General features: G+C 69.7%; 52 protein-coding genes. 31 read left to right on the top strand and 21 right to left on the bottom strand.

Features of this window, described 5'->3' with window-relative positions:
• Both LGR69_RS00005 and LGR69_RS00010 read left to right on the top strand, forming a co-directional pair.
• Nucleotides 1-661, top strand: a 661-nt coding sequence (locus LGR69_RS00005; RefSeq protein WP_230364790.1) for a DUF1236 domain-containing protein, incomplete at its 5' end; no start/stop codon positions are given.
• A 260-nt stretch (nt 662-921) separates the two neighbouring features.
• Nucleotides 922-2,922 carry a methyl-accepting chemotaxis protein gene (locus LGR69_RS00010; RefSeq protein ID WP_307354581.1) on the top strand — a complete coding sequence of 667 codons (2,001 nt, stop codon included), beginning with the start codon at nt 922-924 and terminating at the stop codon, nt 2,920-2,922.
• Nucleotides 2,923-2,943: 21 nt separating this feature from the next.
• On the opposite strand, the gene hrcA is transcribed toward LGR69_RS00010, so the two are convergent.
• Nucleotides 2,944-3,999, bottom strand: coding sequence for a heat-inducible transcriptional repressor HrcA (hrcA, locus tag LGR69_RS00015; RefSeq protein ID WP_007561975.1), 1,056 nt, complete (start codon nt 3,997-3,999; stop codon nt 2,944-2,946).
• Nucleotides 4,000-4,165: 166 nt separating this feature from the next.
• Here hrcA and rph point away from each other — a divergent pair, with 166 nt between their 5' ends.
• The 3 genes from rph to hemW are packed head-to-tail and all read left to right on the top strand — an operon-like array spanning nt 4,166 to nt 6,719.
• Nucleotides 4,166-4,879 carry a ribonuclease PH gene (gene rph, locus LGR69_RS00020; RefSeq protein ID WP_007561977.1) on the top strand — a complete coding sequence of 238 codons (714 nt, stop codon included), beginning with the start codon at nt 4,166-4,168 and terminating at the stop codon, nt 4,877-4,879.
• A complete protein-coding gene (rdgB, locus tag LGR69_RS00025) occupies nt 4,876-5,505 on the top strand; it encodes an RdgB/HAM1 family non-canonical purine NTP pyrophosphatase (protein WP_007561979.1) in 630 nt (209 codons plus the stop codon). Before rph ends, rdgB begins: the two co-directional genes overlap by 4 nt.
• A 38-nt stretch (nt 5,506-5,543) precedes the next feature.
• Nucleotides 5,544-6,719, top strand: coding sequence for a radical SAM family heme chaperone HemW (gene hemW / locus LGR69_RS00030; protein WP_230364792.1), 1,176 nt, complete (start codon nt 5,544-5,546; stop codon nt 6,717-6,719).
• On the opposite strand, the gene LGR69_RS00035 is transcribed toward hemW, so the two are convergent.
• The gene (locus LGR69_RS00035) at nt 6,720-7,997 is read right to left on the bottom strand and encodes a penicillin-binding protein activator (RefSeq protein ID WP_230364793.1); all 1,278 of its coding nucleotides are present in this window, start codon (nt 7,995-7,997) and stop codon (nt 6,720-6,722) included. It abuts the gene before it with no gap.
• A gap of 135 nt (nt 7,998-8,132) precedes the next feature.
• Here LGR69_RS00035 and rsmI point away from each other — a divergent pair, with 135 nt between their 5' ends.
• Together rsmI and LGR69_RS00045 are read left to right on the top strand one after the other, a co-directional pair.
• A complete protein-coding gene (gene rsmI, locus LGR69_RS00040) occupies nt 8,133-9,119 on the top strand; it encodes a 16S rRNA (cytidine(1402)-2'-O)-methyltransferase (RefSeq protein WP_205836079.1) in 987 nt (328 codons plus the stop codon).
• Nucleotides 9,116-9,505 (top strand): YraN family protein, encoded by a 390-nt coding sequence (locus tag LGR69_RS00045; protein WP_230364794.1) that lies wholly within the window; start codon nt 9,116-9,118, stop codon nt 9,503-9,505. The genes rsmI and LGR69_RS00045 overlap by 4 nt, the downstream gene beginning before the upstream one ends.
• Before the next feature lie 9 nt (nt 9,506-9,514).
• Here the strand turns inward: LGR69_RS00045 and LGR69_RS00050 are convergent, their stop codons facing one another.
• The 3 genes from LGR69_RS00050 to LGR69_RS00060 form a co-directional block, all read right to left on the bottom strand.
• Nucleotides 9,515-9,904 carry a response regulator gene (locus LGR69_RS00050; RefSeq protein ID WP_007561989.1) on the bottom strand — a complete coding sequence of 130 codons (390 nt, stop codon included), beginning with the start codon at nt 9,902-9,904 and terminating at the stop codon, nt 9,515-9,517.
• 257 nt (nt 9,905-10,161) lie between these two features.
• Entirely contained in the window at nt 10,162-11,262 is a 1,101-nt protein-coding gene (locus LGR69_RS00055; RefSeq protein ID WP_230364795.1) for a L,D-transpeptidase family protein, read from the bottom strand.
• 82 nt (nt 11,263-11,344) lie between these two features.
• Nucleotides 11,345-12,241 carry an extensin family protein gene (locus tag LGR69_RS00060; RefSeq protein ID WP_230364796.1) on the bottom strand — a complete coding sequence of 299 codons (897 nt, stop codon included), beginning with the start codon at nt 12,239-12,241 and terminating at the stop codon, nt 11,345-11,347.
• Between the two features lie 182 nt (nt 12,242-12,423).
• On the opposite strand from LGR69_RS00060, the gene LGR69_RS00065 reads away from it, so the two are divergent.
• Entirely contained in the window at nt 12,424-14,499 is a 2,076-nt protein-coding gene (locus tag LGR69_RS00065) for a M3 family metallopeptidase (RefSeq protein ID WP_230364797.1), read from the top strand.
• A gap of 84 nt (nt 14,500-14,583) precedes the next feature.
• Nucleotides 14,584-15,447, top strand: a complete 864-nt coding sequence (locus LGR69_RS00070) for a hypothetical protein (protein WP_230364798.1) — start codon at nt 14,584-14,586, stop codon at nt 15,445-15,447.
• 7 nt (nt 15,448-15,454) lie between these two features.
• Here the strand turns inward: LGR69_RS00070 and LGR69_RS00075 are convergent, their stop codons facing one another.
• On the bottom strand, nt 15,455-15,673 hold the full coding sequence (locus tag LGR69_RS00075) for a hypothetical protein (protein ID WP_091864297.1): 219 nt from the start codon (nt 15,671-15,673) through the stop codon (nt 15,455-15,457).
• A 223-nt stretch (nt 15,674-15,896) separates the two neighbouring features.
• Complete coding sequence (locus LGR69_RS00080) at nt 15,897-16,289, bottom strand: DUF2267 domain-containing protein (protein WP_007562002.1); 393 nt, start codon at nt 16,287-16,289, stop codon at nt 15,897-15,899.
• A gap of 297 nt (nt 16,290-16,586) precedes the next feature.
• Between LGR69_RS00080 and LGR69_RS00085 the strand changes: the two genes are divergently transcribed.
• From LGR69_RS00085 to LGR69_RS00130, 10 genes are all read left to right on the top strand, one after another.
• Nucleotides 16,587-17,186, top strand: a complete 600-nt coding sequence (locus LGR69_RS00085) for a cysteine hydrolase family protein (protein ID WP_230364799.1) — start codon at nt 16,587-16,589, stop codon at nt 17,184-17,186.
• A gap of 219 nt (nt 17,187-17,405) precedes the next feature.
• Nucleotides 17,406-19,136: a ubiquinone-dependent pyruvate dehydrogenase gene (gene poxB / locus LGR69_RS00090; RefSeq protein WP_230364800.1), complete on the top strand. Its 1,731-nt coding sequence runs from the start codon at nt 17,406-17,408 to the stop codon at nt 19,134-19,136.
• Between the two features lie 66 nt (nt 19,137-19,202).
• On the top strand, nt 19,203-19,946 hold the full coding sequence (locus LGR69_RS00095; protein ID WP_230364801.1) for a (Fe-S)-binding protein: 744 nt from the start codon (nt 19,203-19,205) through the stop codon (nt 19,944-19,946).
• On the top strand, nt 19,943-21,514 hold the full coding sequence (locus LGR69_RS00100; protein ID WP_230364802.1) for a lactate utilization protein B: 1,572 nt from the start codon (nt 19,943-19,945) through the stop codon (nt 21,512-21,514). Before LGR69_RS00095 ends, LGR69_RS00100 begins: the two co-directional genes overlap by 4 nt.
• A complete protein-coding gene (locus LGR69_RS00105; RefSeq protein ID WP_230364803.1) occupies nt 21,511-22,098 on the top strand; it encodes a LutC/YkgG family protein in 588 nt (195 codons plus the stop codon). The genes LGR69_RS00100 and LGR69_RS00105 overlap by 4 nt, the downstream gene beginning before the upstream one ends.
• A gap of 69 nt (nt 22,099-22,167) precedes the next feature.
• Nucleotides 22,168-23,028 (top strand): transglutaminase-like domain-containing protein, encoded by an 861-nt coding sequence (locus tag LGR69_RS00110; protein WP_230364804.1) that lies wholly within the window; start codon nt 22,168-22,170, stop codon nt 23,026-23,028.
• Between the two features lie 69 nt (nt 23,029-23,097).
• Complete coding sequence (locus tag LGR69_RS00115; protein WP_230364805.1) at nt 23,098-24,477, top strand: ethanolamine ammonia-lyase subunit EutB; 1,380 nt, start codon at nt 23,098-23,100, stop codon at nt 24,475-24,477.
• Nucleotides 24,474-25,259, top strand: a complete 786-nt coding sequence (gene eutC, locus LGR69_RS00120) for an ethanolamine ammonia-lyase subunit EutC (protein WP_230364806.1) — start codon at nt 24,474-24,476, stop codon at nt 25,257-25,259. Before LGR69_RS00115 ends, eutC begins: the two co-directional genes overlap by 4 nt.
• Nucleotides 25,260-25,839: 580 nt before the next feature.
• Entirely contained in the window at nt 25,840-27,570 is a 1,731-nt protein-coding gene (ilvD, locus tag LGR69_RS00125; RefSeq protein WP_091864304.1) for a dihydroxy-acid dehydratase, read from the top strand.
• On the top strand, nt 27,557-28,459 hold the full coding sequence (locus LGR69_RS00130; RefSeq protein ID WP_007562022.1) for a tetratricopeptide repeat protein: 903 nt from the start codon (nt 27,557-27,559) through the stop codon (nt 28,457-28,459). The genes ilvD and LGR69_RS00130 overlap by 14 nt, the downstream gene beginning before the upstream one ends.
• An 18-nt stretch (nt 28,460-28,477) precedes the next feature.
• Here LGR69_RS00130 and LGR69_RS00135 read toward each other — a convergent pair whose 3' ends face one another.
• The 3 genes from LGR69_RS00135 to LGR69_RS00145 all read right to left on the bottom strand — a co-directional run bounded on the left by LGR69_RS00135 (nt 28,478) and on the right by LGR69_RS00145 (nt 30,468).
• The gene (locus LGR69_RS00135; RefSeq protein ID WP_230364807.1) at nt 28,478-29,101 is read right to left on the bottom strand and encodes a glutathione S-transferase family protein; all 624 of its coding nucleotides are present in this window, start codon (nt 29,099-29,101) and stop codon (nt 28,478-28,480) included.
• Between the two features lie 124 nt (nt 29,102-29,225).
• Complete coding sequence (locus LGR69_RS00140; protein WP_230364808.1) at nt 29,226-29,849, bottom strand: glutathione S-transferase family protein; 624 nt, start codon at nt 29,847-29,849, stop codon at nt 29,226-29,228.
• Between the two features lie 112 nt (nt 29,850-29,961).
• Entirely contained in the window at nt 29,962-30,468 is a 507-nt protein-coding gene (locus LGR69_RS00145; protein WP_230364809.1) for a peptide deformylase, read from the bottom strand.
• 163 nt (nt 30,469-30,631) lie between these two features.
• Between LGR69_RS00145 and LGR69_RS00150 the strand changes: the two genes are divergently transcribed.
• Nucleotides 30,632-31,246 carry an NIPSNAP family protein gene (locus tag LGR69_RS00150; RefSeq protein WP_230364810.1) on the top strand — a complete coding sequence of 205 codons (615 nt, stop codon included), beginning with the start codon at nt 30,632-30,634 and terminating at the stop codon, nt 31,244-31,246.
• A 383-nt stretch (nt 31,247-31,629) separates the two neighbouring features.
• Here the strand turns inward: LGR69_RS00150 and xth are convergent, their stop codons facing one another.
• On the bottom strand, nt 31,630-32,424 hold the full coding sequence (gene xth, locus LGR69_RS00155) for an exodeoxyribonuclease III (RefSeq protein WP_230365200.1): 795 nt from the start codon (nt 32,422-32,424) through the stop codon (nt 31,630-31,632).
• 96 nt (nt 32,425-32,520) lie between these two features.
• Here xth and LGR69_RS00160 point away from each other — a divergent pair, with 96 nt between their 5' ends.
• From LGR69_RS00160 to glpX, 3 genes are all read left to right on the top strand, one after another.
• On the top strand, nt 32,521-33,207 hold the full coding sequence (locus LGR69_RS00160; RefSeq protein ID WP_039902682.1) for a ceramidase domain-containing protein: 687 nt from the start codon (nt 32,521-32,523) through the stop codon (nt 33,205-33,207).
• A 98-nt stretch (nt 33,208-33,305) separates the two neighbouring features.
• Complete coding sequence (locus LGR69_RS00165) at nt 33,306-34,622, top strand: homoserine dehydrogenase (protein ID WP_007562036.1); 1,317 nt, start codon at nt 33,306-33,308, stop codon at nt 34,620-34,622.
• Between the two features lie 144 nt (nt 34,623-34,766).
• Nucleotides 34,767-35,750, top strand: a complete 984-nt coding sequence (gene glpX, locus LGR69_RS00170) for a class II fructose-bisphosphatase (RefSeq protein ID WP_007562038.1) — start codon at nt 34,767-34,769, stop codon at nt 35,748-35,750.
• A gap of 25 nt (nt 35,751-35,775) precedes the next feature.
• Here glpX and LGR69_RS00175 read toward each other — a convergent pair whose 3' ends face one another.
• A complete protein-coding gene (locus LGR69_RS00175) occupies nt 35,776-36,717 on the bottom strand; it encodes a L,D-transpeptidase (RefSeq protein WP_230364811.1) in 942 nt (313 codons plus the stop codon).
• A 341-nt stretch (nt 36,718-37,058) separates the two neighbouring features.
• Here LGR69_RS00175 and LGR69_RS00180 point away from each other — a divergent pair, with 341 nt between their 5' ends.
• From LGR69_RS00180 to LGR69_RS00200, 5 genes are all read left to right on the top strand, one after another.
• The gene (locus LGR69_RS00180; protein ID WP_230364812.1) at nt 37,059-37,286 is read left to right on the top strand and encodes a hypothetical protein; all 228 of its coding nucleotides are present in this window, start codon (nt 37,059-37,061) and stop codon (nt 37,284-37,286) included.
• 555 nt (nt 37,287-37,841) lie between these two features.
• Complete coding sequence (locus LGR69_RS00185; RefSeq protein WP_007562044.1) at nt 37,842-39,086, top strand: nitrate/nitrite transporter; 1,245 nt, start codon at nt 37,842-37,844, stop codon at nt 39,084-39,086.
• A 505-nt stretch (nt 39,087-39,591) separates the two neighbouring features.
• A complete protein-coding gene (locus LGR69_RS00190) occupies nt 39,592-40,884 on the top strand; it encodes an MFS transporter (RefSeq protein ID WP_007562046.1) in 1,293 nt (430 codons plus the stop codon).
• 7 nt (nt 40,885-40,891) lie between these two features.
• The gene (locus tag LGR69_RS00195; protein ID WP_230364813.1) at nt 40,892-42,112 is read left to right on the top strand and encodes a CaiB/BaiF CoA transferase family protein; all 1,221 of its coding nucleotides are present in this window, start codon (nt 40,892-40,894) and stop codon (nt 42,110-42,112) included.
• Nucleotides 42,113-42,129: 17 nt separating this feature from the next.
• Nucleotides 42,130-42,942: an enoyl-CoA hydratase/isomerase family protein gene (locus tag LGR69_RS00200; protein WP_230364814.1), complete on the top strand. Its 813-nt coding sequence runs from the start codon at nt 42,130-42,132 to the stop codon at nt 42,940-42,942.
• A 10-nt stretch (nt 42,943-42,952) separates the two neighbouring features.
• Here LGR69_RS00200 and LGR69_RS00205 read toward each other — a convergent pair whose 3' ends face one another.
• On the bottom strand, nt 42,953-43,420 hold the full coding sequence (locus tag LGR69_RS00205) for a YbaK/EbsC family protein (RefSeq protein ID WP_230364815.1): 468 nt from the start codon (nt 43,418-43,420) through the stop codon (nt 42,953-42,955).
• Between the two features lie 292 nt (nt 43,421-43,712).
• On the opposite strand from LGR69_RS00205, the gene LGR69_RS31745 reads away from it, so the two are divergent.
• Nucleotides 43,713-43,844, top strand: a complete 132-nt coding sequence (locus LGR69_RS31745; protein ID WP_007562055.1) for a hypothetical protein — start codon at nt 43,713-43,715, stop codon at nt 43,842-43,844.
• 188 nt (nt 43,845-44,032) lie between these two features.
• On the opposite strand, the gene LGR69_RS00210 is transcribed toward LGR69_RS31745, so the two are convergent.
• The 4 genes from LGR69_RS00210 to dctP all read right to left on the bottom strand — a co-directional run bounded on the left by LGR69_RS00210 (nt 44,033) and on the right by dctP (nt 47,431).
• Nucleotides 44,033-44,296: a hypothetical protein gene (locus tag LGR69_RS00210; RefSeq protein WP_007562057.1), complete on the bottom strand. Its 264-nt coding sequence runs from the start codon at nt 44,294-44,296 to the stop codon at nt 44,033-44,035.
• 74 nt (nt 44,297-44,370) lie between these two features.
• Nucleotides 44,371-45,723 carry a TRAP transporter large permease gene (locus LGR69_RS00215; protein WP_230364816.1) on the bottom strand — a complete coding sequence of 451 codons (1,353 nt, stop codon included), beginning with the start codon at nt 45,721-45,723 and terminating at the stop codon, nt 44,371-44,373.
• Nucleotides 45,723-46,412, bottom strand: coding sequence for a TRAP transporter small permease (locus LGR69_RS00220; protein ID WP_230364817.1), 690 nt, complete (start codon nt 46,410-46,412; stop codon nt 45,723-45,725). Before LGR69_RS00220 ends, LGR69_RS00215 begins: the two co-directional genes overlap by 1 nt.
• Nucleotides 46,409-47,431 (bottom strand): TRAP transporter substrate-binding protein DctP, encoded by a 1,023-nt coding sequence (gene dctP, locus LGR69_RS00225; RefSeq protein WP_091862025.1) that lies wholly within the window; start codon nt 47,429-47,431, stop codon nt 46,409-46,411. Before dctP ends, LGR69_RS00220 begins: the two co-directional genes overlap by 4 nt.
• A gap of 196 nt (nt 47,432-47,627) precedes the next feature.
• Between dctP and LGR69_RS00230 the strand changes: the two genes are divergently transcribed.
• A complete protein-coding gene (locus tag LGR69_RS00230; protein ID WP_007562065.1) occupies nt 47,628-48,281 on the top strand; it encodes a GntR family transcriptional regulator in 654 nt (217 codons plus the stop codon).
• A gap of 113 nt (nt 48,282-48,394) precedes the next feature.
• Nucleotides 48,395-49,336 carry a class I SAM-dependent methyltransferase gene (locus tag LGR69_RS00235; protein WP_230364818.1) on the top strand — a complete coding sequence of 314 codons (942 nt, stop codon included), beginning with the start codon at nt 48,395-48,397 and terminating at the stop codon, nt 49,334-49,336.
• On the opposite strand, the gene LGR69_RS00240 is transcribed toward LGR69_RS00235, so the two are convergent.
• The 4 genes from LGR69_RS00240 to LGR69_RS00255 all read right to left on the bottom strand — a co-directional run bounded on the left by LGR69_RS00240 (nt 49,312) and on the right by LGR69_RS00255 (nt 55,880).
• Nucleotides 49,312-49,992, bottom strand: a complete 681-nt coding sequence (locus LGR69_RS00240; protein WP_122161028.1) for a GntR family transcriptional regulator — start codon at nt 49,990-49,992, stop codon at nt 49,312-49,314. The genes LGR69_RS00235 and LGR69_RS00240 overlap by 25 nt on opposite strands.
• Before the next feature lie 60 nt (nt 49,993-50,052).
• Nucleotides 50,053-53,016, bottom strand: a complete 2,964-nt coding sequence (locus tag LGR69_RS00245) for an FAD-binding and (Fe-S)-binding domain-containing protein (protein ID WP_230364819.1) — start codon at nt 53,014-53,016, stop codon at nt 50,053-50,055.
• Between the two features lie 312 nt (nt 53,017-53,328).
• On the bottom strand, nt 53,329-55,134 hold the full coding sequence (locus tag LGR69_RS00250) for an IlvD/Edd family dehydratase (protein ID WP_230364820.1): 1,806 nt from the start codon (nt 55,132-55,134) through the stop codon (nt 53,329-53,331).
• An 11-nt stretch (nt 55,135-55,145) separates the two neighbouring features.
• The gene (locus tag LGR69_RS00255) at nt 55,146-55,880 is read right to left on the bottom strand and encodes an SDR family oxidoreductase (protein ID WP_230364821.1); all 735 of its coding nucleotides are present in this window, start codon (nt 55,878-55,880) and stop codon (nt 55,146-55,148) included.
• Nucleotides 55,881-55,919 lie beyond the last annotated feature (39 nt).

Raw genomic sequence — 55,919 nt, forward strand, 5'->3', positions numbered from 1 at the left:
CGCGGGGCCTAGCGGGGCCGGCGGCGGTGGAATGCGCGGCGGCGCCGGTGGTGCCGAGGGCGGCGGGATGCGCGGCGGCGCGGATGGCGGTGGGCGCGGCGCGGAGCCCGGCGGTCCGGCTGGCCGCGGTGCCGAAGGACCCGGCCGTGCCGGTCCGGGCGCCGGCGATCGGAACGGTCCTGGCGGCAATCCCGGTGCCGCCGAGCGGGGCGGCCGTGACGGCGGCCCGGCCGAGCAGCGTGGCGGGCGTGACGAGACCGGCCCGGGCCAGCGCGGCGACCGCAACGGGCGCGACGAGACCGGTGCGGGTCAGCGCGGCGATCGCGGCGCGGCAGGCGAGCGTGGCGACCGCGGTGGACGCGACGGAGTCCGGGGTGGCCGCGGCGGCTCCGCCCGCGGCGCCGTCACGCGCCTCGACACCCGCCAGCGCACCGAGTTCCGCAGCTCGATCACCCGCCTTGGCGTCTCGCCGCTGCGGGACGTGGCGTTCGGGCTGGCGGTCGGAACCGCGATCCCGCGCTCCGTCAGCCTGCACCGGCTGCCGCCGGCGATCGTCGAGATCGTGCCGGAATACGAGGGCTACGACTTCATCCTGGTACGCGACGACATCGTGATCGTCGATCCCGACACCTACGAGATCGTCGACGTGATCCCGGCGTAAGCCGCGCCGTCGTTACAGCGCTGCGCGCAGGAGGATTTTTCCTGCGCGCAGCTGCAGCCGTTTTGAACTCGGCGGAATTAAATTAAAACAGTTCAATGTTTAAATAATCGTCTCAAAATCGATCAAGTTCATACGAACATAATTCCATTTTGCCATATAGTGATATATACAACTTGGGTTATTCATAAAGTTACATCGTAGATATTCAGTGCGTGAAGTGCAATGGAAGTCGATACTCTTTCAGTGCTTGGGATTGCGCCGTGTCGAAGCCGAATGATGGGTCGGTCGAAATAGAGCAAACCGCACGGTCGCGCCTCGGTTTGGCCGGCCGGGCGACGTTGCTCATCCTGGCGGTCGTGTGCATCTCTTTCGCGGCGAGCTCAGCCTATCTCTACAGGACACAAGCCTCGGCGCTGCGGACGAAGATCGACACCGAGATGTCGGGTCTCAGTGCCTCCGCCGCGCAAAGCGTCGGCAACTGGCTGCGGGGTAAGCTCGATCTGACTCAACTGATGGCCCAGCAGGCATCGCTCGCGACCGCCGGGGCAGCGGCGAATGCCGTGATCGGTGCCCCCGCCGTCCGGGAGACGTTCTATGTCAGTTATGTCGGCCGTCCGGACGGCTCCTACGATATGGTGCCGCAGGATGAGGTGCCACCCGATTACGATCCCCGCCAACGCCCCTGGTACAAGGAGGCCGTGGCCGCCAATGGCCCGGTCCTGACCGAGCCCTACACCTCCGCCAGCCGGGGCGCCCTGGTCATCACCGCCGCGGCGACCGTACGCGATGCGGGTGGTACCCTGCTGTGTGTCGGCGGCGGCGATTTCGAGGCTGACACCCTGGCCCGCATGATCGCGGGGGTCGCGACCGGCAGCAGCGGCTATGCCTATCTGGTGTCGGGAAACGGCACGGTGCTGGTCCATCCGCGCGCCGAGCTGATCGGAAAATCGCTATCGGATCTGTTCACCGGGCCGCAGCCGAAGGTCGGTGGCGGCCTGAGCGAGACGCGCGAGGGCGACCGGCAGACCTTCACAGTGTTCGCCCGGGTCCCCAACCTGCCGCCGACGCTCGAATGGTATGTCGCCGTGTCGGTCGACCGCGCCGCGTCGCTCGCACCGATCTCGGCTTTGGCGCACGACTTGGTGGTGACCACGCTCCTGGTGCTGCTCGCGCTCGGGATCGTTGTCAGTCAGCTGATGACGATCACCGTCGCACGTCCGCTGAACCGCTTGGTCGGCGCGCTGCAGCGCATGAGCCGGGGCGCCATCGATGCCGAGATCGCCGAGGCGCGCCGCAGCGACGAGATCGGCATGGTTGGCCGGGCGGTCGAAGGCATCAAGGCTCTCGTGGCGCAGAAGGCGCGCGACGAGGCCGAGGCGCGACGCCTCGCCGACGAGGCCGCCGCGGCGGAGCGCAAGCGCGCGATGATCGCGCTGGCCGATGGGTTCGAGCGGGCCGTCGGGGCGATCGTCGGCATGGTCTCGTCCGCGGCCACCGAGCTCGAGGCCACGGCCCAGACCCTGACGGCGAGCGCCACCCAGGCGGCGGCGCAATCGACCAGCGTGGCGGCAGCTGCCGAAGAGGCCGCCACCAATGTCCGCACCGTCGCCGCGGCCGCCGAGCAGCTCGGCTCAAGCGTGCGGGAGATCGCCGGCCAGGTCGAAGGCTCGGCGAACCTGGCGCAGGCCGCCGTCGGCGAGGCGGACCAGACCGGGCATCTGGTGCAGGAGCTGGCCGAGGCGGTGTCGAAGATCGGCGATGCGGTCGGTCTGATCTCCAGCATCGCGGGCCAGACCAACCTGCTGGCGCTCAACGCGACGATCGAGGCGGCCCGGGCCGGGGAAGCGGGGAGGGGGTTCGCGGTCGTGGCCTCCGAGGTGAAGGAGCTGGCGGCCCAGACGGGGCGCGTCACCGAAGAGATCACCGGCTACATCACCCGGATCCAGGGCTCGACCGATCACGCCGCCCAGGCGATCGGCGGGATCGTGACGCGCATCCGCGACATCAACGACGTGACCGGCGCGGTGGCGGCGGCGGTGGAGGAGCAGGGCGCGGCGACCCAGGAGATCGTGCGCAACGTCAGCCAGGCGGCCAGCGGGACGGACGAGGTGACGACGAACATCACCGGCGTCGCCCAGGCGGCCGAGCAGACCGGCGCGGCGGCGCATCAGGTGCTGGACGCCGCCACCGCGCTGTCGCGGCAATCGGCGCAGCTCTCTCAGGAGGTCGCGGACTTCCTGCACACCGTACGGGCCGCCTGAGCCAGGCCCGTTCGTGAGCCGTCAGCGCGCTCCGTCGAGCAGCTTCGAGACCACCCGGGCGGTGTAATCGACCATCGGCACGATGCGGGCGTAGTTCAGCCGCGTCGGGCCGATCACCCCGACGACGCCGACGATCTTCTGGGACCCGTCCCGGAACGGCGCGGCGATCAAGGAGGAGCCCGAGAGCGAGAACAGCTTGTTCTCGGAGCCGATGAAGATCCGCACGCCTTCGCCGCCCTCGGCGCGGGCCAGGAGGTCGATGACGTCCTTCTGGGTCTCCAGATCGTTGAACAGCAGGCGAATCCGCTCGAGATCCTCGACGGCGCGCAGGTCGTCGAGCAGGTTCGCCTGGCCGCGCACGATGAGCTGCCGCGCCTCGCTCGGACCCACGGGCGTGGCAAGGCCGGCATCGACCAGGCGCTCGGTCAGCGCGTCGAGCTCCCGCTTCATCGCCTTGCGGCCGGCCTCGATCTCGGCCCGTAGGGTCCCGAGGGTGCGGCCCTGCAGCCGGGCGTTGAGGAAGTTCGTCGCCTCCTGGAGCGCGCCGGCCGGCAGGCCGGGGGGGAGGTCGACCAGGCGGTTCTCCACCGAGCCGTCATCCGAGACCAGCACCACCAGGGCGCGGGCGGGGTCGAGGCGGACGAACTCGATATGCTTCAGGTGGACATTGGCCTTCGTGGTCAGCACGACGCCGGCCCCACGCGAGATGCCCGACAGCATGGTCGAGGCTTCGGCTAGAGCCGAATCGAAGGTGTGGCCGGAGGCGGCGGCGCGCATCTGCGCCTCGATCCGGGCCTGCTCCTCCTGCCCGACATCGCCGACTTCCAGCATTGCGTCGACGAAGAAGCGCAAGCCCAGCTCGGTCGGCAGGCGGCCGGCGGAGGTGTGGGGCGCGAAGATCAGGCCGGAATGCTCCAGATCCGCCATGACGTTGCGAATCGAGGCCGGCGACAGGGCCATCGGGAGGATGCGCGCCAGGTTGCGCGAGCCCACCGGCTCTCCGGTCGTGAGATAGCTCTCGACGATCTGCCGGAATATCTCGCGGGCGCGCTCGTTGAGGGCGTCGAGCGCCTGCATCGATGGGCCTTGTGGAATGTTGGGGTTCAGGTCGGTCACGCGGTCATCCTGTCGTCCGATCATGTCCGCCCGGTGTCGCGGGATCAATCCATCCGGCGATGCTTGCCCGCGCCGGCCCGGCGGCCTAAGAGCCCGGCCCTTACTCTCTCACCAGAAAGGGCCCGCGATGCGGCCTTCGAAGCGCGCCGCCGACGAGCTGCGGCCCGTGACCCTCGAGCGCGCGGTCTCGCGCTATGCTGAGGGCTCGTGCCTCGTCAGCTTCGGCAACACCCGCGTGCTCTGCACCGCCTCCCTCGAGGAGCGCGGGCCGCCCTGGCTGCGCGGCTCCGGCAAGGGCTGGATCACGGCCGAGTATGCCATGCTGCCGCGCGCCACGCATGACCGGACGCGCCGGGAGATCAATTCGGGCAAGCCGTCGGGCCGCACCCAGGAGATCCAGCGCCTGATCGGCCGCTCCCTCCGGGCGGTGACGAATCTCCCTGCCATGGGCGAGCGTCAGGTGACGGTCGATTGCGACGTGATCCAGGCCGATGGCGGCACCCGCACCGCCGCGATCACCGGCGCCTGGGTCGCACTCTACGATTGTTTCGCCTGGATGCGCACTCGCTCGATCATCTCGGTGGACCCGCTGCGCGATCACGTTGCTGCGGTCTCGTGCGGTTTGTACAAGGGCACGCCGGTGCTCGACCTCGATTATGCCGAGGATTCGGCGGCCGAGACCGATGCCAATTTCGTGCTGACCGGCACAGGCGGCATCGTCGAGGTCCAGGGCACCGCCGAGATGGAGCCGTTCTCCGTGGATCAGCTCCTCGAATTGCTGAACCTCGCCCGCGCCGGCACCGACCGGCTGGTGGCGCTCCAGAAGGAGGCGATCGCGTGAGCCGCCGTCTCACCGGCAAGGTGGTCATCGCCACCCACAATGCGGGCAAGCTCGCCGAGATGCGCGCATTGCTGGCGCCGTTCGGGATCGAGGCAGTCTCGGCCGGCGATCTCGGGCTGCCCGAGCCCGATGAGACCGGGACGATGTTCTCCGAGAACGCCGCGATCAAGGCCCACGCGGCCGCCCAGGCCACCGGGCTGCCGGCCTTCGCGGACGATTCCGGCCTGTGCGTCGACGCCCTCGATGGGGCTCCGGGGATCTTCTCCGCCCGCTGGGCGGGCCCGACCAAGGACTTTTCCGCCGCGATGGCGCGGGTCTTCTCGGAGCTGGAGCAGCGCGGGGCGACGAATCGGAAGGCGCATTTCGTCTCCGCCCTCGTGCTCGCCTGGCCGGATGGCCACACCGAGCTGTTCGAGGGGCGCGTGTTCGGGACGCTCGTTCCGCCGCGCGGCGATGCCGGCTTCGGCTACGATCCGATCTTCCAGCCGGACGGCCATGCCCAGACCTTCGGCGAGATGACCGCCGAGGGAAAGCACGGGGGCGATTGGCAGAAGGGCGAGGGGCTGTCCCACCGGGCCCGGGCCTTCGTGCTGCTGAGTCGCGCCTGCCTGGCGCCGGCTTCCTGATTGCCAAACCGGGCCGGGACGCTCACATCCCGGCAATCATGACTTCGACCGGCCCGGACCATCCGACCCGCGACGCGGGCTTCGGGATCTACCTGCACTGGCCCTTCTGCGCCGCGAAGTGCCCGTATTGCGACTTCAACAGCCACGTCCGGCACGCCGGCGTGGACCAGCCGCGCTTCCTCGACGCGTTCCGGGCCGAGATCGCCCACAACGCCGCCCGCACCCCCGGCCGCACGGTCACCAGCATCTTTCTCGGGGGCGGCACGCCCTCGCTGATGGCGCCCGCGACGGTGGCGGGCCTGCTCGACGCGGTGGCGGGGCATTGGGCGGTGGCGCCCGATGCCGAGATCACCCTGGAGGCCAACCCGTCGAGCGTGGAGGCCGACCGGTTCCGCGGTTACCGCGCCGCCGGGGTGAACCGGGTGTCGCTCGGCGTGCAGGCCCTGGACGATGCCTCCCTGAAGAAGCTCGGGCGGCTGCACAACGCCGCCGAGGCGTTCGCGGCGATCGGCGTCGCGCAGGCGGTGTTCGACCGGACCTCGTTCGACCTGATCTATGCCCGGCCCGACCAGACCCCCGCCCTGTGGCGGGCCGAGCTGAGCGAAGCGCTCACCCGCGCCGCCGAACACCTGTCGCTCTACCAGCTCACCATCGAGCCCGGGACGCCGTTCCACGGGCTGGCCGCCGCCGGGAAGCTGGTGACGCCGGACGACGAGACCGGGCGCGTCCTCTACGACGTGACCCAGGAGGTCTGCGGCCAGGCGGGCCTGCCCGCCTACGAGATCTCCAACCACGCCCGGCCGGGCGCCGAATCCCGGCACAACCTGCTCTACTGGCGCTACGGCGAATATGCCGGCATCGGCCCGGGCGCGCATGGCCGGCTGGTCACCCCGGCGGGCCGGATCGGCACCGTCACCGAGCGCGGCCCGGAGGAATGGCTTGCCCGGGTCGAGCACGACGGACACGGCATCGTCGAGACCGAGACGCTGCAGGCCGCGGACCAGGCCGACGAGTTCCTCGTGATGGGCCTGCGGCTCGCCGAAGGGATCGACCCCGAGCGCTACGCCGCCCTGAAGGGTCGGCCGCTGAACGGCAACCGCATCGGCATGCTGGTCGGCGACGGCCTGCTGCACCGCCTGCCCGGCGGGCGGATCGCGGCGACGCCGCGCGGCGCGCCGGTGCTCAACGCCCTGGTGGCCGAACTCGCGGCCTGATCAGGTCCCGGGTTTGGCCAGGACGCGCGGGGCCGGGCTGACCAGGGTCGCGGCGTTGTTGCGGATCTCGTAGACCGCCAGCGACCGGTCGCTCAGCCCGTCCGGCCGGAACCGGAAGGTGCCGTCGGTCCCGGCAAAGCCCGACGGGTTGGTCAGCGTCGTCTCCGCGAAGCGCTGCGAGCCGTATTGCCGCGTCAGCGCCGCCGACAGCATCACGGCGTCGTAGGCCAGCGAGGCGACCCGCGGCGGCACCGCGCCGAACCGGGCCTGATAGCGGCCGCTGAAATTCGAGAAGCCGGTCCGGTCGGGCGAGGCGAACCGTCCGCCCTGCAGCGCCGGCAGCGCGAACAGGGCCGGCTCGTTCCAGAGGGCCGTGCCGATCGGCCGGACCCGGGCGGGATTGTAGCCGGCCTTGGTGAGGGACGCGGCGACCGCGGGCATGGCCTCGGCCGTCTCCGGGATGAACAACGTGTCGGCGGTGGCGCCGGCCCCGGTGATCACCCGGGCCAGCCTTTCGACCGCCGGCCCCGGCGCACCGGACGGATAGCGCTCGACCGCTGCCACCCGGGCACCCTTGCGGGCGACGGCCTCGCGGAATTCCGCCTCGACCGCGTTGCCGTAGGCCGTCTCCGGAATCAGCGCCGCGAAGGAGCGGCGGCCGGCGGCCACGGAATCGTCGACGATCCGGTCGACCTCCGGCTGCGGCAGGAAGCTTAGGAGATAGACGCCCCGGGCCGCCACGGAGGCGTCCGTCGAGAAGCCGATCACCGGCTTGCCCGCAGCCTTGGCGGGCACGGCGGCGGCCTGGACGTTGGCGGCGAAGACCGGGCCGAGCACGATGTCGGCACCCTGCTTCAGGGCTTCTTGGGTCGCGTCCCGGGCGCCGTCGGCGCTGCCGTGATCGTCCTCGACCAGGATCGTCAGGTCGGGCTGCTGCGACTCGTCGTAGGCGAGTTGGGCCGCGTTGCGCATCGCGCCGCCGACCGCCACACCCGTGCCGGTGAGCGGCAGGACCAGCGCGACCTTCACGGCGCCGGCGCCGATGCGGTTGCCCCCGGCAGCGGCCGGGGTCAGCGGAGCGCCGGCCGACGGGGCGGGCGCGTTGCCGAGCGGGACCTCGGCCGGCGGCGACAGCTCCGCCCGGGCCGGAGCGCCGCGGCGGGCCGCATGCCCGTCCCCGAATCCGCCGACGCAGCCGCCAAGCGCGAGGGCGCTGAGGGCAGCGGTCAGGGCGGCGACACGCGCGAGACGGGTCCGCCCACACTTCGGACGCACCATGGCGCGGGCTCCTTCGGGCATGTCCGGCCAACCTGACCGGGCCGTTTTCAAATGTAAACGCGGCGCTGCCGGTTTGCCCCCGGTCTCGACGCGCCGCCGCGACGCGGGGCGTGGAGTGTGGCAAGATCGCCCGCGATGACACGTCGATTCGATGCCCCGGGGCCCGCGATCTCAACCAAACCCACCGCCACGCCCCCTGCGCAGAAGCCCGGTGCGGACCGGCCGCGGAACACCACCTTCACGGCCTTCGGGCTGGCCAGCGAGACCGAGCCTCTATCGCCCGGGTTGCACATCGTGGCGACGCCGATCGGCAACCTGCGCGACATAACCATCCGGGCGCTCGCAACCCTGGCGGCGGCCGACGCGGTGCTGGCCGAGGATACGCGCGTCACCCGGACGCTGCTGGCCCATTACGGCATCACCACGCCGCTGCTCGCCTATCACGAGCACTCGAACGACACCGTGCGCGACCGGATGGTGGCGCGGCTCCGGGCCGGCGAGGCCCTGGCCCTGGTCTCGGATGCCGGCACGCCCCTCGTCTCCGATCCCGGCTACAAGCTGGTCCAGGCCGCGATCGAGGCCGGGATCGCGATCACCCCCGTTCCCGGGCCGTCCGCCGTCATGACCGCGCTGGTGGCGGCGGGCCTGCCCACCGACCGGTTCTTCTTCGAGGGTTTCCTGCCGCAGAAGGCCGGCGCCCGGCGCAACCGCCTCGAAGCCCTCACCCAGGTCCCGGGTACGCTGGTCCTGTTCGAGTCGCCCCACCGTCTGCCCGAGATGCTGGCGGATGCCGCCGCGGTGCTCGGCGCCGACCGTCCGGCCGCGGTCACCCGCGAGCTGACCAAGTTTTACGAGACGATCCGCCGGGACACGCTGGGCTCCCTGAGCGAGCGCTTCGGCCAGGAGGGCGCGCCGAAGGGGGAGATCGTCGTCATCATCGGCGCCGCGACCCATCCGGACCGCCCGGTCGAGGGGGATGCCGCCCTCGACGGGTTGATCCGCGCCGCGCTGGAGCGGCACTCGATCAAGGATGCGGCGAGCCTCGTCGCGGACGAGACCGGGCAGCCGCGCCGGGCCATCTATACCCGGGCGCTGGCCCTGGCCCGGGACAGCCAGGGGTGAGCGAGACCGTGCCGGACCAAGCCCTGCGGCGGCGCGCCGCCCATCTGCGCGGACACCGGGCCGAGTGGCTGGCGATGGCGGCCCTTCTGCTGAAGGGCTACTGGCCGATCGGGCGCCGGGTGAGCTTCGCCGGGGGAGAGATCGACCTGATCGTCCGCCGTCCGCGCACCATCGTGTTCGTCGAGGTGAAGGCGCGGTCCAGCCTGGACGAGGCCCGCGTCGCGATCGACGCAGCCAAGAGGCGGCGCTTCTCGCGCGCCGTGCGGGCCTGGATCGGCCGCAATCCCTGGTGTGCGGGGATGACCCTGCGGGCCGACGCGGTCTTCGTCGGCCCCAGCGAATGGCCGGCCCATTTGCCGGACGTCTTCACCATCGAAGGCTTGTAGGAGGGGCGTTCAGCCCCGGGCGGCGCGGATCGCGCCGATCAGCGTGCGCTTGAGGTCGGCCTGGCTGAAAGGCTTCTGCACCACCGGCCGGTCGCGGAACGGCTCGCGGATGCCGGCGCCGCCATAGCCCGTGGAGAACACGAGCGGCAGGTCGCGCTGCACGATCGCCTCGGCCACCGGGTAGATCGGCTCGCCGGCCACGTTCACGTCGAGGATCGCGATCTCGAACGTCTCCTGCGAAGCCATCTCAAGCGCGGTCGAGAGCCGTGCGGCCGGTCCGACCACGGCACAGCCGAAGTCGAGCAGCATGTCCTCGAGGAGCATCGAGATTGCGGCTTCGTCTTCGACGACGAGCACGCGGACGCCGTTCAGGACGTCATCGTTGGGGTCAGCAGTCACGCCGGGCCGTCTTCCCTTCGATCACCCCCGAACCGGGGATCTTGCCGTGCGGTTGGTATCGCCTCGCGAGCCGCTGGAGCAGCGCTGAGAAGCGCCGGGCGGCATCGCCAGGCGGTCCGCGAGACCACCCGTGGCGTCGCCTGGAATACCGGACGTGTCAAGCGTTCGCTTGCCGTTCCCGGGTGAATGACCGCGTCGATGTTAACCGACGATACATTTTTGCCGGTTTCCGGCCCGGCATCGCGCGACGCGACCGATCATTCGTCCTTGAACGTGACCTTGGCGCCGCGGCTCACATGCGCCGCGAGGTCGCGGGCGTTCCAGTTGGTCAGCCGGATGCAGCCGTGGGACTCGGTTTTCCCGACCTTCTCGGGCTCGGGCGTTCCGTGGATGCCGTAGCTCGGGATCGCGAGGTCGATCCAGACCAGGCCGACCGGATTGTTCGGCCCCGGCTTGATCGAGAATTTCTGCTGCGTTTTCACGCCCTTGAACGCGTATTTCGGGTTGTAGGTGTAGTCCGGGTCGAACGCGACGCCCTTCACCTTGGTCTCACCGCTCGGCGCCGGCTTCTCGGTGCTGCCGATCGAGGCCGGGTAATAGCCGAGCAGCTTGCCGTCGGCCCCGAAGGCGCGGACGTCGTGGCTGGTCTTGTCGACCTCGATCCGCTCGATCTTGGGCTCCTGCGGCAGGTCCTTGCCCTTGGGCTTGTCCAGGCCCATCGGATCGACCGCGGCCACGATGATCGACGTGCCGGCCTTGTCGAGGGGCTTGTCCGGATTGAGGGCGCTGACGAGGTCGCGGCTCATGTGGAACCGCTCGGCCAGCATCTCCCGCGGGTTGGTGTAGCCGAGCTCCTTGAGGTCGGCCTGCTGTTCCATCTTGGGCGGGATCTTCTCGACATAGGGGCCGGACGCGTCCGCGTCGGTGATCGCGTAGTCGGACACGGCCGGCTTGTCGCTCGTCGCCTGGAGCTTGTCCCAGAGCTCCTGCGTCAGGTCCCGGGTCGCGGGCAGCCCCTGCGCCACCGCGAAGGCCGAGAGCGCCTGCTGGTAATTCTCGCCCTTCAGACCGTCGATCGCCCCCGGGAAGAACCGTGCGCGATCCAGCAGGATCTGCGCCTTCACGATCAGCGCGTCGGGTTTGTCGTCGGATTTCTTGGCGGCCCGGGCCTTCTTGCCGGACTTCTTCTCCGCCTTCTTCGCAGCCTTGTCGGGCTCCGGCGCCTTGAAGGTCGCGCCGTTGATCGCCTCGGCGGTCAGTGCGGGCGCCTTGTCGGGCTGCGCCAGGGCGGCCCCCGGTGCCGCCAGGCTCAACACCAGCAGAGCCGCGCAAACCGGCCGCGAGGATCTCCGCATCATGGACGTACAGCTCTCCGGGAGCAGGCGCGCTCCGGTCGCACAAGTATCGAGCGCGCTTGAACGTTCCGCCGCCGGGCCCGGGCTACTCGCACAGGCGATGCCCGGCGTTGCGCTCACGTTCGTCGAGGTGGAAGTGGTTGGCATGGGCCGCGTTGCTGCCCGGCCCCAGGACCGTGCGGAAGAAGCCGCAGGCCTTGCCCCGGATCGAGGCCAGGAACTCCGCCTCTTCGGATCCCGCCGGCATCGCCTTGACCGGGATGCCGGCGCGACCGGCGAAGGTGAAGCCCATCACGTCGACGGCCGCCGCGAAGGCGTGGTCGCTGAGCTTGGCATCGACATCGTGGTTCTGCCCCCGGCAGACATAGGTGCCACCGAGTTCGACCCCGGTCAGCGGATGCTTGAGCGTCCGGTCCGCCGCGACCTGGACCTCCGTGGCCCAGCGCGCGAAGGATTCCGCGACCTGGCAGGTCAGCGTCGCGCCCCCCGGCAGCGCGATCCCGTCGGCGAGCTTGGTCACCTTCAGCGGCAGCGGCGCCGTGCATTGGCCCTCGGCGATGGGCGGCAGCGGCTCGAACTCGACGCCGAGGCGCTTGAGACGCACCCGGCAGGCGGTGTCGTCCGGGGGGGAGACCTTGAGGGCGAGCGCGGCCTCGCCGGACAATTCCGGAGGGCGCTCCGGCGGGGTCGGGGGCGGCACCGGCATCCCGGGCTTCTGAGCCTCCGCGGCACCGTCCTTGGCCGGCGGGGTCGGCTCGACAGGACGCGCCGGGGGCGTCGGTTTACCGGTGTCGGCTGTCGGCGCAGGCTTCTGCTCCGCCGGCTGGGCCGGCTTCAGCTCACTCGGCCGCTCGGGCGGAAGCGGCGGCGGCACCGGAACGGCGGGCGCCTCCGCGGCCGAGCCCGGCGCGGGCGCCAATGCGCAGAGGACCAGTGCGAGGGCGCTTGAGGCCAAGAAGATCGTCGGTCGGTGGGGCGGCATGGGACCTCGAAGCGCGGGCATAGGCCGGGGGAAACGAACGGAACCGCATTCGGATCACATCGGCCCGGTTGACGGGGCTGCCGATCGGGCCTCTGTCTTCCGTCAAAGGGCCGCGGACCCCATCTCGCGGCCCGGATGACGGGCCGCACGACCCGTCGGACCAACGCACCACCGAGGACCGAATGCCGGATGTCGCCGATGCCGGGCTCCCGAGCCTGCCGCAGGACAACCCCTTCCGCGACGCGCAGTGGAACACGCCGCACGGCCTGCCGCCGTTCGAGCGGATCGAGCCGGAGCATTACATGCCGGCCTTCGAGGCGGCGCTCGCTGCCCACTCTGCCGAGATCGCGGGCATCGCGTCCGACACGGCGCCTGCGACCTTCGCCAACACCGTCGCCGCGATGGAGCGCGCCGGCCAGGCCCTCGAGCGGGTCGCCGGCGTATTCTACAACCTGACCGGCAGCCACACGAACCCGGAGTTGCAGGCGATCGAGCGGACGATCGGCCCGAAGCTCGCCCGGCACGGCAGCGCCATCTACCTCAACCCGCAGCTCTGGGCGCGCATCTCGGCGGTGGACGCCGACGCGGAGGGTCTGGGGCCGGAGGAACGCCGGGTCCTCGACCGCTACCGCATCCGCTTCCGGCGCGCCGGTGCCGATCTCGGTCCGGCCGACAAGGCGCGCATCGCCGAGATCGCCGCGCGGATGTCCGAGCTCGGCACCCAGTTCAGCCAGAACCTGCTCGCCGACGAGAGCAGCTTCACCCTGCCGCTCTCCGGCGAGGACGATCTCGCCGGCCTGCCGCCGTTCCTGCGCGCCGCTGCCGAGAGCGCGGCCCGGGAGCGCGGGCTGGAGGGCCACGTCATCACCCTGTCGCGCTCGCTGATCGAGCCGTTCCTGGTGTTCTCGACCCGCCGCGACCTGCGCGAGAAGGCCTACGCGGCCTGGACGAAGCGCGGCGAGAACGGCGGGACCACCGACAACCGGGCGATCATCGTCGAGATGATCGGGCTGCGCGCCGAGCACGCCCGGCTGCTGGGCTTCGACAGCTTCGCGCATTTCAAGCTCGACGACACGATGGCGGCGAGCCCCGATGCCGCCATGGAGCTGTTGCGCGACGTCTGGACCCCGGCCCGGGCGCGGGCTGGCGAGGAGCGCGAGCGGCTCCAGGCGCTCGTCCAGCAGGAGGGCCACAATTTCGCGCTTCAGGCGCACGATTGGCGCCACTACACCGAGAAGCTGCGCCGGGCCGAGCACGACCTCGACGAGAGCGAGGTCAAGGCGTACCTGCCGCTCGACCGGATGATCCAGGCGGCCTTCGACACGGCCTCACGCCTGTTCGGCCTGACCTTCGAGGAATTGTCCGACGTGCCGCGCTACCACCCGGACGTGCGCGTCTGGCGGGTCGGCAACCCGGACGGGTCCGAGGTCGGCCTGTTCCTGGGCGATTACTTCGCCCGGTCGTCGAAGCGCTCGGGCGCCTGGATGAGCGCGTTCCGCTCGCAGGAACGTCTGAACGGCACGGTCACGCCGATCATCGTCAACGTGATGAACTTCGCGAAGGCGCCTGCCGGCGAGAGCGCGCTCCTGTCCTTCGACGACGCCCGCACCCTGTTCCACGAATTCGGCCACGCCCTGCACGGGCTCCTGTCGGACGTGACCTATCCGCTGCTCTCCGGGACATCGGTGTCGCGCGACTTCGTCGAGTTGCCGTCGCAGCTCTACGAGCATTGGTTGGAGCAGCCGGAGGTTCTGCAGGCCCATGCCCGGCACCACCGGACCGGCGAGCCGATGCCCGACGCGCTGCTGCGCAAGCTCCTGGCGGCCCGCACCTTCAACCAGGGCTTCGCCACGGTGGAATACACCGCCTCGGCGATCGTCGACATGACCCTGCACCTTTCGGCGGGCGGCGAATCGGGCCTCGACGTGCCGGCCTTCGAGGCCGACGCCCTGCAGCGGATCGGCATGCCGGCCGAGATCAGCATGCGGCACCGGACGCCGCATTTCGCCCATATCTTCTCCGGCGACGGCTACGCGGCCGGCTACTACAGCTACCTCTGGTCCGAGGTGCTGGACGCCGACGCCTTCGACGCGTTCCGGGAGGCCGGCGACATCTTCGATCCAGAGACGGCGAAGCGCCTGCGCACCTACGTGTACGGCGCCGGCAACCTGCGCGACCCGCGCGACGCCTACACGGCGTTTCGCGGCCGCATGCCGAGCATCGCGCCGCTGTTGAAGAAGCGGGGGCTCGCGGCCTGACCCGAGGGCGGCCGGTAAGGGTTTCGTAAACAAACGTCCTTAACGAACGCTTGCAGGGATTCCCTGTAGGCGGAGTTGGGGGCGATGACGAAGATTGAAGCCAAGCCGGCCCTTTCTCCCGACGAGCTGCTCAAGGCCGTCGTGGCGGGCAAGGCGGATCCGAAGCCCGAGCCGGCCCCGGCCGCGCCGCGTTTTCCGATGCCGTCGCTCGCCGGGATCGACCTGCGCCGCTACGCGATTCCGGGCGCCGCCCTCGCGGTCGGCCTGCTGGTCGGTGCCGGCGTCGCCGCCCGCTCAGGCTCGGGCAGCGTCCCGAGCGATGCCGTCGTGGCGTTGAGCGCCACCGTCGATGCCGGACGGACCGAGACCGCGCGTCTCGGCGCCGACATCGCGCAGCTCCACCAGGTCCTCGCGGATCTCCGCGCCGCCACCGACACCGCCCGCAAGGAAGCCGGCGCGCGCAGCTCCGCGTTGGGCGAACGCCTGGCGCAGCTCGACAAGAATCTGAATGCCAAGACGGCGGCCCTGGGTGAGCGCCTCGAACAGGTGGAGCGCGAGCAGAGCGGCCGGATCGCCAACCTCGCCGCGCAGCTCGAGCGCCGCACATCCGCCGCGGCGATTGTGAAGGCCGAGCCGACCCAGACCGGGAGCCTCGCCGAGACGCGGACGTCGGACGCGAAGATTACGGATGCCAAGGCCGTCGAGGCGAAGCCCGCGGAGGTCAAGCCGAAGCCCGCCGTCGCGGAGAAGCCGTCGGTGATCGATGGCTGGGCGGTGCGCGACGTCTATGACGGCGCGGCCATCCTGGAGAACCGGCGGCGGCGCATCGTCGAGGTCGGGCCGGGCGATACGCTCCCGGGCGTCGGGCGGGTCGAGGGCGTCGAGCGCCGCGGCCGCGAATGGGTGGTGGTGACGCGCCAAGGCCTGATCACGCCCCAGCCCTGGTAAGGACGGCTCAGCGTCCCTGGAGCGTGGCCGAGGCGAGCTCGTCGCTGGGGGTCGGAAACCGCGGCTCGAGCGACAGCGGGTCGGCCATCGCAGCGGCGCGTTCGGCCCGGCGGCGGCCGTGACGCAGGGCGCGGGTCTGTGCCGCGCGGGTCGGATGCAGAATCGCGGCGAGGAGCGCCTGGCCCTCGAACGCGCTGTCCAGGTTTTTGGCTTCGAAGACGGGCATGGCCGGCCTGCTTGAGTGCGAGCCGGTCATCCGCCGATGGCAGTGGCCCGGATCGCATCCCGAATAACGGGGATCGCGTGGACGGGTTCCGCTAAGCTTTCGCGGCGAAACCACTTTTTTACGATTGTCCAGGCGCGGCCCGAAAACAGTGCGACGGCACACATAGCACTGGCCGGAGGCGCGCCCCGAAAGGCGGTCTGCCGCTTTCGGGACGCGGGTATCGTCAGACGAACTGGTTGAGCCCCGGGATCGACCCGATGATCGGGCCCATCGCGTCCTCACCGACCTTCTCGCGGCCGAAGGCGAACAGCTCCTGGCCGAGCGGCTGCATCTGGCCCATGGGCACGCCGGCCGCCATCAGCTTCTGGCCGAGCGCCATGACGCCACCGCCGCCCATCATGCCGCCGAGCATGCCCATGAGGCCACCACCGCCGCTCTCGCCGGCATTCGACTCGGCGATCAGCGACTCAGAACCGGGCAGCGCGGCCAGGAGCTGATTGACCTCGGTCTCGGGACCCTCCTTCTGCAGGAAGGCCAGGATATGCCCGATGGCCGTCTGTGCGGTCGCGGCGTCGAGCCCGGTGCGGGCGGTGACGCGGGCGAGCAATTCTTCCATGGCGCTGATCTCTTCGGAACGTTTCCAGACGTCCTTCGACTCTGAGCCGCCGGAAATCAAGCGCGGGTCCTGACTTCGCGGGCAAACCGCAACCCGGACCTTTCGGTCGGCCCGGGACCGGCAATCGCCGGGCCGGCCTTGCGCCGCGTTGCGCGCCGTGGCCTCGTAGGCGGTGGCGCAGGACAGCGGTAAGCTCTGCGCCCCGGTCGTTCCGCTGCGGCGATTCTCGCCGCCCTTCGGGGCTTTCCAGCGGATCGACGGAACGCGCATTGGGCGACACGGGTGAGGGAGACACGGGTGAGCGATCTCAAGACCCTTCGCGGCCTGTCCGGGCTCAGCCCGGAGCCTGCGAGCCTGAAGAAGGCCGCGCTGATCCTCATCGATATCCAGAACACCTATCGCGACGGGGTGCTGCGCCTGACCGGGGTCGAGCCGGCGGTGACGCAGGCCAAGATCCTGCTGCGGCGGGCGCGGGAGGCCGAAACGCCGGTGATCCATATCCGGCACAATGCCGGGCCGGGCTCGCCTTTCGACATCACGGCGGCGAGCGGGCAGATCTGCGAGGAGGTCGTGCCGCAGGACGGCGAGGCGGTGCTCACCAAGGCGTTCCCCAGCGCCTTCGTGGGGACGGACCTGGAGGATCGACTCAAGCGCGCCGGGGTGACCGACCTGATCCTGGCCGGCTTCATGACCCATATGTGCGTCAACTCGACGGCCCGCTCGGCCTTCAATCTCGGCTTCCAGCCCACCGTCATCGCCTCGGCGACCGCCACCCGCGACCTCCCGGCGCCGGACGGCTCGGTGGTGCCGGCGGCGCAGTTGCAGGCGGCGAGCCTGGCGGCCCTCGGCGACCTGTTCGCGGTCGTCGCCCGCGACGTCGACGCGGTCCGTCACTAGAGCGCGCTCCGACGAAGTGTTCCGGTTCGACGCGAGCGAGCGCATCACCACGAGACTTTAGAGCCGAGCCCGACTCCATCATGTTCGGGCACGGCGCGCGCACGCGCAGCCGCGGAATGACCGTCGCGACGCACATGCGTGCATTGCACCATGGGGTTGCCGGCGGCGGAACATCGTCGGCGGCCATGCGGTTCCGACCCGAAAATGCGGAGCCGAACCATGCGCATCGAGAACGTCGCCGATCTGATCGCCGAGACCCTTCAGGAAGCGGGCGTCGCGCGCGTCTACGGGGTGGTGGGCGACAGCCTGAACGGGATCACCGAGGCCCTGCGCGCCCGCGGGCGGATCGACTGGATCCACACCCGCCACGAGGAGGCGGCGGCCTTCGCGGCGAGCGCCGAGGCGCAGGTCACCGGCAAGCTCGCGGTCTGCGCCGGCTCCTGCGGCCCGGGCAACCTGCACCTGATCAACGGGCTCTACGACGCGCATCGCAGCCGGACCCCGGTCCTGGCGATCGCCGCCCAGATTCCCTCGGCCGAGATCGGCTCTGGCTATTTCCAGGAGACGCGGCCCACCGAGCTGTTCCGCGAATGCAGCCATTACTGCGAGCTGGTCTCCGACCCGTCGCAGATGCCGTTCGTGCTGGAGAACGCGATCCGCGCCGCCGTGGGGGAGGGGGGCGTCGCCGTCATCGTCATCCCGGGCGATGTCGCCCTGCGCGACGCGCCCAAGCGCGCGCTCGCCCCCCATGCCGGCCTGATCCCGGCCAAGCCCGTCGTGCGGCCAGCCGATTCCGAGCTGGACGCGCTGGCGGCGCTGCTCAACGCCGGCAAGCGCGTGACGCTGCTCTGCGGTCGCGGCTGCGCCGGCGCCCATTCCGAGCTGATCCAACTCGCCGAGGCGCTGAAGAGCCCGATCGTGCATGCGCTGGGCGGCAAGGACTATGTCGAGTTCGACAATCCCTACGATGTCGGCATGACCGGCCTGATCGGATTCTCATCCGGCTACGCCGCCATGATGGCCTGCGACACCCTGCTGATGCTGGGCACGGGCTTTCCCTACAAGCAGTTCTACCCGCAGGACGCCAAGATCGCCCAGGTCGACCTGCGCCCGTCCGAGCTCGGCCGCCGCTGCCGGATCGAGCACGGGCTCGTCGGCGATGTCGGGGCGACGATCCGGGCGCTGCTGCCCCGGCTGAAGCCCAAGGCCGACCGGTCGTTCCTGGATGCCAGCCTGAAGCACTACGCGAAGGCCCGGACCGGCCTCGACGAGCTTGCCACAGCCAAGCCGGGCGGCCCGCTCCACCCGCAATATCTCGCCAAGACGATCAGCGAGTCGGCCGCCGAGGACGCGATCTTCACCGCCGATGTCGGCACGCCGACGATCTGGGCGGCGCGCTACCTGGCGATGAACGGCAAGAGGCGCCTGCTCGGCTCCTGGGTCCACGGCTCGATGGCCAACGCTTTGTCCCAGGGCATCGGCGCCCAGGCCGCGGAGCCGAACCGGCAGGTGATCGCGCTCTGCGGCGATGGCGGCTTCGCCATGCTGATGGGCGATTTCCTGACGCTGCGCCAGCACCGCCTGCCGCTGAAGGTGGTGGTGTTCAACAACGGCACCCTCGGCTTCGTCGAGCTGGAGATGAAGGCGGCCGGCTATCTCGAGACCGGCGTCGCGCTCGACAATCCGGACTTCGCCGCGATGTCACGGGCGGCCGGCATCTTCGCCCTGCGGGTCGAAGATCCGGCCGAGCTGCCCGGCGCGATGCGCGAGTTCCTGGCCTTCGACGGGCCCTCGCTGCTCGATGTCCGCACCGCCCGCAACGAGCTCTCGATGCCGCCCAAGATCGATGGGCAGCAGGTGAAGGGCTTCAGCCTCTACGTCCTGCGGGCCGTGATGGACGGGCGCGGTGACGCAGTTCTCGACCTCGCCAAAACCAACCTCATCCGGTAGACCTGCCCGGGCAATCTAGACCCGTTCCAGACCGACGGCGCGGGCGATCCAGGGAGGTTCCGGACCATGCGGGTCGGCCTGTTCGTGCCGTGCTACGTCGACGCTTTCGAGCCGGAAGTCGGGATCGCCACGCTGGAGCTGCTGGAGCGGTTCGGTTGCACGGTGGAATATCCGTTCGACCAGACCTGCTGCGGCCAGCCCATGGCCAATACCGGCTGCCACGCCGAGGCCGCCGCCACCGAGGCCCTGTTCGTCAAGAATTTTTCGGGCTTCGACTACGTGGTGGCGCCCTCGGGCTCCTGCGTGCACCAGGTCCGCGAGCACCTGACCGCGATCCCGCAGACGGACGAGGTCAAGAAGGTCCGCGCCAGCACCTACGAGCTGGTCGAGTTCCTGCACGATGTGCTCAAGGTCGAGGCGCTGCCCTGGGCCGAATTCCCGCACAAGGTCGCCTATCATGGCAATTGCAACGCGCTGCGGGGCATCCATCACGCCCGGCCCTCCGAGATCGTGAAGCCGTACTTCTCTAAACCCCTCGACCTTCTGCGCCTGGTGAAGGGCGTCGAGCTGGTCGATCTCGCCCGGCCTGACGAGTGCTGCGGCTTCGGCGGGACCTTCTCGGTGTTCGAGCCCGCGGTCTCGGCCAAGATGGGCTACGACAAGGTCGCCGATCAGAACCGGGCCGGGGCGCAATACGTGGTCTCGGCGGATTCGTCCTGCCTGATGCACCAGAAGGGCTGCGCCGAGCGCCTCGGCCTGCCGCTCCGCTACATCCACATCGCGCAAGTGCTGAACGGAGCCGCCGCATGAGCGTCGAGGACCTGAATCCCCGCGCCCGCGAGGGCATCATCCACCCCGAGGTCCGCGCCGCCGACGACGAGAGCGAGCGCGGCCAGGACGGTGGTCGCCTCCAGCACGCCGAGGCCGCGACCAAGCCGATCCGGGCGCCGCAGACCCGCGAGCCGCAGCCGCGCGGCGCCAAGATCCGCGGCGACCGCCCGATCGACCAGGCCGAGGCCGCCGAGCGCTTCCTCGCCGCGCCCCTGCACCAGGCCGCCCATGACGAGCGCCTGTGGGACTTGCGCAAGAAGCGCGACGCCTCGGCCCATGGCATCCCGGAATGGGAGGAGCTGCGCGAGCTGGCCTCCGCCATCAAGGCGCACACGCTCATCCATCTCGACCAGTATCTCGAGCAGTTCGAGGCCGCCGCGAAGGCCAACGGCGTCCAGGTCCACTGGGCCGCGGACGGCGCCGACCACAACCGCATCGTCCTGGAGATCCTGCGCAGCCGCGGCGCCAAGACCCTGGTGAAGTCGAAGTCGATGCTCACCGAGGAATGCGGCTTCCGCCACCACATGGCGGCCAACGGCATCGAGATCATCGAGACCGATCTCGGCGAGCGCATCCAGCAGCTCGACAACGAGGAGCCGAGCCACATCGTGGCGCCCGCGGTCCACAAGACCCGCATGGACGTCGCCGAGGTCTTCGCCAAGACGCTCGGCACCGACCCGGACAACGACGACGCCCATTACCTCGCCGAGAGCCAGCGCGAGACCACCCGGCCCTACATCCTGAAGGCCGATGCCGGCATGACCGGCTGCAACTTCGCCATCGCGGAGACCGGCACGGTCGTCACCTGCACCAACGAGGGCAATGCCGACCTCTCCGGCAACGTCCCGCCGCTGCAGATCCACTCGATCGGCATCGAGAAGATCATCCCCAAGGTCGAGCATCTCGGGGTGTTCATCCGGCTGCTGTCGCGCTCGGCACTGGGCTCGCCGATCACCCAGTACACCTCGCATTTCCGCGGCCCCCGCAAGGGCACCGAGATGCACATGGTGCTGGTCGATAACGGCCGCTCCGCCCGGCTCGGCCTGGAAGAGTTCTGGACCTCGCTGAAATGCATCCGCTGCGGCGCCTGCATGAACACCTGCCCGGTCTACCGGCGCTCGGGCGGCCTTTCCTACGGGGCGACCTATTCGGGCCCGATCGGGCTGATCATCGACCCGACCTTCAACAAGCGGAAATACTCGACCCTGCCATTCTCCTCGACGATGAACGGCTCCTGCACCAACGTCTGCCCGGTGAAGATCAACATCCACGAGCAGATCTTCGCCTGGCGCAAGGTGCTGGTCGAGGAGCACCACATCCCGGCGCTCAAGCAGGGGATGATGAAGGCCGCGGGCGCGGTCCTGTCCCGGCCGGCCGCCTACCGGGCGGCGATCGGCGCCGCCGATTCGGCCCTGAAGGTGCTGCCGCGCTTCGCCGTCTACAACCCGCTCAACACCTGGGGGAAGAAGCGCGAGATGCCCGAGGCGCCGCGCCAGACCTTCCACGCCTGGTACAAGCAGAACCGGATGAAGGACTCCGCCCGATGAGCGCGCGCGACGGCATCCTGGCGGCGCTCAAGGCCAACCGCCCGGCGGGCGAGTATCCGCTGCCGAGCGTCCCGACCTTCACGCCGCTGGTCGGCGACGACCTCGTCGAGGAGTTCGGCGACCGGCTGAAGCGCATGGGCGGCCGCATCGAAGACGGCCGCACCGGCGAGCCCCTGGCGGGCGTGCGCGAGCGGCTGGCCGAGGCCAAGGTCATCGCCTCCGCTGTCCCGGAGATCGAGGGCAACCGCGACCTGCGGGCGGTGCGCTACCCGCAGGAGGTCGAGGATGTCGACGTGGCGGTGGTGCGCGCCGTGTTCGGCATCGCCGAGACCGGCTCGGTTCTGTTCACGGAAGGCGAGCTGATCGTGAACGCGGTGGCCTATCTGGCCCAGCACCTGATCGTGTTGCTCGACCCCGCCGACATCCTGCCGAACGTGCAGGCGGCCTACAAGCGCCCGGAATTCGACCGCTCGGCCTACGCGGTGCTGCACACCGGACCCTCGGCGACCGCCGATATCGAGGGCGTGCTCATCCACGGGGCGCAGGGCGTGCGCTCGCTGACGGTGCTCCTGCTGCCGCGCTGACCGGGAACCGCGATCGGGCGCGCCGCTTGCTTGGGCAGCGATCATCTCGTCGCCCGGCAAGGAGATCCGATGCGCTATACCCTCGGTTGCAGCCTGTCCTACAATATTCTCTCGGACACGACCTTCATCTTCAACCTGGAAGTCGCCAAGCTGAAGAGCGTCGAGATCCTCAACGAGAGCCTGGTGCTCACGCCGAACCTCAAGCGCGATGTCTACACCACGCCGGACCTGCTAAACCGCTATCTCGGCGTCAACGTGCCGATGGGCCAGTTCGCCCTGGAGTACAACGCCGAGGTGGAGCTGACCGTCCATCGGGCCGACCCGGCGACCATCAACGAGACGCCGATCGGCGAGCTGCCGCTGGACATCCTGCCGTTCCTGCTGCCGAGCCGGTTCGTCTCCTCCGACCGGCTGACGCCCTTCGCCCAGGCCGAGTTCGGCGCGCTGCCCAAGGGCCATCAGCGCGTGAACCAGATCTGCAACTGGATCCACGACCACATCACCTACAAGCCGGGCACCAGCGACGGCGAGACCACGGCGGACGAGTCGCTGCTGAAGCGGGCCGGCGTCTGCCGCGACTTCGCGCATATCGGCACGGCCTTCTGCCGGGCGCTCGGCATCCCGGCCCGGTTCGTCAGCTGCTACGCCCACGGCCTCGTGCCGAGCGACTTCCACGCGGTGTTCGAGGCTTATCTCGACGGGCGCTGGTGGCTGTTCGACGCCACCCGGCAAGCCGATCTCGACGGGCTGGTCCGAATCGGCGTCGGCCGCGACGCCGCCGAGATCGCCTTCTCGACGCCCTTCGGCAACATGCAGCCGGTTAACCAGCAGGTCCGGATCCAGCGCACCGACGGGCAGGGCAGCCCGATGCCGCGCACGGTGGACGCGATCTCCACGGAAGTGCCCGCGCCGAATGCCGGCGCGGCCTGACCGGACATTCGCACCGGATCACGGTATCCTGTGATCCTGATCCTTGGATCCCGCACGGGGTGAAACCGCATGGCCTACCGCCACGTCGTCGGCCCACGCACCCACGTCTTCGCCGACCTGGCCACGCTGATGGCCAAGGCGACGCCGGTCCGCTCGGGCGACCGGCTCGCCGGCATCGCGGCCGAATCCGCCGAGGAGAACGCCGCGGCGCGCTGGTGCCTCGCGGAGGTGCCGCTCGCCGACATCCTGGCCCGGCCGCTGATCCCCTACGAGCAGGACGACGTTACCGGGCTGATCCTCGACACGCACGACGCCGGCGCGTTCAAAGACATCGCCCATCTCACGGTGGGCGATTTCCGCGAGTTCCTGCTGACCGCCACCCCGGATGTGCTCACCCGGATCGCCCCCGGCGTCACGCCGGAGATCGCGGCGGCCGTCTCGAAGATCATGCGCAACCAGGATCTGATCTCGGTGGCGCGCAAGGCCCGTGTAGTCACCCGCTTCCGCAACACGATCGGGCTGCCCGGGACGCTCGCGGTGCGACTCCAGCCCAATCACCCAACCGACGATCCGAAGGGCATCACCGCGGCGATCCTCGACGGGCTCACGCTGGGCTGCGGCGACGCCGTGATCGGCATCAACCCGGCGTCCGATTCTGTCCAGGCGCTTGGCGACTTGCTCCAGCTCCTCGACGGGGTGATCCAGAAGCACGCGATCCCCACGCAGGCCTGCGTGCTCACCCACGTCACCACCACGCTCGCCGCCATGGAGCGCGGCCTGCCGGTCGATCTCGTCTTCCAGTCGATCGCCGGCACCGAGAAGGCCAATGCCGGCTTCGGGGTGACGCTCGCTCTGCTCAAGGAAGTCCATGAGGCGGCGCTGGCGCTCAAGCGCGGTCCGCTCGGCGACAACTGCATGTATTTCGAAACCGGCCAGGGCTCGGCACTCTCGGCCGATGCCCATCACGGCATCGACCAGCAGACCCTGGAAGCCCGGGCCTACGCGGTGGCCCGGTCGTTCCGGCCGCTCCTGGTCAACACCGTCGTGGGCTTCATCGGGCCCGAATATCTCTACGACGGCAAGGAGATCATCCGGGCCGGGCTGGAGGACCATTTCTGCGGCAAGCTGATGGGCGTGCCGCTCGGCGTCGACGTCTGCTACACCAACCATGCCGAGGCCGATCAGGACGACATGGACACGCTGCTGACGCTGCTGGGCGCAGCCGGCTGCACCTACATCATGGGCATCCCGGGGGCCGACGATGTGATGCTGAACTACCAATCCACGTCGTTCCACGATTCTCTTTACTTGCGCGAGGTGCTGGGCCTGAAGCGCGCCCCCGAATTCGAGGCCTGGCTGCACGGCATCGGCCTCACCGACGAATCCGGCGCGCTGCTGCCGGGATCGGGCGCGCCGCTCCTCGCCGCGGCTCCGGATCTCGCCGCATGAGCGACCCCCGGGAGATCTGGGCCAGGCTCGCGGGGCTGACCCCGGCCCGGATCGGCCTCGGCCGCGCCGGCAGCGGCCTGCCGACCCGGGAGGTGCTGCGCTTCGGTCTCGACCACGCCCAGGCCCGGGATGCCGTGCACGCGCCGATGGATGCGGAGGCGCTCGCCGGATCGATCGCGGCGCTCGGCTTCGCCACGATCCCGGTCGCCTCCCAGGCCCCCGACCGGGCGACCTATTTGCGCCGCCCCGATCTCGGCCGCCGGCTCGACGCGGCCGATATGTCGAAGCTCCAGGCTGCGGCCGAGCCCAGCGACCTCGCCCTGGTGGTCGCCGACGGTCTCTCGGCCCGGGCGGTGCACGAGAACGCGGCGCCGCTGCTGAAGGCGTTCAAGCCTCTGGCGGAGCAGTCCGGCTGGCGCCTCACCCCCGTGGTGATCGCCAGCCAGGCCCGTGTGGCGCTCGGCGACGCGATCGGCGAGGCCCTGAAGGCCCGGGCGGTGGCGGTGCTGATCGGCGAACGGCCCGGCCTGTCCTCCCCGGACAGCCTCGGCATCTACCTGACCTTCGGGCCGCAGATTGGCCGCTCGGATGCGGAGCGCAATTGCATCTCGAACGTGCGCGCCGCCGGCCTCACCCACGAGAAAGCGGCGTTCAAGCTGCACTGGCTGCTCGCCCGCGCGCTCACCCTGGTCTTGAGCGGCGTCACGCTGAAGGACGAGAGCGACCGCGCCTTGGAATCGGGCGCTGCGGCGCCGGCCCTGCCGGAGCCGGAACGTCGTTGACCCGCCGTGACTGTTTCGCGACCGGCACAAGGCCCGATCCGTCGTCTCAACATTTGATTGACCAAACCCGTCATCCTGGGGCCGCGTAGCGGCGCCCGGGATCAAGAAACGTTGACAGGTCAGAATCTTGCGCCGTCGGAGGCTCTGGATTCCGGGCTCGCCTGCGGCGCCCCGGAATGACGGCGGCGGGATCTCGGCTGCGTGGCGCCAGTGGTACCGCGCGTCTCTAAGCCTTGGAACCCGTCTGGTTTAAGCCTGATCTGCCGCGTTAAGCAGCCGAAGGATTATCCTTAACCTAATCTCATGCCGGCAATCGACCCAAAGCGTGGCTGTGGCGGGGTCGCAACACCGTAAAACGATCCCGGGTCTGCCCTGAGACCTGCCCGCAAACGCCGCGATCCCGCCATAGTCCGAGCCCACCTCAACAACCGCGGTAAACGGCAAGTTCGACAACGATTTACCGTTTCGAAACGAGGATTTCCCGAGCACGCGGACGGCCCTCCCGGCGCATCGCGAACGGCGACGCGCCGCGGTCTCCTGCACCCTCGGGACTGGCGGCGCGAAGGCTTGGTTCGGGTAGATGGACACGCGTTTGAACGACAAGTCGAAGCTGCCCAGCCGTCACGTCACGGAGGGGCCTGACCGCGCTCCGCATCGCTCGTATCTCTACGCGATGGGCCTGACCCGGGAGCAGATCCACCAGCCGCTGGTGGGCGTCGCCTCCTGCTGGAACGAGGCCGCCCCCTGCAACATCTCGCTGATGCGCCAGGCGCAGGCGGTGAAGAAGGGCGTCGCCGCCGCCCACGGCACCCCGCGCGAATTCTGCACCATCACGGTCACCGACGGCATCGCCATGGGCCATGGCGGCATGCGGGCCTCGCTGCCGTCCCGCGAAGTCATCGCCGACTCGGTCGAGCTGACCATGCGTGGCCACGCCTACGACGCCCTGGTCGGCCTGGCCGGCTGCGACAAGTCGCTGCCCGGCATGATGATGGCGATGGTGCGCCTCAACGTCCCGTCGATCTTCATCTACGGCGGCTCGATCCTGCCCGGCTCGTTCCGCGGCAAGCCGGTCACCGTCCAGGACCTGTTCGAGGCCGTGGGCAAGGTCGCGGTCGGCGACATGAGCCTCGAAGACCTCGACGAGCTGGAGCAGGTCGCCTGCCCGTCGGCGGGCGCCTGCGGCGCGCAGTTCACCGCCAACACCATGGCGACCGTCTCCGAGGCGATCGGCCTGGCGCTGCCCTACTCGGCCGGCGCCCCCGCGCCCTACGAGATCCGGGACAAGTTCTGCGCCACCGCCGGCGAGAAGGTGATGGAGCTGCTGGCCAAGCAGATCCGCCCGCGCGACATCGTCACCCGCAAGGCGCTCGAGAACGCCGCCACCGTGGTGGCCGCCTCCGGCGGCTCGACCAACGCAGCGCTGCACCTGCCGGCGATCGCGCACGAGTGCGGCATCGAGTTCACCCTGTTCGATGTCGCCGAGATTTTCCGGCGCACCCCCTACATCGCGGACCTCAAGCCCGGCGGGCGCTACGTCGCCAAGGACATGTTCGAGGTCGGCGGCATCCCGCTGCTGATGAAGACCCTGCTCGACCACGGCTTCATGCACGGCGACTGCCTGACGGTGACCGGCCGCACCATCGCGGAGAACATGGACCGGGTGACCTGGAACCCGGACCAGGACGTGGTCTACCCGGCCAACCGCCCGATCACCCCCACCGGCGGCGTCGTCGGCCTCAAGGGCAACCTCGCCCCCGAGGGCGCGATCGTGAAGGTCGCCGGCATGCCGGCCGAGAAGCAGGTCTTCACCGGCCCGGCCCGGGTGTTCGACGGCGAGGAAGCCTGCTTCGAGGCGGTGCAGTCGCGGACCTACAAGGAGGGCGACGTGCTCGTCATCCGATACGAGGGTCCGCGCGGCGGCCCCGGCATGCGCGAGATGCTGTCCACCACCGCGGCCCTCTACGGCCAGGGCATGGGCGACAAGGTCGCGCTGATCACGGACGGGCGCTTCTCCGGCGCCACCCGCGGCTTCTGCGTCGGCCATGTCGGCCCCGAGGCGGCGGTGGGCGGCCCGATCGGCCTGATCCGGGACGGCGACATCATCACCCTGGACGCGATCCAGGGGACGCTCAGCGTCGCCCTGTCCGACGAGGACTTCGCCGAGCGCCGCAAGGCCTGGGCACCGCGGACGAACGCCGCGACCTCGGGCTACCTGTGGAAATACGCGCAGGGCGTCGGCCCGGCCCTGTACGGCGCCGTCACCCATCCGGGCGGCGCCAAGGAGACGGAGAGCTATGCGGACGTCTAGGACTGACCTCAGCCGGCGCAGGGCGCCGGCCGGGGCCGATCCCGGTCGGTCCCGCTTCCTCAGCCAGATCGCGGCCGCAGCCGGCGTCCTGGTCCTGCTCGCCCTGCCCACCGACGCGCCGCGGGCGCTCGATGCGAGCGTGCGCGCGCCGGTCCAGGTGCCGGTGGCGGATAAGAGCTACCGCTCGGCCAAGGACGCGCTCCGGGCCGGCGTGCGCGAGTACAATGCCGGCGACAAGCAGGGTGCCGCCCGCGCCCTCGAATATGCCGCCGGGCAGGGCCACGCCCTCGCTCTGTGGAAGCTCGGCCGGATGTACGCCGAGGGCGACGGCGTGCCCCATGACGACCTGAAGGCGTTCGAGTTCTTCTCCCGGATCGCCGATGCCAGCACCGACGATGGCCCGGATCCGCAGAACTCGGCCGTGACCGGCAGCGCGTTCACGGCGCTGGGGACCTACTTCCTGGAGGGGATCAAGGGCACCTATGTGCGCCCGAACCCTGAGCGCGCCTACGACATGTTCAACTACGCGGCGTCGTATTACGGCGAGCCCAACGCCCAGTACAATCTCGCCCGGCTCTACCTCGACGGCACCGGTGTCGAGGCCGATCCCCGTCAGGCGGCGCGGTGGTTCAACCTGGCGGCCGAGAAGGGCCATCACCCGGCGCAGGCTTTGCTCGGCGACATGCTGATCAATGGCCTGGGCGGCGTGCCGGTCCAGCGGGTGAAGGGCCTGATGTGGCTGTCGCTCGCCCGCGAGGGCGCGGAGGGCCGCAAGGACGACTGGATCGTCGCGCTCTACGAGAAGAACTGGGCGGCGGCCAACGAGGACGATCGGGCCGAGGCCCAGAGCCAGCTCCAGACCGTCGGCTCGATCCGGCGGCGGCACTGAAGCCGCCGCCGGTCGGGCTCAGCCCTTCTTGGCGTCCTGCGCGGTCTTGAAGGACGGGCGCGCCAGCGTCTCGGCGATGTAGGCCGCGAGCTTGGGCCAGCGTCCGGCATCGACCTGCGCGTCGGCCAGGTGGAAATTGTAGAAGCCCGTGGCGACCGAGATGTCGGCGATGCTGAACGCGTCGCCGACCAGGTAGGGGCCGGAGATCTCCCGCTCGAGGCAGTCGAACAGCGGCGGCAGATCGTCGTTCAGCGCCTTCGCGACCGCGGCGTCGTCCGTGGGCTTGCCCATCATGTTGGGCTTCAGGATCCGCTCGACGAACGGCACCACGAGCTTGGCGAACAGCTCCGTGTCGCCGAACTTGTCGAACCACACCGCGCGGCCCAGGGCCTGCGGGTCGGACGGGACCAGAGCCGGCGTCGGGTGCTTGCGCTCCAGATACCAGAGAATTGCCGAGGAATCCGCGAGCTTGAAGCCGCCATCCTCGATGGCCGGGATCTTCCCGAGCGGGCTCGCGGCCTGGAAATCCGCGTCGGGCGCGTGGAACATCACCGGCCTGTGCTCATAGGGCACGTTCTTCTCGGCGAGCGAGACCAGGACTTTGCGGACGTAGGGCGAGTAGCCGGTACCGTAGACGATCATCACATTTCCATCGGGGAGGGGACCGGCGGATGTCGATCCGTCGGTCCAGGGTGATGAAGATAGGGCCGATCGGCCTCCTGCCGACCGGGCCGTGCACAGCGTTCGCGCAAAAGACCGCGCCGGCTCACCGGACCGGGGCTGCGATCGCCGTGACGAAGGCGGGTCGGTCGAGGGTTAGGGCCACCCAGCCGGCGAGCTTCGGCCAGCGCGCCGCATCGACCTCGACCTGCGCGAGCCGGAGATTGTGGAACGGCGCCGCGACCGCGATGTCGCCGATCCCGAAGGCGCCGCCGACCAGGAACGGGCCGGAGATCTGGGATTCGAGATAGTCGAACAGCGGCGGCAGATGTGTGTCGAGCGCCTGCTGCGCCAGCGCCTCGTCGCCCGGCACCTTGAACAGCCGCGGCTTCAGGAAGCGCTCCGTGAACACGACGGAGAGCTCTCGATAGAGCTCGACCTCGCCGAACTTGTCGAACCAGCGGGCGCGGGCGGCGCCCTGAGCGTCGGCGGGGATCAGCGCCGGCTGCGGCGACAGGTGCTCGATGTAGTCGAGGATTGCGCTGGAATCGGCCAGCCGGAAGCCATCATGGTCGATCGCCGGGATCTTGCCCATGGGGCTCGCCGCCCGGAAATCGGCATCCTCCGCCTGCGGCGCCACCGGCCGGTGCTCGTAACGGATGCCCTTCTCGTTCAAGGCTACAAGGACCTTGCGCACGAAGGGCGAGATGCTGCTGCCGTAGATGATCATGACCGAATCCCCCGGATAGTCGGTGCCTTTCTAGGGTCGTGACCGGCTGCGTTGCAATCACAGCTATCCAAAGGCTTTGTTTCAACCTGAGAGTTGACGGAACGCCGATAAGTTATACTGCTTTCGTCGATTTCTTCTTCTCGAGCCGCTTGAGCAGACGGTCCCGTTTCAATCGCGACAGGCGGTCGATCCAGAAGATCCCGTCGAGTTGATCGATCTCGTGCTGGATCACTGCGGCCGGAAAGCCGTCCGCCTCCTCCTCGTGGGTCGATCCGTCGAGATCGCGATAGCCGAAGCGAAGGCGGGCGGGCCGCGCGATCCGCTCGCGCACGCCCGGCATGCTGACGCTGCCCTCGTCATGCATCGCCGTGTCGGGCGACGCCCAGAGGATTTCCGGGTTCACGTAGACGCGCAGGTCCTCATCCGGTGACAGCCTGATCACCACGACGCGTTCCGGAACGCCGATATGCGGAGCGGTCAGGCCGATGGCGCTCACGGCGAGCAGCGTGTCCCGCACATCGTCGGCGATGGCTTTCAGGCTGGGCCCGAAATCGTCGACCGGGCTGGCCGGTCGCGACAGCCGGGAATCGGGAAACAGGATGAGGGGGCGGGCCGGCATGTCGGGTCAGTCCACCTGTGTGGGTGCGGGGCGCCCCTGTCCTCCACCGGAGCCGCGGGGCGCAGTCAACCGGTTTCGGCGGATGCGGCTGGGTCGCCGGGCGCTTTTGCGGGCAACCGAACGGCCGCCCGAGCTTTGGAGGCTCGAACACGCCGAGGTGCCCATGCTCTACGAACTCGCCACGCTCTCCTGCCCGCTGCTTGCCCTCGCGCAGGCATCCGAGGGCGTCTATGCCTGGATGGATGACGCCGAGGCCAAGGGACAGCTCCTGGGCTGCTGGCGAACGGAGTTCGGGGCGCTGGGGCGGCTCATCGTGCTGCGGGGATTCGCGGCGCCGGAGGACATGACCGCCGAGCGCCGACGCGCCCTGCTCAGTGCCAACCCGTTCAATGCGGGGAACGTGGTGACGGCGCTGGAGATGGACAGCTACGCGCCGTTCCCGTTCCTGCCGCCAATCCGCACCGGGGATCGCGGCGGGGTGTACGAGGTCCGGACCTACCGCCTCAAGCCCGGCGGCCTCGCGCCGACGCTGGCGGCGTGGGAGGCCGCGATCGCGCCGGCTCAGGCCTACACCGCGCATCTCGTCGTGAACCTGTACGCCCTCGATGGGCCGCCACGGATCACGCATATTTGGGCCTTCGACAGCCTGCAGCAGCGGGCCGACTTGCGCGCTCAGGCGATTGGCGCCGGCGTCTGGCCGCCGAAGGGCGGCCCCGACCAGATCGCGGACGCGACCTCGATGATCGCGCTGCCGCAGGGTGCCTCGCCGTTGCGGTGAGGCGGCTGTCAGCCGCTGGTGGATGCGCTTATCGTCGATTCATACGGGAGGGACGCGAGCCATCCGGGCTGAGGCGCGGGTTCCCTCTCCCGTGCGGGAGAGGGACAAGGTGAGGGGGCGACCTCTCCGGGCAAACCGGATCCCTCACCCCAACCCTCTCCCGCACGGGAGAGGGGGCGTGTCGCGGCCTGCACAAGCAGCTGCGCCAGCATCGTCGTGCCGGCGGCGGGAGGGGCGCCGTTGCAATGACCTCCACAATGCGATGAAGCGCGTCTCAACCCGCCCTGGGGCGACCCGCGGTTCCGACGAGCGACGATCCAAGATCCATTCGCGCGGCGGATCTATCGCGTGCCGAAGCCCGATCGCTCCCTCGCGGCCGCGCGCTAACCCGCCGTCAGCTCCACTGTCACCGGGACATGGTCGGACGGCTTGTCCAAACCGCGCAGGTGCCTCTGCACGGCGGCCGAAACCAGGCGGTCGGCGGCGTGCGGTGAGAGCAGCAGGTGATCGATGCGGATGCCGGCATTCCGCTGCCAGCAGCCCGCCTGGTAATCCCAGAAGGTGTAGAGCCCGTCGCGCGGATCGCAGGCACGCAGGCCGTCGGTGTAGCCCTCGGCCAGGATGGCCCGGAACGCCGCCCGGGTCCCGAGCAGGAACAGGGCGTCGGAGCGCCAGGCCTCCGGATCGGCCGCGTCGGCGGGGTCTGGGATGACGTTGTAGTCGCCCGCCAGAACGACGGCCTTCTCGTCCTCCATCAGGGCGCGGGCGTGGATCCGCAGCCGTTCCATGAAGGCGAGCTTGTAGGGGTATTTCGGGCTGTCCACCGGATTGCCGTTCGGCAGGTAGATCGAGGCCACCCGCACCGGCTTGGTGTCGGGGCCGGAGATCAGCGCCTCGATGTAGCGGGACTGCTCGTCGGATTCGTCGCCCGGCAGGCCGCGGCGGATCTCGGTCATGGCCAGCGGTGCGCGCACCAGCAGGGCCACGCCGTTATAGGCCTTCTGCCCGAGCGTCTCGACCGCGTAGCCGGCGCCCTCGATCTCGGCGCGCGGGAACGCGTCGTCCTGGCACTTCAACTCCTGCAGGCAGACCACGTCGGGCTTTGCCTCGTCGAGAAACCCCAGCAGATGCGGCAGCCGCTGCTTGATGGAGTTGACGTTCCAGGTCGTGATCCGCATCGCCTCGCTTCCGGTCGCCACCCGGCCGTCATCCGCGCTTCGCGCCGCGCTGACAAGGCCACGACTGCGCAAGATTGGGGAGGTATAGGCACCGGAATGACGATGGGGTGGTTCGAGCCGGTCATGGCTTACTGCGAGCGGACCGGGCCGGATTTCTGGGCCGAACCGCTCAACGCGGCGTCGAACGTCGCCTTCCTGGCGGCGGCGGCGGCGTCCGCGCGCCGCGCCCGCGCGGCCGATCCGCCGGATCGCGCCTGCCTGGGGCTCGCGGGGCTGATCGCCGTGGTCGGGATCGGCTCGTTTCTGTTCCACACGCTGGCGGTGACCTGGGCGATGTATGCCGACGTCATCCCGATCACGCTGTTCATCGTCGCCTACCTGGCTTTGGCGCTCCACCGGTTCCTGAAGCTGCCGCGCCTGCGGGTCGAGGCGGCGACCGCCGGCTTCGTGCTGTTCAGCTTCACGCTGGTGCCGACCCTCGACGGGCTGACCGGGTCCGACGTCTCCGCCCTTACCAACGGCTCGATCGATTACCTGCCGGCGGTGCTGGCGCTGTTCACCGTGGCGGCGCTCGACCGCCCGGAGACGCGGTTCGTCGGGACCGGCCGGCGGCTCCTGGTCGTGGGCGTGCTGTTCCTGATCTCGCTCACCGCGCGCACCATCGACCGGACCGCCTGCGCGGTGCTGCCCACCGGGACGCACGCGCTCTGGCACCTGCTCAACGCCCTGGTGCTCTACGCCCTGGTGGCGACCGCGGTTCGGCACCGCACCGTCCTGGGCTGACCAAGCCGGCGGTTTTCTTGCGGGCGGGCCGGAATTCTTGCAGAGATGCGGCGCATCGGAGGCCCGGTCACCTGCGGGCGCCCGGCACGGAAGGAATCATGACAGTGAGCTACCGCATCGGCGTCGCCGGGCTCGGCACCGTCGGCGCGTCCGTCGTCCGGATGATCGCCCGCCGCCGTGACACCCTGACCGCTTCCGGCCTCGACATCCGCGTCGCCGCCGTGTCGTCCCGTGACCGCAGCCGCGACCGCGGGCTCGATCTCGCCGGCGTGACCTGGTTCGACGATCCGGTGGCGCTGGCGCGCTCGGGCGAGGTCGATTGCGTGGTCGAGCTGATCGGCGGCGCCGAGGGTCCGGCCAAGGCCGTGGTTGAGGCGGCGCTCCAGGCCGGCAAGACGGTGGTGACCGCCAACAAGGCCCTGCTCGCCCGGCACGGCGCGGCGCTCGCCGCCCTCGCCGAGGCGAACGGCGTCGCGCTCGCCTATGAGGCGGCGGTGGCCGGCGGCATCCCGGTGATCAAGACCCTGCGCGAGGGCCTGCCCGGCAACGCCGTCGCCCGCGTCTACGGGATCCTCAACGGCACCTGCAATTACATCCTCAGCCGGATGGAGCGCGAGGGCCTGACCTTCGAGGCCTGCCTGAAGGATGCGCAGGCCCTGGGCTATGCCGAGGCGGACCCGACCTTCGACGTCGAGGGCTTCGACACCGCGCACAAACTCGCGATCCTGACGAGCCTGGCCTACGGCACCGCCATCGATGCCGACGGCGTCTCGGTGGAGGGCATCTCCCGGGTCCAGCCCCTCGACCTGCGCATGGCCGACGAGCTCGGCTACCGGATCAAGCTGCTCGGCGTCGCCCAGGCCTCGGAGGCCGGGATCGAGCAGCGCGTCCACCCGACCATGGTGCCGAAATCCTCGGCCATCGCCCAGGTGATGGGCGTGACCAACGCGGTCACGATCGACGCGGACGCGGTCGGCGAGTTGACCCTGATCGGGCCGGGCGCCGGCGGCGAGGCAACCGCTTCCGCGGTGGTGGCCGACATCGCCGACGTCGCTCGCGGGATCGTGCGCCCGACCTTCGGGGTGCCGGCCGCCGCGATGCGCGCCAGCGAGCGCGTGGAGATGCAGCGCCACGAGGGCGGCTACTACATCCGCCTGACCGTGCATGATCGCCCCGGCGTCGCCGCGGGCGTCGCCCAGCGGATGGCCGAGCGCGAGATCTCTTTGGAGAGCATCCTGCAGCGCCGCACCGAGGGGGCTGGGTCCGATCCGCGCGGGCGGTCCGGCCGGCCGGTGCCGCTGGTGCTGATCACCTACGCGGCCACCGAGGGCAGCATCCGCGCGGCCCTCGACGCGATCGGCGCCGACGGGCTGCTCGCCGAGCCGCCCCAGGTGATCCGCATCGAGCGTGAATAAGAATGCAATCTCCGCGCGTTGCGCCTCACGCCTGATGCAAGATAAGTGATATTCTTGCGGCACGCGTAGGCCGACAGGCGTCGGTCGACGACGATCCAACCGGGATCCGACCTCAAGATCGGGCCCGGACACAGGCAGGAAGCGATGGCCGTGGCCCCCAAGTCCGAACCGCGCGGCGTTCCGCGCACGCTCGCCCTCGAGCTCGCCCGCGTGACGGAGCGGGCCGCCATCGCGGCGGCGCGGCTGCGCGGCAAGGGCGACGAGAAGGCCGCCGACCAGGCGGCGGTCGACGCGATGCGCGACGAGCTCAACGGCCTGCCGATCCGCGGCACCGTGGTGATCGGGGAGGGCGAGCGCGACCAGGCGCCGATGCTGTTCATCGGCGAGCAGCTCGGGCGCGGCGAGGGGCCCGAGGTCGACATCGCGGTCGATCCCCTCGAGGGCACGACCCTCTGCGCCAAGGACATGCCGGGCGCGATCGCCGTGATGGCCATGGCCGAGCGCGGCTCGCTGCTGGCCGCCCCCGACGTCTACATGCAGAAGATCGCGATCGGCCCCGGCTACAAGGCAGGCCTGGTCGATCTCGACGCGAGCCCGGCCGACAACATCGCGGCGCTCGCCCGGGCCAAGGGCGTCGAGCCCGACCAGATCACGGCGCTGATCCTCGACCGGCCGCGCCATGCCGGCCTGATCGCCGAGGTGCGGGCGGCCGGTGCCGCGGTGCGGCTGATCTCGGACGGCGACATCGCCGGGATCATCTTCACGGCGAGCCCGGCCGAGACCGGCATCGACATCTATCTCGGCACCGGCGCCGCCCCCGAAGGGGTGCTGGCTGCCGCCGCCATGCGGTGCATCGGCGGACAAATGCAGGGACGGCTGATCCTCGACACGCCGGAGCGCCGCCGGCGCGCCGCCGAGATGGGCATCGAGGATCTGAACCGGAAATACGATCTGGTCGATCTCGCCAGCGGCGACGTGATCGTGGCCGCCACCGGCGTCACCGACGGCGCGCTGCTGCGCGGCGTCCGGTTCCGGCCCGACCGGATCCAGACCGAGACGGTGGTCTACCGCTCGGAAGCCGGCACGGTCCGGCGGATCCTGGGGGAGCACCGCCGCGGCCTGAGCTGACGGCGCCCCCGGGTCCCGAACCGGATCAGTTCAGGACGACGACCTTCGAGCCGACATTGACCCGGCTGAACAGGTCGATCGCGTCCTGGTTGATCATCCGGATGCAGCCCGAGGACACGCTCTTGCCGATGGAGAACGGCTCGAGGGTGCCGTGGATGCGGAACAGCGTGTCCTTGTTGCCCTGCCAGAGATACATGGCGCGGGCGCCCAGCGGGTTGCGCAGGCCGCCGGCGACGCCGAGCCCGCTCTGCAGCTTGTCGACCTCGCTGGCGAGCTTCGGGCTGCGGGCGATCATCTCCTTGGGCGGGTACCAGTCCGGCCAGGCCTGCTTCGAGTTCACCGTCGCGGTGCCGGACCAGGAAAAACCCTGCTTGCCGACGCCGACGCCGTAGCGGCGCGCCCGCCCGCCCGGCTCCACCAGGGTGAGCTGGTGCGCGCGCGGGTCGACGATGATCGTGCCCGGCTCGTAGGGGCCGTTATAGGCGATCTCCTGCCGGAGGAAGGCCGGGTTCATCTTCTTGTAGTTGAAGGCCTGGATCGGGAACACGTCGTCAGTGATGGGCCCGTAGGCCTTGGCATAGTCGATCGGCCCGTCATCGGGGGCGCGCAGCACGGCCTTGGCCTTGGCCGCCTCGATCGGCGACAGGCCCTCGGCCGGAGGCGCTCCGGCCTGGCGGCGCTGCACCGTCGGATCCTCGTCCTCCGGGGCGTAGACCGGGGCGGATTGCGGCGCCGGAGCGGCCTGCGGTGCGGGGCGGACCACCGGGGCCCGGCCGGTATAGGGCAGGTAGCGGTCGCCGCGCCGCACGTAGAGCGCGCCGTTCTGGTCCTGGTAGAGCTGGCCGTCGTCGCCGAACCCATCGATGCCGGACTCGGCGACCGGGCCGCGGCCCTGGGCGTGCGCTGCCGAGGCGAGCGCGAGGACGGTGAAGCCGGCCAGGAACAGGCGGCGGATCGGGGCGGACATGGCTCGGTTTTCCCTGGATGGCGCGGCGTCACCGAAATCGTGCGGCGGCGCGCGATCGAGCTGACCGACACGAATACAAGGCCACGCTCATTCCAGGCCTTAGCAAGGATCGCGCGGCATCGCCAAGTTGCGGAAGTCCCCTATGACCGTCGTCCGATGTCTCGTCTGGTACTTCTCTTCACCTGTGTTGCGTTCCTGCCTCTACCGGTTGCGCCGCCGTTCACCCTGCCGCAGGAACGGACGGGACGGCGCCGGGTCCGGAGCGGTTCGGGCTTGCTTCGTCCCTCAACGCAAGGTTGATGGCGACGGCCGGCATCTCCGCCGTGCGAGGGATCTCGGTCGTGCGTGCGAACATCCTGTGGGGCGCGGCGATCCTGGCCGCCGCCCTGGTTCTCGGTCCGAGCGCCGAGGCGCGCCGCGCGGCCACGGCCGAGCCGCCGAAAGCCGCCGCGCCGGCCGGGATCTGGACCGCGGGAACCCAGCCCGAGCGCGATTGCGGCCGCGCCCGCCGCAAGTTCTGGGTGCCGCAAGAAGGCTGGATCGTCCGCACCGTCGTGTCGTGCCGGTGATCGGGACGTTTTCTTCGCACGCCCGATTCCCAAGCAATGCTGCCTGGATCACGGGCAATCCCGCTTTCGGGCGTGATCAGGTTTGACGGCGGGCTGTGCCGTCGCGCGAAGGTGAGAGGGCTTCACGAAAATTTGCCTGACTATCCCACGCGCCGCCTTATCCTGATGTGGTGTCGCGAAGCGTAGCTCTCCTCCGAGGCCTCTGCCGCGCTGCGGCGCCTCGGAAAGGGGGGAGGGCGCGGGTCGTGCGCGGCGCGGGCTGCCGTCCGCCGCGTCCTTGCGCGCGCAGCGAAGCAACCCAGAACAGCACGCGCGCTCAGAACGTTGCGCATCACTGGGTTGCTTCGCTGCGCGCAAGGACGGGTGAGGCGATTGGGGGCCACGCTCGGGCCGCCTCCGATCCTTCGAAGCTGGCACGCATGCTGCATTGCGGTTCAGGCCGCGCCTGCTGCGGCGGTGGAGCAACGGCGCTCTCAAACAGCGGACGGTGTGAGTCCGGATCCCCGGCATGAGCGACCGCGTGGCGGTTCGCCTCTCATAAGACGAGCACCTGCTATGGCCAGCTTCAAGACGGCGATGAAGTCGGGTCACCCCCCGACGCTGTTCGCGGCGTTCCTCTACTTCGATTTCTGCTTCGCGATCTGGGTCCTGAACGGCGCCATGGGCCCGTTCATCACCGAGACCTACAAGCTCACCCCGGCCCAGACCGGGTTCATGATCTCGCTGCCGATCCTCGCCGGGGCGCTGATGCGCTTCCCGCTCGGGATCCTGGCCCAGTATATCGGCCGCAAGAACGCGGCGATCACGGAGATGACCGTGATCATGATGGCGATGGCCTACGGATACTTCGTGGTGTCGTCCTACAACGACGTGCTCGCCATGGGCGTGCTGCTCGGCATCGCCGGGGCCTCCTTCGGGGTGGCTTTGTCGCTCGGCTCGGGCTGGTTCCCGCCGGAGCACAAGGGGCTGGCGATGGGCATCGCGGGCGCCGGCAATTCCGGCACCGTGCTGGCCGTGCTGTTCGCCCCGCCGCTGGCCCAGGCCTATGGCTGGCAGACCACCTACGCCTTCGCCGGCGTGGTGATGCTGATCCCGCTCGCGGTCATGATCGTGTTCGCCAAGGAGCCGCCGGACAACGCCCACCAGTCGTTCAAGGAGCATGTCTCCTGCCTGTTCACTAAGGACGGCTGGGCGTTCTCGCTGATCTACGTGATCACCTTCGGCGGCTTCGTCGGCCTGTCGAACTTCCTGCCGACCTTCTTCTACGAGCAATTCTCCGTGACGAAGGTCGAGGCCGGGCGGCTGACCATGCTGGCCGCCTTCATGGGCTCGGGCATCCGGATCGTCGGCGGCTACTACGCCGACCGGATGGGCGGGATCGCGGTCCTGTCGGTGGTGCTGCTCGCGGCGATCGCCACCTTCCTGTCGCTGATGGCGACGCCCTCGCTCGCCGTGACCACGCTCCTGTTCATGCTGTGCTTCGCGGCCCTCGGCGCCGGCAACGGTGCCCTGTTCCAGCTCGTGCCTCTGCGCTGGCCGACCAACACCGCGGTCGCCGGCTCGATGATCGGCGAGGTCGGGGCGCTCGGCGGCGCGATCCTGCCGAACGTCATGGGCCTGTCGAAGCAATATACCGGCTCGTTCTCGCTGGGCTTCATCGGCTACGCGGTGTTCACCGCCGCGGTGCTCGGCTGCCTGATGCTCTGGCAGCGCAAATGGGTGGGCAGCTGGGTCGGCCCCCGCGGCAAGGCGCTGGGCACCGAGACGGAGACCGGGCAGTTGCAGCCGGCCACGGTCTGAGCAGGATCCTGATAGGGGAAGTCGTGGAGATCCACGCCTCCCCTTCGTCCTGAGGCTTCAGCATCGAACCCATCATTCCGGGCTCCGCTTTGCGGCCCCGGAATGACGGCGTGGTGCTTGAGCTGCCTCTGCGAGGGTTTGGTGTCGGCCCCATGCACGACAGCCTACGCAAACACCCCAACGGGCAGAGCATCCACACATCGCACGGCTGGCTGGAGGGGGCGCTCGGATGCGGCGCCGCCCGATAAGATCGTCGGTGGGAGAGGGCGCGTTCGGACCCGCTCCGAGCATCTGCACTTCTTCGATCGATAAACCGAAACGGGAGCCCCACGGCTCCCGTTTCGCGGTTCCGCCGACAGATTGAATTCGTGCCCATCCCCCTCGACGCACGGTTGCCTTCCGGTGCAAGAGGCGTTTGAATAACGAATACCAAAGAGCGCCCGTCCCCGTGATGAGGCGCCGGGCGACCGGAAAACGCGGCGCCGTCAGAGCGGAGGAACCGTCGATGCTCAAGCGCATGAGCGCCACCAATGGCGTGCTCGGCCTGCTCTGCGTGATGTATTTCATCACCTATCTGGACCGGGTGAACATCGCGACCGCCGGCGCCGAGATCATCCGCGAATTCGGCATGTCGAAGACCGATTTCGGCCTGATCCTCTCGGCCTTCGCCTATCCCTACGCGATCTTCCAGGTCATCGGCGGCTCGGTCGGCGACAAGTTCGGCGCCCGGCGCACGCTCCTCGTCTGCGGCATGATCTGGGCCTCGGCCACGATCCTCACCGGCCTGGTCGGCGGGCTGATCAGCCTGTTCCTGGCGCGGGTGCTGCTGGGCTTCGGCGAGGGCGCGACCTTCCCGACCGCCACCCGGGCGATGCAGAACTGGACGGCCCCGGGCAAGCGCGGTTTCGCCCAGGGCATCACCCACGCCTTCGCCCGGCTCGGCAACGCGGTGGCGCCGCCGATCGTGGCCTTCCTGATGTACCATTTCGGCTGGCGCACCAGCTTCGTGATCCTGGGCGGGGTCAGCTTCGTCTGGGTCGCGATCTGGTACCTGTATTTCCGCGACGACCCGTCCGATCACCCGACCATCACGGCCAAGGAGCTCGAGGCCCTGCCGCCGCCCAAGAAGGTCGGGGCCAAGCAATCGGTGCCGTGGGGCGCGCTGACCCGGCGCATGCTGCCGGTGACGATCACGTATTTCTGCTACGGCTGGACCCTGTGGCTGTTCCTCGGCTGGCTGCCGAGCTTCTTCAAGGAGAATTACGGCCTCGACCTCAAGAACTCGGCCCTGTTCGCCTCCGGGGTCTTCTTTGCCGGCGTCGTCGGCGATACGGTCGGCGGTATGCTGAGCGACTCGATCCTCCATCGCACCGGCAACGTGAAGCTCGCCCGCCTGTCGGTGATCGTGGTGGGCTTCCTCGGCGCGGCCGCGAGCCTGGCCGGGGTCTTCCTCACCCGCGACCTGACCCTGGTGGCGTTGCTGCTCTCCTCCGGCTTCTTCTTCGCCGAGCTGGTGATCGGTCCGATCTGGTCGGTGCCGATGGACATCGCGCCGAAATATGCCGGCACCGCCAGCGGGCTGATGAATACTGGCTCGGCGGTGGCGGCGATCGTCTCGCCGATCGTGTTCGGGCTGATCGTCGACCTCACCGGCAGCTGGACCTTGCCCTTCGTCGGCTCGGTCGGGCTCTGCCTGCTCGGCGCCGCCCTGGCCTTCACGATGCATCCCGAGCGCGAATTCGTGGATCCCGTCACCGGGCCGGTCGGCCCCGTGGCGACCGTGCCGGCCGGGGAGTAGCGCCGCGATGGCGGAACAGACGGGACGTTCGGGGCCGCTCGCCGGCGTGCGGGTGATCGAGCTCGCGCACATCATGGCCGGCCCGGTCTGCGGGCTGATGCTCGCCGACATGGGCGCGGAGGTGATCAAGGTCGAGAAGATGGAGGGCGACGACACCCGTCGCACCGTCCCGCCGGCGCTCGAGGGCGAGAGCGCGGCCTACATGATGATGAACCGCGGCAAGCGCGGCCTCAGCCTCGACCTGAAGAACCCGGACGGCGTCGCGGTGCTGCGCCGCCTGCTCGCCAATGCCGACGCGCTCATCGAGAATTACCGCGGCGGCACCATGGAGCGGCTGGGCATCGGCTACGAGACCCTGCGGCAGGAATTCCCGGCCCTGGTCTATTGCTCGCTCTCGGGCTTCGGCCGCACCGGGCCCTATGCCGACCGGGCCGGGTTCGACCTGGTCGCGCAGGGCATGAGCGGGCTCATGTCGGTGACCGGGGAGGGGCCCGGCCAGCCGCCGATGAAGTGCGGGCCGCCGGTGACCGACATCACCGCCGGGATCCTGGCCGCCATGGGCGTGCTCGCGGCCTATGCCCACCGGCTCAAGACTGGGCAGGGCCAGGCGGTGGACACCTCGCTGTTCGAGGCCGGGATCACCCACACCTACTGGCAATCGGCCATCGCCATGGCGACCGGCATCGCCCCGGGGCCGATGGGCTCGGCCCATCCGCTGAACGCGCCCTACGAGGCGTTCGAGACGGCGGACGGCTGGATCACCATCGGGGCGGCCAACCAGACCAACTGGCTGCGGCTGCTCAAGGCGATCGGCTCGGAGGCGCTCGCCGAAGATCCGCGCTTCGTGCTCAACCGCGACCGCATGGCCAACCGCCACGACCTCGCCGCGACCCTGGCGCCGATCTTCAGGGCGGAGACGTCCGAGGCCTGGCTCGCCCGCCTCGAAGCCGGCGGCGTCCCGGCGGGGCCGGTGCTCGACGTCAACGCCATGCACCGCGATCCGCAGACGCTCGCCCGCGCGATGGTGGTGGAGGTCGAGCACAGCCGGGTCGGCCGGATGAAGACGCTGGGCCTGCCGGTGAAGTTCTCGGACACGCCCGGCCGGGTCCACGGCCCGGCGCCGTTGCTCGGCGAGCATTCCCGGGCGATCCTGGCGGAAGCCGGCTACACCGCCTCCGAGATCGACGGCCTGATCGACCGGGGCGTGGTCCGCGAGACCGTGGCCTGAACCCCAGAGGACCTGCGATGAGTGCCACGCCCGCCACCGACGAGCTGCTGTTCACCACCGACGAGGCCGGGATCGCCCGGATCGTCCTCAACCGGCCGCAGGCCCGCAACGCGCTCACCTTCGCGATGTACCAGGGGCTGATCACCTGCTGCGAGGCGATCGCCGCCGACCCGGCCGTGAAGGCACTGATCATCACCGGCGCCGGCGACAAGGCCTTCGCGGCCGGCACCGACATCGCCCAGTTCCGCAGCTTCGCGACCGCCGACGACGCGCTGGGCTACGAGCGCTTCATGGACCGGGTGCTCGGCGCCCTGGAGCGGCTGCGGGTGCCGACCATCGCGGCGATCGCGGGCGCCTGCACGGGCGGCGGCGCGGCCATCGCGGCGGCCTGCGACCTGCGGGTCGCGACCCGCGACGCCCGGTTCGGCTTCCCCATCGCCCGGACGCTCGGCAATTGCCTGAGCCAGGGCAATCTCAAGCGGCTTTCCGGGCTGATCGGCCCGGCCCGGGTCAAGGACATCATCTTCACCGCCCGGCTCGTGGGCGCCGAGGAGGCGCTGGCCATCGGCCTCGTCGGCGAGGTCGTGGACGATTGCGCGGCGCTGACCGTCCGGGTCGACGCCCTGGCGCAGCTCCTGGCCGGCCACGCGCCGCTGACCATGCAGGCCACCAAGGAAGGCTTGCGCCGCCTCGCCGAGGAAGAGCCGACCGCCGACGGCGCCCCGCATCCCGGCGATGACCTGATCCTGATGTGCTACATGAGCCAGGATTTCCGCGAGGGCATGGAGGCGTTCCTGGGCAAGCGCACCCCGGCCTGGAGCGGGCGCTAGGAGCCGCCGCTCACCCCGGCTCCTGGCAGACATCGACCCACGCGGCTCCCGTCAGCGTTGCCATGCGGTCCGGTGCGATGCGGACCGCGCTGTGGGTGCTGCCGGCCGCGGGGACGACCTCGTCGAAGGCCTTCAGCGACACGTCGCAATAGACCGGCAGCGGCGCGATCAGCCCGAACGGGCAGACCCCGCCGACCGGGTGGCCGGTCGCCGCCTCGACCTCGGCGAGGTCGAGCATCCGGACCTTGCCGCCGAACACGGCCTTGGCCTTCTTGTTGTCGAGCCGCGCGTCGCCCCGGGTGACCACGAGGGCGACCTGGTCGCCGATCCGGATCGACAGCGTCTTGGCGATCTGCGCGGGGGCGACGCCGTGGCCGGCAGCGGCCTCGGCCACGGTAGCGGTGCTGGTGGTCAGCTCGATCACCGCGAGGTCGGGCGCCCTCTCGGCGAAGAACGCCCGGACGGATTCGAGGCTCATGCAAGTGTCCCTGAAATCGAGGCGGCCCGAGCGGCGATGCGCGCCAGATCAGCCACGCATTATGGCAAAGCTTGTGCCGTCCGCCAGAGCCGTTCGAAAGGGTTGCGGCCGAACAGGCTTCGCGTGGTGAGGACACTATCTTTTGCGGTCGTTCGGGCGCAGGCTCACCGCATTACCGGAACGGCGGCTTCAGGCTCCGGTGACTGCGGATCGGAGGTCCCCGCCTGTGACGGGCGGCCGTACGGGTCGGCCCGGCGCGAAAAGCCGCGGTCACGCTCCGGAGGACGGCCCCATGAGCATCGAGAAGCAACGCGGCAACCGCGAGACGAAGAAGCCGAAGAAGCCGGTGCCGAAGATGAATGCCGCGGCCCCGTCCCAGAAGAACACCGTCGCGTCGGTTGTGAAGCGGTCCGAGGGGCGCTGAGCCGGATCGCAGCCCGGGGCGCCGTTGCGGTCCAAGAACACCCGCGGCCCCGGGTTGCTTCGCTGCGCTCGCAATGACGGGATTGGCGCTGTCGAAGCGGGCGAGATCCGAGATGCTCCCCTCATCCTGAGGTGGCGCCTGCTTTGCGGGCGCATCTCAGGATGAGATCGTGCGCGGGAGACGCGCGCTCACCCCTTCATCGGCCGTGCCTGCAAAATCGCTGCCCGCACGAATGGCCGCTTCAACAGGGTGCCGACATTCGCCCGGCCGACGAATTCCTGCGCCCCGGGATGGCTGCGCACCGCCTTGACCAGGTTGAGGCGGTGGCCGCTGCGGAAGCGGTAGGGCTCGGACACCGCCCCGCTCAGGAACGCCTCGACGCTGGCGTCGATCTCGTCCTCGGCGATCACGTTCGCCGTGCGCAGCATCTGGATGGTCTGAAGGTCGGTCATCGTCGATAGATAGGGCGGCGGCGCCGGTCACGCAGCCAAGGTTACCGGCGCCGCCGTTCGCGGGGAAGCCTTTCCTACCGCGTCGTCGCCAGCAGCAGGTCCGGCAGCCACATGGCGATGCCTGGGACCAGGCACAGGATCAGGATCGCCACCGCCATCAGCATCACGAAGGGCAGGGTGCCCCAGATGATGTCCGAGAGCGGGATGTCGGGGGCGATGTTCTTGATGACGAAGATGTTCAGGCCCACCGGCGGGTGGATCAGGCCCATCTCCATGGTGATGGTCATCACCACGCCGAACCACACCAGATCGAAGCCCGCGGCCTTGAGCGGCGGCAGGATGATCGGCGCGGTCATCAGGATGATCGAGACCGGCGGCAGGAAGAAGCCGAGCACGATCACCAGGGCGAGGATCGTCACCAGCAGCACCCAGGGCGAGAGCTGCATCGCCACGATCGCGGCCGCGGCCGATTGCGACAGGTGCAGGTAGCTCATCACGTAGGCGTAGAGCAGCGACATGCCGATGATCAGCATCAGCATGGTCGATTCCCGCAGGGTCGCGACCAGGATCGGGCTGACGTCCCGGAACCGCCACACGCCGTAGATCGCCGCGATCAGGCCGAGCGCCAGCAGGCCGCCGAGGCCGGCGGTCTCCGAGGGGGTCGCGTAGCCGCCGTAGAGCGCCACCATCACGCCGGTGAGCAGGACCACAAAGGGCAGCACCCGCGGCAGCGTCGAGAAGCGCTGGGCCATGCTGTACTGCTCGTCGGCCAGGATCGGCGAGGCCGGGCCGCCGCGCTCCAGCACCGCCTTGGCGGCGGAGAATTCCGAGCGGAACCGGTACATCGCCCAGGCGGCGAACAGGGCGACCAGCAGCAGCCCCGGCCCGATCCCGGCCAGGAACAGGCGCCCGAGCGATTGCTCGGAGGCGACCGCGTACAGGATCATGGTGATCGAGGGCGGCAGCAGGATGCCGAGCGTGCCGCCGGCCGCGATGATCCCGGCGGCGAAGCCCGGCGAGTAGCCGCGCTTGCGCATCTCCGGAATGCCGGCCGAGCCGATCGCCGAGCAGGTCGCCGGGCTGGAACCCGCCATGGCGGCGAACAGCGCGCAGGCGAAGACGTTGGCGATGCCGAGACCGCCGGGAATGCGGTGCATCCAGGCATGCATCGCCGAGTAGAGGTCCTGGCCCGCCCGGGACCGCCCGATCGCCGCGCCCTTCAGGATGAACAGCGGGATCGACAGCAGGGTGATCGAGGCCATCTCCTCGTAGACGTTCTGGGCCACCGTATCGAGGGAGGCGCCCGGCATGAACACGACCATGAAGGCCAGGGCCACGGCGCCGAGCGCGAACGCGATGGGGATGCCCGACAGCATCGCCCCGAGGGTGGCCCCCGCGTAGAGGAAGCCGATCGCCGCCGTGCTCATCACTTCACCCTCGCGTCGATCGTCTGGCCCATCGGATCGGGCCCCCGGGGCGTGACCCCGGGCGCGCCGTGCATGTCCTTGTTGACGTCGGCGCCGATGCCGATCTTCGGCTTGGCCCAGCCGGCCGCCCGAGGCCCGTAGAGCAGCGCCTCGGCGATCTGCAGGATGAACTGGAGGCACAGCAGGCTCATGCCGGCGGCCATCAGCGTGTAGGGGATCCAGAGCGGCGGCCCCCAGGTCGATTGCGAGGTCTGGCCGTCGATCCAGGCCTCGTGGTCCAGCGTCCAGCTCTTCCAGGCGAAGAACGTGCAGAAGGCGAGGCTGACCACGTCGACGAAGATCAGCCGCATCCGGTTGACCGCCGGCGGCAGCAGGCCGGTCAGCGCCTCGATCGCGACGTGGCCGCGCTTGGCCTGGACCCCGGCGGCCGAGAAGAAGGTCGCCCCGACGATCAGGAAGACCGCCATCTCGTCCTGCCAGTCGGTCGGCTCCTTCAACAGGTAGCGGACGACGACGCTGTGGCTCAGCACCAGGCAGGCCGCGACGAGGCAGAGCCCGCCCAGCCCGAGGATCACGCGGTTGATGCCGCGCAGCGCCCGGTCGAACAGGCCGAGCAGGCCGGGGAGCCGGGGCTCCTCCGCACCTTTCGCATCCGGGATCGCGGTAGCCGCGTCGAAGCCGTGGCTCACGCGACCTGCTCCGCGAGCTTCAGCAGTTCCGCGCAGCTCGCGTTGCGGCCGGCATAGTCCTTCCAGGCCGTCTCGCGGGCGAGCTCGCGCCACTGGCCGAGCACCTGCTCGTCGAGCTGCGAGACCTTGGCACCGGCCTTCGAGAAGATCTGCTCGACCCGGGTGTCGTCCTCCTTGGCCCCGGTCTGGCCGAAGGCTTCGAGCTCCGCGCCCACCGCCATGATCAGGTCCTGCTGGTCCTTCGGCAGGCCGGAGAACACGGTCTTGGACATCATGATCGGCTCGAGCATGAACCAGTAGGAGCGCTCCCGGCCCGAGGTCAGCGCCTTCGAGAGCTCTTCCAGCCGGAACGAGATCAGGCTGGTGGACGAGGTGATCACCGCGTCGCAGGCGCCGGTCTGCATGGCCGCGTAGGATTCGTTCGACGGGATCGAGAGCGTCGCGGCGCCGGCCTGCTTCATCATCAGGTCCATCTCACGGGAGCCGCCGCGGACCTTCATGCCCTTGGCGTCGGACGGGGCGACCAGCGGCCGCTCGCGGCTGGCGACGCCGCCGGCCTGCCAGACCCACGAGACCAGGACGATGCCCTTCGATTCCAGCAGCTCGGTCAGCTTCCGGCCCACGGGCGCCGACTTCCACGCCACCGCCTGGGCGTAGGAGGTCACCAGCGCCGGCATCAGGCCGATATTCAGCTCCGCCACCTCGCCGCCCGCGTAGGGGCTGGGGTAGAGCGACATGTCGAGGGCGCCCTTGCGCATGGCGCCGAACTGGGCGTTCGTCTTCATCAGCGACGAGCCGGGATAAACTTGGACTTCCAGGGCGCCCTGCGAGCGCTCGTTGATCGCCTTCGCGAATTTCCGGCACATGCGGTCGCGGAAATCGCCCTCGTCGATCGTCCCGCCCGGGAACTGGTGCGACAGCTTCAGGGTCGTGGCGGCCTGGGCGGCGCCGAGGCCGAATCTCAGGATGGCGGGCGCCGTGAGGGCGGCCGCGACCAGCGTGCGACGTGTCGGCGTCATTGCTCTCTCCCGCGCCGCACTCTTGGCGGCAATGATTTTGTGCGCCGCAATATTGTCTTGCAGTGCTTGTATGCAAGAAAAACCGTCTTGTATATTTTGTCAACGGTGGAGCATATGTGATTGGCATCAAGCCCGGCGGTCAGCCAGGAACCGGGCAGATGCGGCGCCGGCCTGTCGGCGCGGAGGGACCGGAGGGATGAGTCACGCCCAGCGGCTGCGGCAGCGGATCGAGGACGAGATCGTCTCGGGCGAGCTCGCCCTCGGGTCGCGGCTCGACGAGAACCAGCTCGCGGCGCGCTTCGGGGTCTCACGCACCCCGATCCGGGAGGCGCTGCTCCAGCTCGCGGCCACCGGCCTCGTCCAGGCCAAGCCGCGGCGCGGCGCCATCGTGAGCGCGCCGGAACCGCACCTGCTGCTCGCCATGTTCGAGGCCATGGCGGAGATGGAAGCCGCCTGCGGCCGGCTCGCCGCCCGCCGCCTGGTTCCGGAGGATGCCGAGGCCCTTCAGGTCGCGCTCGCCGGCTGCAAAGCGGCGATGGCCCAGGAGGATACCGAGAGCTACTACGCCGAGAATTACGTGTTCCACACGGTGGTCTACCGGGCGAGCCGCAACGCCTTCCTGGCCGAGCAGGCCCTGTCGCTGCATCGCCGCCTGGCGCCCTACCGCAGGTTGCAGCTGCGGGTCCGCCAGCGACTCCCGCAATCGCTCGCCGAGCACGAGGCGATCGTCGCCGCGATCGTCGCCGGCGATGAGATCCGCGCGGCCGAGGCCCTGCGCAGCCACGTCATCGTCCAGGGCGACCGCTTCACCGATCTGGTCGCCGGCCTGTGGGCGCCGAACGCCGCCTGAGCCGGCGGATGCGCGCCCTATCGTGCGCACCGGGACGATTGCGTAGCCCCGCGTTCTGACTCGACTAGAAGTTGCAGCTTGAGCAAGGTCGCCTCGTGAGAGCGAGGACGGGCATGCTGAAGGACATCGTGAGAAGCGCGGGGCGCCGCGCCGGCGTCGACATCTTCCGGGCGAGCACGGAGCCGTTCCGCTGGAGCCACACGGTCCACGATTACCACCCGGTGGTGCCGTCCTCCCGCTGGACGCCCGGCAGCCCGCCGCACGGCCAGCTCCGCTCGGTCCTCGCCCGGGAGAGCGTGGCCTACGAAGCCTTCCTCGACGCGCTGGAGGGCCAGGCCGACCTGCTCCACAGCGTCCCGCACGAATCCCGCCTCGCCGACCCTGTGACGCCGCATTGGGACAACACCTGGTTCACCGCGCTCGACGCGGCCGCCTTGATGACGATGCTGGCCTGGAAACGGCCTGCCCGCTACCTCGAGATCGGCTCCGGCTGCTCGACCTGCTTTGCCCGCTACACGACCGACGCGCTGAACCTGCCGACCACGATCACCTCGATCGACCCGATGCCTCGGCGGGAGATCGACGCGATCTGCGACCGGACCCTTCGCGCGCCCCTCGAAGGCTGCGACCTCACACTCTTCGAAGAGCTGCGGGCCGGGGACATCGTCTTCTTCGACGGATCGCACCGCTCCTTCGCGAATTCCGACGTGACGGTGTTCTTCTTCGAAGTGATGCCGCGTCTCGCGCCGGGCGTGATCGTCCAGATCCACGACATCTTCATCCCGGACGACTACCCGGCCGCGTGGAACTGCCGCCTCTACAACGAGCAGTACCTGCTGGCCGCCATGCTGTTATGCGGCGCCCCGCCGTTCCGGGTGACCGCCCCGGTGATGTATCTCTGCCAGGATCCGGCGATGAGCGCCCGGGTGAGGACGGTCTTCGCCGCCCGCGGGGCCGGCCCCGACATCCCGTTCCTCTACCCGAACGATTCCCGCACGCCGGGCGCCTCGTTCTGGTTCGAGATGACCGCTCAGCCGGCCTCCGCGACCCCGTAATTGGCGGCGATCACGGACTTCTTCCCGCGGATGTGCTCGCGCATCAGCACGGCCAGGGCGGCCCCGTCCCGGGCGCGCAGCAGCGCGATCATGCGCTCGTGCTCCGACACGGCCCGGGCCCATTGGTCCGGGGTCTGCCGGGCGGAGTAGCGCGACCGCTGGATCCGGCCCGACAGGCTCTCGTAGATGTTGGCCAGCACGCCGTTGCGGCTGGCCGCCATGATGCCTTCGTGGATCCGACGGTTGTAGCTGAAATACCCGGCCTCGTCGCCGCCCTTCCAGGCCGCCACCATCGCGTTGTGATCGACCTCGATCGCGTCGATCTCGGCCTCGGAGATCGTCCGGCAGGCGAGGTCGCCGGCGGTGGCCTCGAGACCGGCGATCACCTCCATCATCTCCTCGAGCTCCGTCTCCGAGATGCTGGCGACCCGCGCCCCGCGGTTCGGCAGCAGCTCGAGCAGCCCCTCGGTCGCCAGGATCTTGATCGCCTCCCGCAGGGGCGTGCGCGAGATGCCGAAGCGCTCGGTCAGCTCGCCCTCGTTGATGCGCGCCTTGGGCTCCATCTCCCCGGAGCGGATCAGTTCCCGCATCCGATCGGCCACCTCGTCATGGAGATAGCGACGGCTGATTCCGATGCCGGTGTCGATTTTGTTCATGAGCCGACGGTGCACGCAAGGTCAAAGCAACCCGTCCGGCATGTGTAGGTGCACGACAATTCAGTGTCGAGGCAGGGGGGCGTGCACGAGAGCGTCATCGAGAACGCGCGCCACGTGTTGAGCCTCCAGCCCCAAGCCGTCATGGATCTGGTGGCGACAGCTGGTCCCGTCGGCCACGACAAGGTCGTCCGGCCCGGCCGCGCGCAGCGCCGGGAACAGCGACAGCTCCGCCATGGCGAAGGAGGTCTCGATCGTCTCGGCCCCGTAGCCAAAGGCGCCGGCCATGCCGCAGCAGCTCGACTCGATGACCCGCACGTCGAGGCCCGGCACCGACCGCAGCACGGTCTCCACCGAGCCCATCACGCCGAACGATTTCTGGTGACAATGCCCGTGCAGGTGCGCGACCCGGCCGCCCTGGTCGGCCAACGGCAGCACGATCCGGCCGGCCGCGAGGTCGCCGGCCAGCAATTCCTCGAACAGCACGGATTGCCTGGCCAGCAGCGCCGTGTCCTCGCCCGGCAGCAAGGCGGAGAACTCGTCCCGGAAGGTCAGCAGGCAGGACGGCTCCAGGCCGACCACCCGGGCGCCGGCCCGGACGAAGGGCAGCAGCGTGTCGAGGGTCCGGCGCGCCTCGGCGCGGGCCCGGTCGGTCTGGCCCGAGGCCAGCCAGGTCCGGCCGCAGCAGAGCGGCCGCCGCCCGCGCGTCGGGTAGGCCCGGTGGATGCGGTAGCCCGCAGCCCGGAGAACCCGCTCGGCCGCCTCCAGATTCTCCCGCTCGAAGGCGCGGTTGAACGTGTCGCCGAACAGGATGACGTCGCGGAAATCTCCCGTGACGTCGCCGGGATGGGCCGCCTCGCCCTGCTCGCTCCACGGGCGGCGCCAGCGCGGCAGCGAGCGCTTGGCCGAGAGCCCGACCATCCGCTCCGACAGGGCGGCCAGCGCCGGGTGCCGGTCGCGCAGGTTGAGGAGCGGCGCGAGCTTGGCGGCGATCCCGGCGTAATGCGGCATCAGGCCGATGATCCGGTCGCGCAGGGGCAGCCCGTGGCGGGCATGGTAGTGGTGCAGGAACTCGACCTTCATCTTGGCCATATCGACGCCCGTCGGGCATTCCCGGCGGCAGGCCTTGCAGGAGACGCAGAGGTCGAGGGTGCGCTTCATCGCCTTGCTGGTGAAGGCGTCGGGCCCGAGCTGGCCCGAGATCGCGAGGCGCAGGGAATTGGCCCGGCCGCGGGTGAGGTGCTCCTCCTCCCGGGTCGCCCGGTAGGACGGGCACATCGCGCCGCCGGCGAGCTTCCGGCAGGTGCCGTTGTTGTTGCACATCTCGACCGCCTCACCGAAGCCGCCCCAATCCGACCAGTCGAGGGCGGGCTTGAGCGGCTGGGTCACGGCGTAGTCGGGCTTGAACCGGAACAGGCTCCGGTCGTCCATGGTCAGGGGCCGGACGATCTTGCCGGGATTGAGCCGGTTCTCCGGGTCGAACGCGTCCTTCACGGTCTCGAAGGCGCCGGTCAGGACCGGGCCGAAGAGCGGCGCGATGTATTCCGAGCGCGAGATCCCGTCGCCGTGCTCGCCGGAATAGGAGCCCTTGTAGCGGCGCACCAGCTCGGAGGTTTCCTCCGCGATGGCGCGCATCCGCTTCACGTCGCCTCCGTCCTTCATGTCGAGGATCGGTCGAACATGGAGGCAGCCGACGGAGGCGTGGGCGTACCAGGTGCCGCGGGTGCCGTGCTTGGTGAAGACGTCCGTCACCGCGTCCGTGTAATCGGCGAGGTGCTCCAGCGGCACCGCGCAATCCTCGATGAACGAGACAGGCTTCGCGTCGCCCTTCATCGACATCATGATGTTGAGGCAGGCCTCGCGCACCTCCCAGACGGAGCGCTGGCGCGCCGGCTCCAGGATCTCCACGACGGCGTCCGGGAAGCCGTGATCGGCCATGCAGGCATCGAGGCGCTTCAGGTCGCGCTTCAGAACGGCAAGGTCGTCCCCGGCGAATTCCGCCAGCAGCAGGCAGTTCGGCTTGCCGCGGGTGATGTCGGCGAGCGTCGTCCGGAACAGGGGGATGTCGGCGCCCAGGACCAGCACGTTGTTGTCCACCAGCTCCACCGCCACGGGGTCGAGGGCGACGATGTGCTGCGTCGTCTCCATGGCGGCCCGGAACGACGGGAAGTGGCAGACACCCATCACGCGGTGCGCCGGCAGGCGCGACAGCTTGAGGGTAACCGAGGTCGTGGCGGCAAGCGTCCCCTCGGAGCCGACGAGGAGATGCGCAAGGTTCGGGCGCGGCTCGACCAGGGCGTCGAGATTGTAGCCACCCACGCGCCGCTGCACCTTCGGGTAGCGGGCCTCGATCTCGTCGCGGTGAAGCACGGCGAGGGCGCGCATGCGCTCGGCCAAGGATTCCGCGTGCGCCGAGCCGGTCACCCCCGAACTCGCATTGCCGGTCAGGCCGAAGCTGAAGGCCTCACCGCCCGGCAGCAGCGCTTCCATCGCCAGGACGTTGTCGCTCATCTTCCCGTAGCGCAGCGAGCGGGCGCCGCAGGAATTGTTTCCGGCCATGCCGCCGATGGTGCAGCGGGTGGCGGTCGAGGGTTCCACCGGGAAGAACCAGCCATCGGCCTTCACGCGGCTGTTCAGCCGCTCCAACACCATGCCGGGCTCGACCGTGATGGTGCCGGCCTCCGGGTCGTAGGCGCGGATGCCGTTGAAGTGGCGCGAGCAATCGACCACGAGGCCGGAGCCGATCGGCTGGCCGTTCTGCGAGGTGCCGCCGCCGCGCAGGATAACCGGCGCGCCGTGATCGGCGGCAATCCGCAGGGTCGCGGCGATGTCGGCGGCCGAGCGCGGCAGCACCACCCCGGCCGGCATGATCTGGTAGATCGAGGCATCGGTGCTGTAGCGGCCGCGGGTGAACGCGTCGAACCGCGCCTCCCCCTGCAACTGCTCCGCGAGCTTGCGGGCCAAGCCCCCGTCCAGACGCGCCGCCGCGCGCGGCGAGGCCGCACTTCGAGCCTTGGCTTGCGTCACGGCCGATCCCTCCCGAGGGCGCGTCCCCGCCCGTCGGGAGAATTGTATTCAAAATTCAACGAAGAGGGAACGGGTGGTTGAGGGAGGGACCTTTGGGCACACCCTGTCGATGTCGTCGCCTGCGGCGTGTCTCGACGCCCAAGCAATCCACCCTGTCATCCCGGGGCCGCATGGCAAGGCCCGGAATGACACAGTGATCGCTCCTGCCGCGGATACAAAATCTCAGCCCGTAAAGAGCTGGGAAATGCCCCGGTTGCGCAGCAGCGTAGTCGTCCCTGCTGTCGCCGAACGTTCTTCAGCCGCAAACCCGCCTCAGTGATTGTCCCTTGGCACGCCCGACGTCTGCGCCACCTTCTGGAACTTCACCGCGCCCTTCAGCACCATGCCCTCGTTGAGCTGAGACACCTGATCCCGGTAGATCTCCTGCCAGGGCGTCTGGGTCGCCGGGTAGGGGAAGCCGCCCCGGCTCGCCAGATCGGAACGGCGGCGCTCCAGCTCCTCGGGCGGGAGCAGGATGTCGGCGCGGCGGGTGTTGAGGTCGATGCGGACCCGGTCTCCCGATTGGAGCAGCGCCAGGCCGCCGCCCACCGCCGCCTCCGGCGAGGCGTTGAGGATCGCGGGCGTGCCCGAGGTGCCGGATTGGCGGCCGTCGCCGATGCAGGGCAGGGAGGTCACGCCGCGGCGGATCAGCTCGCCCGGCGGCTGCATGTTCACCACCTCGGCCGCGCCGGGATAGCCGACCGGGCCGGCGCCGCGCATGATCAGCACGGTGTTCTCGTCGATCCCGAGCGCCGGATCGTCGATGCGGTGGTGGTAATCCTCCGGCCCGTCGAACACGACGACGGGGCCCTCGAAGGCCATCGGGTCCTCGGGGTTGCGCAGGTAGCGGGCGGCGAATTCCTCCGAGATCACGCAGGTCTTCATGATCGCCGAATCGAACAGGCTGCCCTTAAGGTTGAGGAAGCCCGCCCGCTCCATCAGCGGCGTCTCGTAGGCCCGGATCACCTCGCGGTTCCAGCTGTGCCGGCCGCGATAATTCTCGCCGACGGTCAACCCGTTGCAGGTCGGCGCCTCGGTGTGAACCTTCCCGGCCTCGATCAGCTCGGCGAAGACGGCCGGCAGGCCGCCCGCGCGGAAATACTCCTCGCCGAGCCAGCGGCCCGCGGGCTGCATGTCGACCAGCAGCGGGATCTCGAAGCCGACCCGCTCCCAGTCGTCGCAGGTCAGCGGCACGCCGATATGCTTGGCGATGGCGTTGATGTGGATCGGCGCGTTGGTCGAGCCGCCGATGGCGGCATTGGCCACGATCGCGTTCTCGAACGCCTCCCGGGTCAGGATGTCGGAGGGCTTGAGATCTTCCCAGACCATGTCGACGATGCGCAGGCCGGTGGCATAGGCCGCCTGGCCGCGCTCGCGATAGGGCGCGGGGATCGCCGACGAGCCGGGAAGCGCCAAGCCGAGCGCTTCGGCGAGCGCGTTCATGGTCGAGGCCGTGCCCATCGTGTTGCAATGGCCCGTGGACGGCGCCGAGGAGCCGACGATGTCCATGAATTGCTGGAAGTCGATATCGCCGGCCGCATGACGCTCGCGGGTCTTCCAGACGATCGTGCCGGAGCCGGTCAGCTCCTTCTGGAAATAGCCGTTGAGCATCGGCCCGACATTGAGCGAGATCGCCGGGATATTCACGGTGGCGGCCGCCATCAGGCAGGCCGGCATGGTCTTGTCGCAGCCGGTGAGCAGCACGACCCCGTCGAGGGGATAGCCGTACAGGACCTCGACCAGGGACAGGTAAGCGAGGTTCCGGTCCAGGGAGGCGGTCGGCCGTTTCCCGGTCTCCTGGATCGGATGGCACGGGAACTCGAAGGCGACGCCGCCGGCCGCCGTGATGCCGTCGCGGACGCGCTTGGCCAACTCCAGATGGTGCCGGTTGCACGGGGACAGGTCGGAGCCGGTCTGGGCGATACCGATCAGCGGCTTGCCGGATCGCAGCTCGGCGGGTGTGAGCCCGAAATTCAGGTAGCGCTCGAGATAGAGCGCGGTCATGCCGGGGTTATGGGGATTGTCGAACCACGCCTTCGAGCGCAGGTCGGCGGGGGTCACGCGGCGCTTCTCGCTCATGGTCGAAATCCTCAGATCGTCATGCCACCGTCGATGGAATAGCTCTGGCCGGTCACGAAGGCGGCCTCGTCGCTCGCCAGGAAAACCACCAGCGGGGCGATCTCCTCGGCCTTGGCCAGCCGGCCCATGGGCTGGCGGGCGATGAAGGCCTTGCGGGCCTCCACGGGGTCGTCGAACGCGTTGATCCGGTCGGCAAGCGAGGGCGTGTCCACCGTGCCCGGGCAGACGCAGTTGCAGCGGATCCCGCGGCCCACGTAATCCGCCGCCACCGACTTGGTCAGGCCGATCACCGCGGCCTTGGTCAGCCCGTAGACGAAGCGGTTCGGCAGGCCGCGCAGCGAGCCGGCGACGCTCGCCATGTTGACGATACTCCCGGCGCCCGCCTCCAGCATCCGTGGCAGGACCGCGCGGATCGTCCAGAACTGCGACCGGACGTTGAGGTTCACCGCGAAGTCGAAATCGGCATCGCTGGCGTCGAGCACCGTGCCGGCATGGACGTAGCCGGCGCAGTTGAACAGCACGTCGATCCGGTCGAGCGTGCCGGCCACCGCCTCGATCTGCGCCCGGTCGAGCACGTCGAGGGGCGCGGTGGTGACGTTCTCCACGCCGTCGAAAGTCCGCAGCACCTCCGCCCGGACGTCGGTGGCCAGCACCCGCGCGCCCTCGCGCGCCATCGCCAGGACGCTCGCCCGGCCGATGCCCTGGCCGGCGGCCGTGACCAAGGCAGTCTTGCCCGAAAGACGCATCTCCCGATCCTCCCAGTCTCGCGGTCGTGGTGCCGCTCC

Origin of the sequence: Methylobacterium brachiatum, from assembly GCF_020523825.1 — a bacterium.
In the GTDB taxonomy this organism is placed as follows: domain Bacteria; phylum Pseudomonadota; class Alphaproteobacteria; order Rhizobiales; family Beijerinckiaceae; genus Methylobacterium; species Methylobacterium brachiatum.

Bases quoted from the DNA above. Each gene is read 5' to 3' on its own strand.
- hrcA (WP_007561975.1), bottom strand. From the start codon at position 3,999: ATGCAGGCGCTCGACGCCCTCAACGAGCGCGCCCGCGAGATATTCCGG.
- rph (WP_007561977.1), top strand. From the start codon at position 4,166: ATGCGGCCTTCGAAGCGCGCCGCCGACGAGCTGCGGCCCGTGACCCTC.
- hemW (WP_230364792.1), top strand. From the start codon at position 5,544: ATGACTTCGACCGGCCCGGACCATCCGACCCGCGACGCGGGCTTCGGG.
- LGR69_RS00035 (WP_230364793.1), bottom strand. From the start codon at position 7,997: ATGGTGCGTCCGAAGTGTGGGCGGACCCGTCTCGCGCGTGTCGCCGCC.
- rsmI (WP_205836079.1), top strand. From the start codon at position 8,133: ATGACACGTCGATTCGATGCCCCGGGGCCCGCGATCTCAACCAAACCC.
- LGR69_RS00055 (WP_230364795.1), bottom strand. From the start codon at position 11,262: ATGATGCGGAGATCCTCGCGGCCGGTTTGCGCGGCTCTGCTGGTGTTG.
- LGR69_RS00060 (WP_230364796.1), bottom strand. From the start codon at position 12,241: ATGCCGCCCCACCGACCGACGATCTTCTTGGCCTCAAGCGCCCTCGCA.
- LGR69_RS00065 (WP_230364797.1), top strand. From the start codon at position 12,424: ATGCCGGATGTCGCCGATGCCGGGCTCCCGAGCCTGCCGCAGGACAAC.
- LGR69_RS00070 (WP_230364798.1), top strand. From the start codon at position 14,584: ATGACGAAGATTGAAGCCAAGCCGGCCCTTTCTCCCGACGAGCTGCTC.
- LGR69_RS00075 (WP_091864297.1), bottom strand. From the start codon at position 15,673: ATGCCCGTCTTCGAAGCCAAAAACCTGGACAGCGCGTTCGAGGGCCAG.
- LGR69_RS00080 (WP_007562002.1), bottom strand. From the start codon at position 16,289: ATGGAAGAATTGCTCGCCCGCGTCACCGCCCGCACCGGGCTCGACGCC.
- poxB (WP_230364800.1), top strand. From the start codon at position 17,406: ATGCGCATCGAGAACGTCGCCGATCTGATCGCCGAGACCCTTCAGGAA.
- LGR69_RS00095 (WP_230364801.1), top strand. From the start codon at position 19,203: ATGCGGGTCGGCCTGTTCGTGCCGTGCTACGTCGACGCTTTCGAGCCG.
- LGR69_RS00100 (WP_230364802.1), top strand. From the start codon at position 19,943: ATGAGCGTCGAGGACCTGAATCCCCGCGCCCGCGAGGGCATCATCCAC.
- LGR69_RS00105 (WP_230364803.1), top strand. From the start codon at position 21,511: ATGAGCGCGCGCGACGGCATCCTGGCGGCGCTCAAGGCCAACCGCCCG.
- LGR69_RS00110 (WP_230364804.1), top strand. From the start codon at position 22,168: ATGCGCTATACCCTCGGTTGCAGCCTGTCCTACAATATTCTCTCGGAC.
- LGR69_RS00115 (WP_230364805.1), top strand. From the start codon at position 23,098: ATGGCCTACCGCCACGTCGTCGGCCCACGCACCCACGTCTTCGCCGAC.
- eutC (WP_230364806.1), top strand. From the start codon at position 24,474: ATGAGCGACCCCCGGGAGATCTGGGCCAGGCTCGCGGGGCTGACCCCG.
- ilvD (WP_091864304.1), top strand. From the start codon at position 25,840: ATGGACACGCGTTTGAACGACAAGTCGAAGCTGCCCAGCCGTCACGTC.
- LGR69_RS00130 (WP_007562022.1), top strand. From the start codon at position 27,557: ATGCGGACGTCTAGGACTGACCTCAGCCGGCGCAGGGCGCCGGCCGGG.
- LGR69_RS00135 (WP_230364807.1), bottom strand. From the start codon at position 29,101: ATGATCGTCTACGGTACCGGCTACTCGCCCTACGTCCGCAAAGTCCTG.
- LGR69_RS00140 (WP_230364808.1), bottom strand. From the start codon at position 29,849: ATGATCATCTACGGCAGCAGCATCTCGCCCTTCGTGCGCAAGGTCCTT.
- LGR69_RS00145 (WP_230364809.1), bottom strand. From the start codon at position 30,468: ATGCCGGCCCGCCCCCTCATCCTGTTTCCCGATTCCCGGCTGTCGCGA.
- LGR69_RS00150 (WP_230364810.1), top strand. From the start codon at position 30,632: ATGCTCTACGAACTCGCCACGCTCTCCTGCCCGCTGCTTGCCCTCGCG.
- xth (WP_230365200.1), bottom strand. From the start codon at position 32,424: ATGCGGATCACGACCTGGAACGTCAACTCCATCAAGCAGCGGCTGCCG.
- LGR69_RS00160 (WP_039902682.1), top strand. From the start codon at position 32,521: ATGACGATGGGGTGGTTCGAGCCGGTCATGGCTTACTGCGAGCGGACC.
- LGR69_RS00165 (WP_007562036.1), top strand. From the start codon at position 33,306: ATGACAGTGAGCTACCGCATCGGCGTCGCCGGGCTCGGCACCGTCGGC.
- glpX (WP_007562038.1), top strand. From the start codon at position 34,767: ATGGCCGTGGCCCCCAAGTCCGAACCGCGCGGCGTTCCGCGCACGCTC.
- LGR69_RS00175 (WP_230364811.1), bottom strand. From the start codon at position 36,717: ATGTCCGCCCCGATCCGCCGCCTGTTCCTGGCCGGCTTCACCGTCCTC.
- LGR69_RS00185 (WP_007562044.1), top strand. From the start codon at position 37,842: ATGGCCAGCTTCAAGACGGCGATGAAGTCGGGTCACCCCCCGACGCTG.
- LGR69_RS00190 (WP_007562046.1), top strand. From the start codon at position 39,592: ATGCTCAAGCGCATGAGCGCCACCAATGGCGTGCTCGGCCTGCTCTGC.
- LGR69_RS00195 (WP_230364813.1), top strand. From the start codon at position 40,892: ATGGCGGAACAGACGGGACGTTCGGGGCCGCTCGCCGGCGTGCGGGTG.
- LGR69_RS00200 (WP_230364814.1), top strand. From the start codon at position 42,130: ATGAGTGCCACGCCCGCCACCGACGAGCTGCTGTTCACCACCGACGAG.
- LGR69_RS00205 (WP_230364815.1), bottom strand. From the start codon at position 43,420: ATGAGCCTCGAATCCGTCCGGGCGTTCTTCGCCGAGAGGGCGCCCGAC.
- LGR69_RS31745 (WP_007562055.1), top strand. From the start codon at position 43,713: ATGAGCATCGAGAAGCAACGCGGCAACCGCGAGACGAAGAAGCCGAAG.
- LGR69_RS00210 (WP_007562057.1), bottom strand. From the start codon at position 44,296: ATGACCGACCTTCAGACCATCCAGATGCTGCGCACGGCGAACGTGATC.
- LGR69_RS00215 (WP_230364816.1), bottom strand. From the start codon at position 45,723: ATGAGCACGGCGGCGATCGGCTTCCTCTACGCGGGGGCCACCCTCGGG.
- dctP (WP_091862025.1), bottom strand. From the start codon at position 47,431: ATGACGCCGACACGTCGCACGCTGGTCGCGGCCGCCCTCACGGCGCCC.
- LGR69_RS00230 (WP_007562065.1), top strand. From the start codon at position 47,628: ATGAGTCACGCCCAGCGGCTGCGGCAGCGGATCGAGGACGAGATCGTC.
- LGR69_RS00235 (WP_230364818.1), top strand. From the start codon at position 48,395: ATGCTGAAGGACATCGTGAGAAGCGCGGGGCGCCGCGCCGGCGTCGAC.
- LGR69_RS00240 (WP_122161028.1), bottom strand. From the start codon at position 49,992: ATGAACAAAATCGACACCGGCATCGGAATCAGCCGTCGCTATCTCCAT.
- LGR69_RS00250 (WP_230364820.1), bottom strand. From the start codon at position 55,134: ATGAGCGAGAAGCGCCGCGTGACCCCCGCCGACCTGCGCTCGAAGGCG.
- LGR69_RS00255 (WP_230364821.1), bottom strand. From the start codon at position 55,880: ATGCGTCTTTCGGGCAAGACTGCCTTGGTCACGGCCGCCGGCCAGGGC.